50 protein-coding genes (2 of these 50 only partly in view) are annotated in these 56870 nt (G+C 59.4%); 23 read left to right on the top strand and 27 right to left on the bottom strand.

What is annotated here, in order from left to right; genetic code table 11:
- The 5 genes from JJD74_RS08345 to cfaB form a co-directional block, all read left to right on the top strand.
- On the top strand, positions 1-795 hold the final stretch of the coding sequence (locus JJD74_RS08345; protein ID WP_047304298.1) for a heavy metal translocating P-type ATPase. The gene continues 1113 nt to the left of window position 1, outside the view; only the last 795 of its 1908 coding nucleotides appear in the window; its start codon lies off the left edge, out of view; the stop codon is at positions 793-795.
- A 110-nt stretch (positions 796-905) separates the two neighbouring features.
- Positions 906-1157, top strand: a complete 252-nt coding sequence (gene bufA2, locus JJD74_RS08340) for a BufA2 family periplasmic bufferin-type metallophore (RefSeq protein WP_042561866.1) — start codon at positions 906-908, stop codon at positions 1155-1157.
- Between the two features lie 64 nt (positions 1158-1221).
- Positions 1222-2067 (top strand): MNIO family bufferin maturase, encoded by an 846-nt coding sequence (gene bufB, locus JJD74_RS08335; protein ID WP_200612865.1) that lies wholly within the window; start codon positions 1222-1224, stop codon positions 2065-2067.
- Complete coding sequence (locus tag JJD74_RS08330) at positions 2058-2846, top strand: HvfC/BufC N-terminal domain-containing protein (RefSeq protein ID WP_200612862.1); 789 nt, start codon at positions 2058-2060, stop codon at positions 2844-2846. The genes bufB and JJD74_RS08330 overlap by 10 nt, the downstream gene beginning before the upstream one ends.
- 85 nt (positions 2847-2931) lie before the next feature.
- Positions 2932-4119, top strand: a complete 1188-nt coding sequence (gene cfaB / locus JJD74_RS08325; protein WP_200612859.1) for a C17 cyclopropane fatty acid synthase CfaB — start codon at positions 2932-2934, stop codon at positions 4117-4119.
- Between the two features lie 40 nt (positions 4120-4159).
- Here the strand turns inward: cfaB and cls are convergent, their stop codons facing one another.
- Complete coding sequence (gene cls, locus JJD74_RS08320; protein WP_042561862.1) at positions 4160-5599, bottom strand: cardiolipin synthase; 1440 nt, start codon at positions 5597-5599, stop codon at positions 4160-4162.
- A gap of 131 nt (positions 5600-5730) precedes the next feature.
- Here cls and JJD74_RS08315 point away from each other — a divergent pair, with 131 nt between their 5' ends.
- Entirely contained in the window at positions 5731-6249 is a 519-nt protein-coding gene (locus JJD74_RS08315; RefSeq protein WP_047304291.1) for a DUF3617 domain-containing protein, read from the top strand.
- Positions 6250-6331: 82 nt separating this feature from the next.
- On the opposite strand, the gene JJD74_RS08310 is transcribed toward JJD74_RS08315, so the two are convergent.
- From JJD74_RS08310 to JJD74_RS08280, 7 genes are all read right to left on the bottom strand, one after another.
- A complete protein-coding gene (locus JJD74_RS08310; protein WP_200612856.1) occupies positions 6332-7663 on the bottom strand; it encodes a dihydroorotase in 1332 nt (443 codons plus the stop codon).
- Between the two features lie 3 nt (positions 7664-7666).
- The gene (locus JJD74_RS08305) at positions 7667-8227 is read right to left on the bottom strand and encodes a gamma carbonic anhydrase family protein (protein ID WP_047304287.1); all 561 of its coding nucleotides are present in this window, start codon (positions 8225-8227) and stop codon (positions 7667-7669) included.
- Positions 8224-9099, bottom strand: a complete 876-nt coding sequence (locus JJD74_RS08300) for a metal ABC transporter substrate-binding protein (RefSeq protein WP_042561858.1) — start codon at positions 9097-9099, stop codon at positions 8224-8226. The genes JJD74_RS08305 and JJD74_RS08300 overlap by 4 nt, the downstream gene beginning before the upstream one ends.
- Positions 9100-9110: 11 nt before the next feature.
- Positions 9111-9977, bottom strand: coding sequence for a metal ABC transporter permease (locus JJD74_RS08295; protein ID WP_200612853.1), 867 nt, complete (start codon positions 9975-9977; stop codon positions 9111-9113).
- The gene (locus JJD74_RS08290; protein WP_200612850.1) at positions 9977-10645 is read right to left on the bottom strand and encodes a metal ABC transporter ATP-binding protein; all 669 of its coding nucleotides are present in this window, start codon (positions 10643-10645) and stop codon (positions 9977-9979) included. The genes JJD74_RS08295 and JJD74_RS08290 overlap by 1 nt, the downstream gene beginning before the upstream one ends.
- Positions 10642-11538 carry a GTP cyclohydrolase FolE2 gene (gene folE2 / locus JJD74_RS08285; RefSeq protein WP_200612832.1) on the bottom strand — a complete coding sequence of 299 codons (897 nt, stop codon included), beginning with the start codon at positions 11536-11538 and terminating at the stop codon, positions 10642-10644. Before folE2 ends, JJD74_RS08290 begins: the two co-directional genes overlap by 4 nt.
- A gap of 196 nt (positions 11539-11734) precedes the next feature.
- Positions 11735-12112, bottom strand: coding sequence for a glutamine synthetase (locus tag JJD74_RS08280; protein ID WP_200612829.1), 378 nt, complete (start codon positions 12110-12112; stop codon positions 11735-11737).
- Between the two features lie 221 nt (positions 12113-12333).
- Here JJD74_RS08280 and zigA point away from each other — a divergent pair, with 221 nt between their 5' ends.
- Both zigA and JJD74_RS08270 read left to right on the top strand, forming a co-directional pair.
- Complete coding sequence (zigA, locus tag JJD74_RS08275; protein WP_200612826.1) at positions 12334-13539, top strand: zinc metallochaperone GTPase ZigA; 1206 nt, start codon at positions 12334-12336, stop codon at positions 13537-13539.
- Positions 13539-14189, top strand: coding sequence for a DUF1826 domain-containing protein (locus tag JJD74_RS08270; protein ID WP_200612823.1), 651 nt, complete (start codon positions 13539-13541; stop codon positions 14187-14189). Before zigA ends, JJD74_RS08270 begins: the two co-directional genes overlap by 1 nt.
- 4 nt (positions 14190-14193) lie before the next feature.
- Here the strand turns inward: JJD74_RS08270 and JJD74_RS08265 are convergent, their stop codons facing one another.
- Positions 14194-14550 (bottom strand): hypothetical protein, encoded by a 357-nt coding sequence (locus JJD74_RS08265; protein ID WP_042561852.1) that lies wholly within the window; start codon positions 14548-14550, stop codon positions 14194-14196.
- Positions 14551-14591: 41 nt separating this feature from the next.
- Between JJD74_RS08265 and JJD74_RS08260 the strand changes: the two genes are divergently transcribed.
- Entirely contained in the window at positions 14592-15557 is a 966-nt protein-coding gene (locus JJD74_RS08260; RefSeq protein WP_200612820.1) for a CobW family GTP-binding protein, read from the top strand.
- A gap of 87 nt (positions 15558-15644) precedes the next feature.
- On the opposite strand, the gene JJD74_RS08255 is transcribed toward JJD74_RS08260, so the two are convergent.
- Positions 15645-16058: a DUF3301 domain-containing protein gene (locus JJD74_RS08255; RefSeq protein WP_042561850.1), complete on the bottom strand. Its 414-nt coding sequence runs from the start codon at positions 16056-16058 to the stop codon at positions 15645-15647.
- 117 nt (positions 16059-16175) lie between these two features.
- Here JJD74_RS08255 and pdxY point away from each other — a divergent pair, with 117 nt between their 5' ends.
- Entirely contained in the window at positions 16176-17048 is an 873-nt protein-coding gene (pdxY, locus tag JJD74_RS08250; protein ID WP_200612817.1) for a pyridoxal kinase PdxY, read from the top strand.
- Positions 17049-17151: 103 nt separating this feature from the next.
- Here pdxY and JJD74_RS08245 read toward each other — a convergent pair whose 3' ends face one another.
- A complete protein-coding gene (locus JJD74_RS08245) occupies positions 17152-17634 on the bottom strand; it encodes an acyl-CoA thioesterase (RefSeq protein ID WP_003229693.1) in 483 nt (160 codons plus the stop codon).
- 281 nt (positions 17635-17915) lie between these two features.
- Here JJD74_RS08245 and JJD74_RS08240 point away from each other — a divergent pair, with 281 nt between their 5' ends.
- Positions 17916-19679: a cation:proton antiporter gene (locus JJD74_RS08240; RefSeq protein ID WP_047304272.1), complete on the top strand. Its 1764-nt coding sequence runs from the start codon at positions 17916-17918 to the stop codon at positions 19677-19679.
- Between the two features lie 21 nt (positions 19680-19700).
- Here the strand turns inward: JJD74_RS08240 and JJD74_RS08235 are convergent, their stop codons facing one another.
- The 3 genes from JJD74_RS08235 to uvrD all read right to left on the bottom strand — a co-directional run bounded on the left by JJD74_RS08235 (position 19701) and on the right by uvrD (position 23600).
- Positions 19701-20108 carry an SMI1/KNR4 family protein gene (locus JJD74_RS08235; protein ID WP_003187120.1) on the bottom strand — a complete coding sequence of 136 codons (408 nt, stop codon included), beginning with the start codon at positions 20106-20108 and terminating at the stop codon, positions 19701-19703.
- 138 nt (positions 20109-20246) lie between these two features.
- Entirely contained in the window at positions 20247-21119 is an 873-nt protein-coding gene (locus JJD74_RS08230; protein ID WP_200612814.1) for a Tim44 domain-containing protein, read from the bottom strand.
- Positions 21120-21416: 297 nt separating this feature from the next.
- Complete coding sequence (uvrD, locus tag JJD74_RS08225; protein ID WP_115146669.1) at positions 21417-23600, bottom strand: DNA helicase II; 2184 nt, start codon at positions 23598-23600, stop codon at positions 21417-21419.
- A 256-nt stretch (positions 23601-23856) separates the two neighbouring features.
- Between uvrD and JJD74_RS08220 the strand changes: the two genes are divergently transcribed.
- The 3 genes from JJD74_RS08220 (at position 23857) to JJD74_RS08210 (ending at position 28120) form a co-directional block, all read left to right on the top strand.
- A complete protein-coding gene (locus tag JJD74_RS08220) occupies positions 23857-26730 on the top strand; it encodes a putative bifunctional diguanylate cyclase/phosphodiesterase (protein WP_200612811.1) in 2874 nt (957 codons plus the stop codon).
- A 127-nt stretch (positions 26731-26857) separates the two neighbouring features.
- Positions 26858-27724 carry a transcriptional regulator HexR gene (gene hexR, locus JJD74_RS08215; protein ID WP_042561845.1) on the top strand — a complete coding sequence of 289 codons (867 nt, stop codon included), beginning with the start codon at positions 26858-26860 and terminating at the stop codon, positions 27722-27724.
- Positions 27725-27907: 183 nt separating this feature from the next.
- Positions 27908-28120, top strand: coding sequence for a PA3496 family putative envelope integrity protein (locus JJD74_RS08210; protein ID WP_047304266.1), 213 nt, complete (start codon positions 27908-27910; stop codon positions 28118-28120).
- Here the strand turns inward: JJD74_RS08210 and JJD74_RS08205 are convergent.
- Entirely contained in the window at positions 28062-29024 is a 963-nt protein-coding gene (locus JJD74_RS08205) for a LysR family transcriptional regulator (RefSeq protein ID WP_042561844.1), read from the bottom strand. The genes JJD74_RS08210 and JJD74_RS08205 overlap by 59 nt on opposite strands.
- 190 nt (positions 29025-29214) lie before the next feature.
- Here JJD74_RS08205 and JJD74_RS08200 point away from each other — a divergent pair, with 190 nt between their 5' ends.
- Entirely contained in the window at positions 29215-30630 is a 1416-nt protein-coding gene (locus JJD74_RS08200) for an acetyl-CoA carboxylase biotin carboxylase subunit (protein ID WP_042561843.1), read from the top strand.
- Positions 30631-30731: 101 nt separating this feature from the next.
- Positions 30732-32540 (top strand): sodium-extruding oxaloacetate decarboxylase subunit alpha, encoded by a 1809-nt coding sequence (oadA, locus tag JJD74_RS08195; protein WP_042561842.1) that lies wholly within the window; start codon positions 30732-30734, stop codon positions 32538-32540.
- Between the two features lie 162 nt (positions 32541-32702).
- Here oadA and JJD74_RS08190 read toward each other — a convergent pair whose 3' ends face one another.
- The 3 genes from JJD74_RS08190 to JJD74_RS08180 form a co-directional block, all read right to left on the bottom strand.
- Complete coding sequence (locus tag JJD74_RS08190) at positions 32703-35051, bottom strand: autotransporter outer membrane beta-barrel domain-containing protein (RefSeq protein WP_200612808.1); 2349 nt, start codon at positions 35049-35051, stop codon at positions 32703-32705.
- Positions 35052-35303: 252 nt separating this feature from the next.
- On the bottom strand, positions 35304-36140 hold the full coding sequence (locus tag JJD74_RS08185; protein WP_115146666.1) for an amino acid ABC transporter permease: 837 nt from the start codon (positions 36138-36140) through the stop codon (positions 35304-35306).
- Positions 36137-36958: an ABC transporter substrate-binding protein gene (locus JJD74_RS08180; protein ID WP_200612788.1), complete on the bottom strand. Its 822-nt coding sequence runs from the start codon at positions 36956-36958 to the stop codon at positions 36137-36139. Before JJD74_RS08180 ends, JJD74_RS08185 begins: the two co-directional genes overlap by 4 nt.
- A gap of 113 nt (positions 36959-37071) precedes the next feature.
- Here JJD74_RS08180 and JJD74_RS08175 point away from each other — a divergent pair, with 113 nt between their 5' ends.
- Complete coding sequence (locus JJD74_RS08175; protein WP_200612785.1) at positions 37072-37971, top strand: homocysteine S-methyltransferase family protein; 900 nt, start codon at positions 37072-37074, stop codon at positions 37969-37971.
- Between the two features lie 93 nt (positions 37972-38064).
- Here the strand turns inward: JJD74_RS08175 and JJD74_RS08170 are convergent, their stop codons facing one another.
- From JJD74_RS08170 to JJD74_RS08160, 3 genes are read right to left on the bottom strand one after another with little or no spacing between them, the layout of a single operon-like run.
- The gene (locus JJD74_RS08170) at positions 38065-38736 is read right to left on the bottom strand and encodes a GNAT family N-acetyltransferase (protein WP_200612782.1); all 672 of its coding nucleotides are present in this window, start codon (positions 38734-38736) and stop codon (positions 38065-38067) included.
- 60 nt (positions 38737-38796) lie between these two features.
- On the bottom strand, positions 38797-39195 hold the full coding sequence (locus tag JJD74_RS08165) for a GNAT family N-acetyltransferase (protein WP_200612778.1): 399 nt from the start codon (positions 39193-39195) through the stop codon (positions 38797-38799).
- A 10-nt stretch (positions 39196-39205) separates the two neighbouring features.
- A complete protein-coding gene (locus JJD74_RS08160; RefSeq protein ID WP_047304249.1) occupies positions 39206-39829 on the bottom strand; it encodes an FMN-binding negative transcriptional regulator in 624 nt (207 codons plus the stop codon).
- 91 nt (positions 39830-39920) lie between these two features.
- On the opposite strand from JJD74_RS08160, the gene pdxR reads away from it, so the two are divergent.
- A complete protein-coding gene (gene pdxR, locus JJD74_RS08155) occupies positions 39921-41474 on the top strand; it encodes a MocR-like pyridoxine biosynthesis transcription factor PdxR (protein WP_200612775.1) in 1554 nt (517 codons plus the stop codon).
- On the opposite strand, the gene JJD74_RS08150 is transcribed toward pdxR, so the two are convergent.
- From JJD74_RS08150 to aspA, 6 genes are all read right to left on the bottom strand, one after another.
- On the bottom strand, positions 41431-46044 hold the full coding sequence (locus JJD74_RS08150) for a dermonecrotic toxin domain-containing protein (protein WP_200612772.1): 4614 nt from the start codon (positions 46042-46044) through the stop codon (positions 41431-41433). The genes pdxR and JJD74_RS08150 overlap by 44 nt on opposite strands.
- 146 nt (positions 46045-46190) lie before the next feature.
- Entirely contained in the window at positions 46191-47222 is a 1032-nt protein-coding gene (locus JJD74_RS08145; RefSeq protein WP_200612769.1) for a histone deacetylase family protein, read from the bottom strand.
- A 168-nt stretch (positions 47223-47390) separates the two neighbouring features.
- Positions 47391-48386, bottom strand: a complete 996-nt coding sequence (locus JJD74_RS08140) for an AraC family transcriptional regulator (protein ID WP_047304241.1) — start codon at positions 48384-48386, stop codon at positions 47391-47393.
- Positions 48387-48634: 248 nt separating this feature from the next.
- Positions 48635-49639 (bottom strand): asparaginase, encoded by a 1005-nt coding sequence (locus tag JJD74_RS08135; RefSeq protein WP_200612766.1) that lies wholly within the window; start codon positions 49637-49639, stop codon positions 48635-48637.
- A gap of 169 nt (positions 49640-49808) precedes the next feature.
- Complete coding sequence (locus tag JJD74_RS08130) at positions 49809-51260, bottom strand: alanine/glycine:cation symporter family protein (RefSeq protein ID WP_200612763.1); 1452 nt, start codon at positions 51258-51260, stop codon at positions 49809-49811.
- 529 nt (positions 51261-51789) lie between these two features.
- Complete coding sequence (gene aspA, locus JJD74_RS08125) at positions 51790-53214, bottom strand: aspartate ammonia-lyase (protein ID WP_042561826.1); 1425 nt, start codon at positions 53212-53214, stop codon at positions 51790-51792.
- Positions 53215-53394: 180 nt separating this feature from the next.
- Here aspA and JJD74_RS08120 point away from each other — a divergent pair, with 180 nt between their 5' ends.
- The 5 genes from JJD74_RS08120 to JJD74_RS08100 all read left to right on the top strand — a co-directional run.
- Positions 53395-54303 carry a LysR substrate-binding domain-containing protein gene (locus tag JJD74_RS08120; RefSeq protein ID WP_042561825.1) on the top strand — a complete coding sequence of 303 codons (909 nt, stop codon included), beginning with the start codon at positions 53395-53397 and terminating at the stop codon, positions 54301-54303.
- Positions 54304-54634: 331 nt separating this feature from the next.
- Positions 54635-55126 carry a 5-(carboxyamino)imidazole ribonucleotide mutase gene (purE, locus tag JJD74_RS08115; protein ID WP_007954291.1) on the top strand — a complete coding sequence of 164 codons (492 nt, stop codon included), beginning with the start codon at positions 54635-54637 and terminating at the stop codon, positions 55124-55126.
- Positions 55127-55136: 10 nt separating this feature from the next.
- On the top strand, positions 55137-56219 hold the full coding sequence (locus JJD74_RS08110) for a 5-(carboxyamino)imidazole ribonucleotide synthase (RefSeq protein ID WP_042561824.1): 1083 nt from the start codon (positions 55137-55139) through the stop codon (positions 56217-56219).
- Positions 56220-56330: 111 nt separating this feature from the next.
- Positions 56331-56576, top strand: a complete 246-nt coding sequence (locus tag JJD74_RS08105; protein ID WP_016772475.1) for a GlsB/YeaQ/YmgE family stress response membrane protein — start codon at positions 56331-56333, stop codon at positions 56574-56576.
- 88 nt (positions 56577-56664) lie between these two features.
- Positions 56665-56870 carry the 5' end (the start) of a DUF3299 domain-containing protein gene (locus tag JJD74_RS08100; protein WP_042561823.1) on the top strand. The gene runs 331 nt beyond the window's last position, so only the first 206 of its 537 coding nucleotides appear in the window; it begins with the start codon at positions 56665-56667; the stop codon falls past the right edge of the window.

Below are 56870 nucleotides of genomic sequence, written 5' to 3'. Positions count from 1 at the left end.
GCGGGGTTGGTCAGTCAGGACGACTGTTTGCCTCTGTCCGATATTCACGAACGGCAGGGTCTCGGCGTAGTCGCCATGACCGGTCAAGGCGAAGCGGCGCTAGGCCGCCCGGAGTTGTTCGCACAACTGGGCATCACTCCTACGACCATCCCTGAACACGATGGACCGATTGCCGGCCTGGCCTTGAACGGTGAGTTTCTCGCCTGGCTGCTGTTGGCTGACAGTGTCAAACCGGAAGCCCGATTTGCCCTCAGTGAGCTGCGTGAGCTGGGCCTCGGGCGGCAACTGTTGCTGACCGGCGATCGCCAAAGCGTGGCCCAGACGATGGCCCGCGAAGTGGGTCTGAAAGAAGTCGAAGCCCAGGCGTTGCCCGAGGACAAACTCAATCGTGTGCTGAAAGAAATCAACGACGGTTTCCGGCCGATGGTGGTGGGCGACGGCATCAACGATTCGCTGGCGCTCAAGGCTGGCGTGGTCGGTGTGGCGATGGGGGCGGGCGGGGCAGACATCGCCTTGGCCTCCGCCGATATCGTGTTGATCGGCAGCGATCTGCGTCGGCTCGGTACTTGTGTGCGGCTCAGTCGTCAGTGCCGGCGAACCTTGCAGGTCAACGTGATCATCGGGTTGGGCTGGACGCTGGCCATTGTCGTGTTCGCCGCGTTCGGCTGGCTCGGAGCCGCCGGGGCGATGATTGCCGCGTTGCTGCACAACCTCAGCACGTTACTGGTGCTGGGCAATGCCGGGCGATTGCTGCGCTTTCAAGAGCCGCTGCTCAAGCTCAAGGAAGAAATCTGAAATTATTTTTCGCCTCGCTGTAACGCCATCAGGGCAGCGATCTCTAGTGCTATGTCGGGACTGAACAACCGTCCAGCCGACACCCCTGATGCTTACCGAGGATAAGAAAAATGACCATCAAGACCGCTGCTGCTGGTGCCGCTCTCGCTTTGGCCGCCGCTACTATGTTTGCCGGTGTAGCCACCAATGTGGTCGCCGCCGATGCCAACGTGCACTGTTACGGCGTGACCTCCTGCAAAGGCCAGAACGATTGCAAAACCAAAGACCACGCTTGCAAAGGCATGGGCGCCTGCAAAGGCCAGGGCTTCAAAGCAATGACTCAAGCGGCTTGCGAAAAAGCAGGTGGCAAGGTCGGCGAATAACTGACCGGTAAGTGCCGCCGCGGTGGTTCACGCCACTGCGGCCACTTTTATCAGGAGCCCGCACATGTCCGCCTCACTTCCTTTCCTCGGCTACGGCCTGGGATTGCGCAGCGCTTATTACCAGCAGATCCTTGAACAGTCGCCCGACGTGGACTGGTTCGAAGTGGTCTCGGAAAATTTCATGGTGCAGGGCGGCAAGGCTCTGTATTACCTGGACGCCATCGCCGAGCGCTATCCGCTGGTGATGCATGGCGTCTCCCTGTCCATCGGCGGGCCACATGCCCTCGACCCGGACTATCTCAAGCAACTCAAGCAATTGGCCGATCGGGTCAAACCGGCGTGGATCTCCGACCATCTGTGCTGGAGCCGTGGTAACGCTCATCAGTTGCATGATCTGCTGCCGCTGCCGTACACCGCTGAGAGCCTCGAATACATCGCTGGGCGAGTGGCCCAGGTTCAAGATGTGTTGCAGCGTCCATTGGTGCTGGAAAACGTCTCCAGTTATGTTCGCGCCGCCTCGGATGATTTCACCGAATGGGAATTTCTCGCCGCACTGAGTCGGGTGAGCGGTTGCGAGTTGCTGCTGGACGTCAACAACGTCTACGTCAGTTCGCGTAATCACGGCTTCGATCCGTGGACCTTTATTGAAAGCCTGCCCAAGGACAAAGTGCGCCAGTTGCACTTGGCAGGGCACAGCGATTACGGCGACTACGTGATCGACACCCACGACCATCCGGTGAGTGATCCAGTCTGGGCGCTGTATCAACGCACACTGGAACACTTCGGCCCTGTGGCGACATTGCTGGAACGTGACGATCACTTTCCGCCCTTTGAAGAGCTGCTCGATGAATTGCAAAAGGCTCGCGAGCTGGGTAGCCATGTCTTGGCCGGGAGGCAGCAATGCGCCTGAGAGAATGGCAATTGGCGTTCGAGTCGTTTCTGCTGGATGACACAGCGACAGCCAACCTGGCATTGGGAAAGAGTCTGATCGGCGGCCCGACGCTGGATATCGACACCGGTCTGGCGATTTATCACAACGCCTACAAGGCGCGTTTGCAGGAAGTTTTACGTGCCGACTACCCGACAATCTGGCACTGGATGGGCGACGAAGAATTCGATCAATTGGCCACCGCGTATATCCGCCAATGCCCGTCGGCGCATTACAGCCTGCGCTGGTTGGGCAAGGGGTTCGCCGATTTTCTCCGAGAGCATCTGGTGCCTGAGCAGGGCGCACCATTGGCCGAATTGGCTGCGCTGGAATGGGCGTTCACGCTGGCCTTTGATGCGCCCGCAGGTTCACCGTTAACCCTCGACGCGATGGCGGCGCTTGCTCCGGACGAATGGCCCGGATTTCAGTTTAAATCCACACCGTCGTTGCAAAGGCTGGCGTGCCAATTCAACAGTCTCTCGCTGTGGCGGGCGGTGAAGGAAGCGTGCGATTTCCCTGAAAGCATGGCGCTTGCTGCTCCTCAGGTCTGCCTGATCTGGCGTAATGATCTGATCTGTCATTACCGCAGCCTGGAAGCTCCCGAAGCCTCGGCCCTGAACGGGCTGCTCGACGAAGGCTGGAGTTTCGCCGAACTGTGTGAGGCGTTGGCAGTCATTTATGGTGAGGGCGCTGCACTCCAAGCCGTCACCTGGCTGAAACAGTGGGTGCAGGATGGCTTGTTGGAGCGTCTGGAGCGGTAGATTCGGTCTATCAAATCGATAGCCTGCTATTTTTCGAGGATGGTCTACCCTCAGATCAGACGTCTGAAACAAGGGGGGATTTTCCATGCTCGCGCAACTTCCACCGGCCTTACAGAATCTGCAGCTACCGCTTCGCCTGCGACTCTGGGACGGCCATGAATTCAATCTGGGCCCGACGCCCAGCGTCACCATCGTGGTCAAGGATCCCAAGATGGTCAGCCAGTTCACCCATCCAAGTCTGGATGCGCTAGGGGCGGCGTTCGTCGAAGGCAAGCTTGAACTGGAGGGCTCGATCAGCGAGGTCATCCGGCTCTGCGACGAATTGAGCAATGCCTTGCTCGGTGCAGATGACGACAGTCATCCCGTGCGTTCGGTGCATGACAAGGAAACCGACGCCAAAGCCATTTCCTACCACTACGACCTGTCCAACGCGTTCTACCAGCTGTGGCTGGACAGCGACATGGCGTATTCCTGCGCGTATTTCGAAACCGGCAGTGAAACGCTGGAACAGGCGCAACAAGCCAAATTCCGTCATCTGTGCCGCAAGCTGCGTTTGCAGCCGGGCGACTATCTGCTGGATGTCGGCTGTGGCTGGGGAGGGTTGGCGCGGTACGCGGCGCGGGAATTCGGTGCGAAAGTGTTCGGCATCACGTTGAGCAAGGCGCAGCTGGAACTGGCCCGCGAACGTGTCAAAAACGACGGCCTGGAAGACCAGATCGAGCTGCAACTGCTGGACTACCGCGATCTGCCCCAGGACGGTCGCTTCGACAAAGTGGTCAGTGTCGGCATGTTCGAGCACGTCGGTCACGCCAACCTGGCCGAGTACTGCAAAACCCTGTTTGGTGCGGTGAAGGAGGGGGGGCTGGTGATGAACCACGGCATCACGGCCAGGCACACCGATGGCCGCCCGGTGGGCCGTGGTGCCGGCGAGTTCATCGAAAAATACGTCTTCCCCAATGGTGAGTTGCCGCATTTGTCGATGATCTCGGCCGAGATCAGTGAAGCCGGGCTGGAGATTGTCGACGTCGAAAGTCTGCGCCTGCACTACGCACGTACCCTCGACCACTGGAGCGAGCGTCTGGAAGACAATCTCGAAACAGCTGCGAAGCTAGTGCCGGAGCAGGCGCTGCGTATCTGGCGGTTGTACCTGGCCGGTTGTGCTTACGCCTTCGCGCGCGGCTGGATCAATCTGCACCAGATCCTCGCGGTAAAAGCGCATGCCGATGGCAGCCATGAACTGCCGTGGACTCGCGACGACATCTACCACCCTTGATTCCCTGTATCCCTTGCCCTCCGCAGAGGGTTGGGGAACGTCAGAGAATCGGTGAAATAAGCCGGGCGATCCGCATGCCGACCTGTTGCAGGCGGTGGATCTCCCGGCTTTCTTCTTTGGCGATCTCGTAAGATTGCTCGAAATCCTCGATCAGCATCTGTTCGACGCTAGCGGCGAAGTCGCTGTCGACCGTCAGCAGCATCACTTCGAAGTTCAAGCGGAACGAACGGTTGTCCAGATTGGCGCTGCCAATGGCGCTGATCTCGCTGTCGATCAACACCACTTTCTGATGCAGGAATCCGGGTTCGTAACGGAATACACGGACCCCGGCGCGCACGGCTTCGAAGGCGTACAGGCTGGACGCCGCATAGACGATGCGGTGATCGGGGCGCGAAGGCAGCAGCAAGCGCACGTCGACACCGCGCAACACGGCCAAACGCAGGGCAGCGAACACGGCTTCATCGGGAATGAAGTAGGGGCTGGTGATCCACACCCGTTCCGTCGCCGCGTGGATAGCTTCAACGAAGAACAGCGAACAGGTTTCGTAGGCATCTGCCGGGCCACTGGCAAGCAACTGGCACAGCACGCCGTCGTCCGGGTAAGCGTCCGGCAGGATCAGCGGCGGTAAAGTGCGCGCGGCCCAGAACCAGTCTTCGGCAAAGGATTCCTGCATGCACGCCACCACCGGACCACGCACTCTTACATGCGTATCGCGCCACGGCGCCAGCGGCGGCTTTTCGCCCATGTATTCATCGCCGACGTTGTGCCCGCCGACAAACCCGACCACGCCGTCGACCACGACGATTTTGCGATGGTTGCGGAAGTTGACCTGGAAGCGATTGAGCCAGCCGCTGCGTGTGGCGAACGCTTTGACCTCGACGCCACCATCGCGCAGTGCCTGAACATAATTATGGGGCAGGGCGTGACTGCCGATGCGGTCGTAGAGCAGATGAATCGCTACGCCTTCGTCGGCCTTCTTCAGTAGCAGATCACGCAGGCGTTGACCGAGCCGATCATCGTGGATGATGAAGAACTGGATCAGCACGGCTTCCTTCGCCTGATCGATAGCGCGGAAGATCGCTTCAAAGGTCGCTTTGCCATTTACCAGCAACTGCACCTGATTATTCGCCAGACACGGCATTCGCCCCAGTTTCGGCATGGCGCGCAAGGATGCGTAGGCGTTCGAGGCGCGGGCGGTCAGGGCTTCTTCCACCCACGGCCGCCAGTTCAATTCGGAGATGGCCTGGCGCATCTGTTCGTTGGCCTGGCGCCGAGCTTTGATGTAGCCGTCGAAGGTGCTGCGGCCGAACACCAGGTACGGAATAAGCGTGAGGTAGGGAATGAAGATCAGCGACAATGCCCAGGCGATCGAGCCTTGAGCCGTGCGCACGGTGAGCACCGCGTGAACGGCGGCGATCAAGCCGAGGGTGTGTATCAGGGCGATCAGATAACCGAAAATATGCGGTCCAAAATAATCCATGGGGCAGCCTTGCTCCGGAAGATTCAATGCTTAACAGACCATGTTCCGCCGCGAATGTCGCTAATTAATTGGTGCATGAACCGAAGCAATTGGCCGACGTCTAACGACCACTACTGATCAGGAGTTTTTCGATGAACATTCGTCTGCTGGGTTTGGCGCTGGGCCTGGGTTTGGCATTGCCGGTGGTTGCTCAGGCGCAGATGCTGCAGCCGGGGTTGTGGGAAATGACGTCGAGCAACGTCAAAGTCGATGATCAGCCGATGGACGTGCAATCGATCCTCGGCCAGCTGCAAGGCCAGATGACCCCGCAACAGCGGGCGGCGCTGGAGAAAAACGGCATCAATATCGGCGGCAAGGGCATCCGCGCGTGCCTGACGCCTGAGCAAGTGGCGACCAATGATATTCCGTTGGCCGACCCGCAATCGGGCTGCAAACAGCAGATCACCGAACGCAACGGCAACCAGTGGAAATTCCGTTTCAGCTGCCCGAAAGCGCAGGGTACCGGTGTTGCGACTTTCCTCAGTGATCGGGAATTCAACACCGTCGCCAACGGCACGTTCAATGCCATCGGCATCAACCAGAAGGGCAGTCTGGAAACCCGCGCCGTGTGGCTGGGTCAGGACTGCGGCGCCGTGAAACCTCGCGCCTAAAAGCAACGCCAGCAGGCTGGCTCCCACAGTCGAATGTTTTCGAAATGTGGGAGCCAGCCTGCTGGCGATGGCGTCATCAATATTAGCGCATAAACCGCAACGGCAAACCGCGACAGCCTTCATTCACCCGACCATCGCGCCAGGCGATCTGCCCTGACACCAGCGTCGTACTGACCCGATGTCGAAAGCTTCTCCCGGCAAACGGCGTCCACCCGCACTGCGACAGAATCGGTTGCCGAGACACCTCGACAGTCTGCCGCTCAACCAACACCAGATCCGCCCAGTACCCTTCACGCAAATAGCCCCGATCCGGAATCGCAAACAGATCCGCCACGCGATGGCTGGTCTTCGCCACCAGAGTGCTGATCGGCAGTACGCCGTCCGCGACCAATTCGAGTAACGCCGGTAATGCATGCTGCACCAGCGGTAAACCCGAAGGTGCCTCTATGTAAGGTCTTTGCTTTTCCGCCCAGGTATGCGGCGCGTGATCGCTGCCGATGACGTCCAGCCGATTGGAGTTCAACGCTTCGCGCAAGGCATCGCGGTCGGCCTGAGTCTTGATCGCCGGATTGCATTTGATCAGGTTGCCGAGCGCCGGATAGTCGCGATCATCAAACAGCAAATGATGCAGGCAGACTTCTGCCGTGATGCGTTTTTGTGCCAGTGGTTTGTCTTCGAACAGATCCAGTTCCCGGGCGGTGGTGAGGTGTAAAACGTGCAGTCGTGTGCCATGACGCTTGGCCAGTTCCACAGCCAACGAAGACGAGCGATAGCAAGTTTCGGCATTACGAATCAGCGCATGAGCCGCGGGCGGTAGACGCTCACCAAACTGGTCGTTCAGGTTGGCCGCATTCGCGTTGATGCTTGGCGTGTGTTCGCAGTGAGCCAGCAAGATCGTCGGCACTTCAGCAAACAACCGCTCAAGAATCTTCGGATCATCCACCAGCATGTTGCCGGTGGAGGCGCCCATGAACACTTTGACGCCGGCCACTTCGCTGGGATTGAGCGTGGCGACGGTGTCGAGATTGTCCCGGCTGACCCCGAAGTGAAAGCCGTAATTGGCCACAGAGCTGAGCGCCGCCCGGCGTTTTTTATCCGCCAGCGCCTTGAGGCTGAGGGTGGCGGGTTGGGTGTTGGGCATGTCCATGAAACTGGTAATGCCTCCCGCAACCGCCGCGCGGGATTCGGTGTGGATGCTGCCCTTGGCCGGCGCACCGGGTTCGCGGAAATGCACCTGGTCATCGATCATCCCAGGCAACAACCACTGTCCGGCCGCGTCGATTTCGACGCTCGCGTTTTCACCTTCGATGCTGCGCGCAATCTTGACGATACGACCGTTGCTGACCAACAGATCGCCATCGAACTCACGTCCTTCGTTGATCATTCTTGCATTGCGAATCAGCACACTGCTCATGGTCTAAAACTCGTTCTGCAAGGCTTTGTAGCCGCGCACCAAATCGACATTGGTACGCGCCACGTCTTCGGAAAACTCCGAGGCGCTGACACTCACTGGTGGGAATTGCGAGAGGTCAGTGTTCGGGCCGATGCGGGTGGTGGAGGGCACATAGAACGCGTCCGGCAAATCGCGTCCGTCGACCACCGAGTTGTGCCGCACCACGCAGCCGTCGCCAACCACGCAATTGAACAGCACGCTGTTGAAGCCAATGAACACCCGGTCGCCGACCACGCAGGGACCATGCACGATCGAACGATGGGCGATGGAGCTGAACTCGCCGATGGTCACTGCCGCGCCGGATTTGGAATGAATCACCACACCGTCCTGGATGTTCGAATTGGCACCGATGGTGATCGGTTCCATCTCGCCTGAAGCATCCACTTCGTCGGCGCGAATCACGGCATAGGGGCCGACAAACACGTTTTCACCAATCACCACTTTGCCGCAAATGATCGCGGTTTTATCGACGTAGGCCGACTCGGCGATCTGTGGCAGATCGCCTGAAGGATTCTTGCGGATCATGGTTGGCTCAGCGCGTTGTAAAGGGTATTGAGGTTGTATTCGAACAGCCCGGTAAAAGTGCTGGCCGGACCGCTGGCGGCGAGGGCGTCCGAGTAGAGCGTGCCGCCAATGTGTGCGCCGCTCTCATCGGCAATCTGTTTGAGCAGTCGCGCGTCCTTGATGTTTTCCATGAACACCGCTTTGACTTTCGCCTGGCGGATCTGGGTAATCAACGCCGCGACTTCGGCGGCCGAGGGGTCACGCTCGGTGGACAGTCCTTGTGGGGCCATGAAGTCGATGCTGTACGCCTGGCCCAGGTAACCGAAGGCATCGTGGCTGGTGACGATTTTGCGATTGCCCGGTGGCAGTGAACCGAGTTTGGCCTTGGCTTCGGCGAGCAGGGCGTAGATCTGTTTCAGGTAGGTTTGGCTGTTGCGCTCGTAGTCGGCCTTGTTCGTCGGGTCGGCGGCGATCAGCGCTTTGGTGATGTTGGCGACGTACAACTCGGCGTTGGCCAGATTGTGCCAGGCGTGCGGATCGGGAACGGTTTTACCGTCCTCATCCAGCGAGCGCGGGATCACTCCGTGACTGGCGCTGACTACCGTGGCTTTGGTTTCGGTGCTGGTCACCAAGCGATCCAGCCACGGTTCGAAACCCAAACCGTTTTTGATGATCAGTCTGGCTTTGAGCAGTGCTTTGGCATCGTCCGGGGTCGGCTCATAGGTGTGCGCATCAGCGTCGGGGCCGACCATGTTGGTGATCTGAATATGCTCGCCACCGACCTGATGAACCATGTCGGCGAGAATGCTGAAGCTGGTCACCACCGGCAATTTTTCTGCCGCCGACAATGACATCGACAGCATCAGGCTGAACAGCACAAATAGAACGCGCATCGGGAAACACCTCATTGGGATGTAAGCAACGGTGGGCGGCGCAGCAAACCGTGAACCGGTCCGAACACCACGGAGAGCAAATATCCGGCCCCCGCGACCAGCACGATGGCCGGCCCGCTGGGCAGCGAGAAGTAGAACGACAGCAGCAGGCCGAGCCACACCGACAGGCAGCCGAGAAGGGCGGCGATAGCAATCAGGACCGGCAGACGGCGACTCCAGAATCGCGAGCTGGCGGCGGGCAGCATCATCAGTCCAACGACCATCAGTGCGCCGATTGCCTGAAATCCGATCACCAGATTCAGCACTACCAGAGTCAGGAACACGCCATGGGCGAGAGGGCCAAGTCGGCTGACGGTTCTCAGGAACAATGGGTCGAGGGTGTCGAGCAGCAACGGTTTATAGATGAGTGCCATGGCGATCAGGCTGAAGGTCGAAACCCACAGCATGCCGTTGAGAGTCGGACCGTCGACCGCCAATGCCGACCCGAAGAGCAGGTGCAAAAGGTCGAGGCGTTTTCCCGCGATGCCAAGGATCAGCACACCGGCTGCCAACGATATTGGATAGATCGCGGCGAGGCTGGCATCCTCTCGCAAACCTGTTTTGCGAGTGATCCAGGCGGCGAGTCCAGCCATGCTCAAACCTGCGCCGAGCCCCCCGATGGTGAGCGCAGGCAGACTGAGGCCAGCGAACCAGAAGCCCAATGCGGCACCGGGCAGGATGCCGTGGGCAACGGCATCACCGATCAGACTCATGCGCCGCAAGATCAAAAAAACGCCGAGGGGAGCGGTGCTGCAGGCGAGCACCAAACCACCGAGCAGGGCGCGGCGCATGAAGACGAACTCGTTGAACGGTTCCCAGAGGTGCGCGATGGTGAGCATCACGCCACCTGCGTATGCGGTGTTTGCCGGATGAGCTCTTTGCTCGTGCCAAATACGCAGGCACTGTTTTTGATCAGCAGCGTTTTTGGAATGTGTTCGCGAACGGCGCAGAGGTCGTGGCACACCACGATCAGTGTTCGACCTTCGGCGTGCCAGGCGTGGATGTGTTGCCACAGCAACTTTTGGCCCAGTTCATCGAGAGCAGCATGCGGTTCGTCGAGTAGCAAAACAGGTGCATCAGTCAGACTCAATCGAGCGAGCAAGGCGCGTTGTAATTCGCCGCCGGACAAGGCCATCAAGGGGCGTTGATCGAGTCCGTTCAGGTGCCAGTTTTCCAAGGCCGCGGCGAGGCGCTGTGCACGCAGTTGTGTGGACAATCTACGTCCCCAGAAGCCGGCGGCCACCAACTCTTCGAGGCTGATCGGGAACTGGCGATCCAGGTGCTGTTGTTGGGGGAGGAAGGAGACGCCGCTTTGCCGTGGAACGCTCAATGAGACCTTTCCTGCCAAAGGCCTTTGCAGTCCTGCAATGACTTTCAGCAGGCTGCTTTTGCCACAACCATTGGCGCCGATGATTGCTGTCAGGCTGCCGCTTTCGAATTCGAGGGTCAGGGGCGAGGTGAGCGGTTGGCCGGGTGCGCCCCAGCTTAAGGCCTGGCAACGGATCATGCCTGCTCCCGGTGCCAATCACTTTCGGCGACTGCATCGTGGGCATGCAGGCTTTCGGCGTGGGTCACTCGCAGGTGGAACGAGCTGACTCCAGGTGAGCGACGTAGCGCAATATTCAGCCTGCGTGCGGCGTCTTCACAGAACATCAGGTTCTGCCCGTTGGCGAGGGCAAAGGCTTGTTCATCCGCTCGTTTGACCGCGGTTTGTACGGCGGTGCCGAGGGCGGCTTCGGCATCGTTGATGATCGCGCTCAGCGGTAGTTCGTCGACGAATTCGTCGAGATGAACATGTAGTTGCGCGGTGCTACGTTGGCTGTGTGGCGTTGCGACGATGCCTTGGGGCGTACCCAGCCACGCCAAAACCTCTGCGTGATTCAGTTGTGTGTTGGCGAAGTCTTCAATGAATTGTTGCTGGATAAGCTGTCTCGCCAGCGCTGCCGAGCAAGGACATGTCGAGGAGTAAGGCACTTCAATTTCTAGTTCCACGTGGAACATTCTGTTTTTCAGGCTGGCCGAAATGGTTACTGGATAGGATTTCCATCCGGACAAAGGACTGATCAATGCGGGTCGCTTGAGCAGTAGATCCGTGTGGATTTTCAGATAAGCGTTGTTGGACAAACCTGAGTGGCTATCGAGGAAATGCTCAAGAATCTGGTGAAGCAACGTTGGGCTAATGTTGCGCTTTTCCAGGGTTTCGAGTGCCAGATACAAGCGCGACATATGAATACCGCGCGCCTCGGCATCATCAAGACTTACACCTGCATCAGCTTTCGCACTCAGGCGTTGGCCGTCCAGCAAAACAGGCAACGCAATGCCGCGCATGCCCACCCATTCGAGTGGCAAGGCTTGGCGAGCGGCCTGAGCGGCGATATCCGGAAGTGTCAGCGAATTCATGATCGGGACCATCGTGTTGATTAAATTCGATGTTACATTATAACAATTCGAACCACGATGTCTTTTTCATGAACAGGTTTTCATATGTGCACGCCAATTCCGTCTAGGGTTCCACGTGAAACACTCGCGAAAATCGCCCCTTCCAAGCGAGACATCATCGGGGTTATATCCTCGACATGTCGATGACTTGGGCGAACTAGCAACCGGTCAATCGGCTGCAGGTGAATTTCGCGCTGCTACCACCCGAGCTAGAGAAGCGATTGATGGTGGTCCATCCCACCCGACGGGTGTAGCCGACCCAGGCTTCACCGTCGGAAGCGATACCAGTGAAGAACGTCATTTGCCCGAACCGACTGTTGGTCTGCGCCCAATAACGCTTGCCGTTCTTTTCAAAGCCGCGCAGATAGAGCGTGTTGCCGACCGTGTTGACGCTGTAAGTGTTGCCATCAGCATCCACGCAGGCCAGCAGATTGGCGCTGCGCGTGCAGGAGGCGAGCGCCGGGGTTTTTCCCCAGGCGGTGGTCGCAGTTAACAGCATGACGCTCAAAACCGAGCATTTCAGCGCACTTTTCATCACATTTTCCGAGCCTGAACTTAAAGGCAGCTTCCGGCTGTTTGTAGATAAGGGTAAGAGCAGGGCTGGCCATTCTCTATTGTTATACTATAACATCAATTTGAACTGAGCCTGAGTCGGCCGATTTCAAACGTTTACCTTCTGCGAACTCCGTATGAAGCTCAGAACGTCACGCGCTACGTAAAAGCGCTAATCGGCTGCCATCTAAAGAGGATTACCCAATGTCAGCCGCACTGCCTGTGACCGTTCTTTCAGGATTTCTTGGCGCTGGAAAAAGTACACTTTTGAATTACGTACTACGTAATCGCAAGGGTCTACGCGTGGCGGTCATCGTCAATGATATGAGCGAGATCAACATTGATGGCAGCGAAGTCCAGCGCGATGTCAGCCTGAACCGAGCTGAAGAGAAACTCGTGGAAATGAGCAACGGCTGTATCTGCTGTACGTTACGCGAAGACTTGCTCGAAGAAGTCAGCAAACTCGCGCGAGAAGGGCGGTTTGATTATTTGCTGATCGAATCCACCGGTATCTCGGAACCATTGCCCGTCGCAGAGACTTTCACCTTCCGCGATGAGCAAGGCCAAAGCCTCGCCGACATCGCCCGTCTGGACACCATGGTGACTGTAGTCGACGGCGTGAATTTCCTGCTCGACTACCAGGCCGCCGAAAGTCTTGCCTCTCGTGGCGAAACGCTTGGCGAAGAGGACGAGCGCTCCATCACCGACTTGCTGATCGAGCAGATCGAGTTTGCCGACGTGCTGTTGATCAGCAAAATCGATCTGATCAGCCAGCACGAGCGCGAGGAGTTGACCGCCATCCTCAAGCGGCTTAACGCACAAGCCGAAATCATCCCTATGGTGATGGGCGAAGTACCGTTGGAGAAGATTCTCAACACCGGCCGCTTCGACTTCGAGAAAGCTGCGCAAGCACCCGGCTGGTTAAAGGAGTTGCGCGGTGAGCACGTCGCAGAAACCGAGGAGTACGGCATTGCCTCCTCCGCCTACCGGGCGCGTCGACCGTTTCATCCGCAACGCTTTTTCAGCTTCATCGATCGTCCATGGCTCAACGGCAAGCTGCTGCGCTCCAAAGGGTTTTTCTGGCTGGCGAGCAAGCCCAACGATGCCGGTAGTTGGTCGCAGGCCGGTGGCTTGATGCGCCATGGTTTTGCCGGGCGCTGGTGGCGTTTCGTGCCGAAAAGCCAATGGCCGCAGGATCAGGAAAGTACCGTCGCGATCATGGAAAACTGGACGCCGAGTGTCGGAGATTGCCGCCAGGAGTTGGTATTTATCGGTCAGAACATCAATTTCGTACAGCTAGCTGCCGAGCTCGATGCGTGTCTGCTGACCGACGATGAAATGGCACTGGGTGAGGAAGGCTGGCGATTGCTGCCAGATCCATTCGGCCCTTGGCACGAGGAGGCCGCCTGATGCTTGCGATGAAGCTGCTGCAAGACCCTACGCGCTCACAGCATCAGGGCCAGACCCCCAAGGCGCTGAGCCGAATTCTTGACGATGAAATAAACCTCGCCGTATGGCAGCGACATATGCCGCTGCACATCGCCGAATTCGCAAGGTTATTACTCTCGCTAAACGAGCCGTTGGCAGAGTCGTTATGTCTGGAATTGGCTGACGAAGACGCCGAGCCTGATCTCAGCGGACTGGCCTCAGGCTTCCGCGATCTGGAAGGCTACGAAGGCTTTATCGCCGATCTGAAATGGCTGGTCAGTGCCTTCGCTTGCCTGCTCGGTGCGCGGCGTATCGGTTTGCGCCTGCGGGTGCTGGATAAAGCCATGTGCCCGCGGTTCCACGTCGATCATGTGCCGGTGCGCTTGATCACAACTTATGCTGGCGTCGGCAGTGAGTGGCTGAAGGAGGGCGCCATGGATCGGGGTCAGCTGGGCCAGGTCAACGCCGAGCCGACGGACACAACGCAGATCCAGCAACTCAAGAGCGGCGAGGTGGCGCTACTAAAAGGTGAAAAATGGCACGGCAATGAAGGTTTCGGCTTGATCCACCGCTCGCCGCAACCGGCACCGGGCGAGCGCCGTTTGATCCTGACCCTCGACTGGCTTGGCTAACGCTTCATGGCTTGAGCCATGTGCCCTGGCTCTGGCCTTCGCAGTAAGGCTTTAGATAAGCGGCATCAGTGGCGACGCCGTAATAGTGGATGTCCTGGCGATAGGGCATATTGGCAACTTGCGCGTTGTTGCACACGCCGAAAGCGCCGCTTGGGCATTGATCGACGTACTGCACGTCGACTTTCTGCCCGGCCAGCGCTGGTTGGCAAAAACCGTCGTTGAACAGTTTTGCCGGGATGTTGCGGTTCTGCTGGCAGACTTTAACGTCCAGCCGCTCGCCCTGACTGTGCACCACGCAGGCCTGAGCCAACACCTTGCTGGACACCAGCAGCAACAGCAACGACCATCCCATCCAACGCATTTTCAATCTCCTCAGAAACTTTCCTTAGAAAATCCCCGGCCATGTTGCAGAACATTCCTGTCCACGTCATCGCAGGCCCACTCGGCGCCGGCAAGACCAGCCTGATCCGCCAGCTCATGGCGCAACGCCCTGAAGGCGAGCGCTGGGCGGTGCTGATCAACGAGTTCGGCCAGATCGGCCTCGACGCAGCTCTACTGACCCGCGACGGCGATGGTATCGCACTGGGGGAAGTGGCCGGGGGCTGTTTGTGTTGCGTCAATGGGGCGCCGTTTCAGATTGGCCTTGGGCGTTTATTGCGCAAGGCGAAACCGGATCGGCTGTTTATCGAGCCCTCCGGACTGGGCCATCCTGCGCAGTTGCTCAAGCAATTGAGTGAAGCGCCATGGCTGGGTGTGCTGGCGGTTCAGCCGTGCGTTCTGGTGCTGGATGCCCAGGCACTCAATGCGGGGAAAGCGCTGCCGGCAGCGCAGCAGGATGCGTTGGCCAGCGCGGGTTTACTGGTGTTGAACAAGGCCGAAAACCTTTCTGAAACTGGCAGGCAGAAGATTGCCAGTCAGTTGCCGCCAGTCAGACTCGTCTGGACGCAACAAGCGCAATTGCCCTTGAGCGAATTGCCGGGTCTGGCCGCGCGAGCGGTGGCGGGTGTGTATAACCTGATCGTGCCCAAAGGATTGGCGCAGATGCCGGCGGTCTGGAGCGATCCGACACTGCCGATTTGCCTGAGCCAGGCCCAGGACGGGAGTTGGAGTATCGGTTGGCGTTGGCATCCGAGTCAGACGTTCGACTCACAAAAGGTCGCAGCCTGGCTGCAAAGCCTTGTCTGGAAAAGGGCAAAACTGGTTATCCACAGCACCAATGGCTGGGTTTCAGCGAATGCCCTGGAGAACGCTGATCTGCATTGGCAGCCCAGTGAATGGCGGCGCGATTCGCGGATCGAGCTGATTTTCGCTCAGGTGCAGGATGTTGGCGTGTTGCAGAACGCGTTAGCGGGTTGTCGAGTCGATTGAGATCAAAAGATCGCAGCCTTCGGCAGCTCCTACAGTGGATTTATGTGCACTGTGTAGGAGATGCCAAAGGTTGAGATCTTTTGATTTCTACGGCTTCCACTTGGTGTGTTCCTGCCGCCACTGACTCAGCTCGATCACTTCAGCCCGTGGCTTGTGCACCTCGACAACCGGCGGCGTGTCATCGAACGGTGCCGGGTAGGGCGCCAATTCGATCTGCGCACTGTGGGCGCCGAACTGGGTGATGGTGCCGTTGTGGCGGCTTTCGCCAGTCACGGTGAACTCGAAGTTGTACACCCGCGCCAGTCGCCGGCGACCGCTGGCATCCTTGATAAAACCAATCTTCTTCAACGCGACGTTGCCGTCCAGCAGCTCCACACCGACGTTGATGCAATGCTGTTTGACCCGCTCCAGCGCCCGCTCGCGCAAGCCGTGGTTGTGCCATAGCCACGCGCCAGCGGCGGCGAACAGTATCAGCACGAAGATGTTTTCGAGGGTCAGCATCAACAATGAACTCCAAAAGTTAGCGCCAGCTTAACTGTGTCGCCGGTCTGTCGTACAGGCTGCGTTTCGTCGCATACTGCGCGGCTTGAATTTCAATCGTTTTACGGAAAAACCCGAATGAAACGTACGCCTCATCTGCTCGCCATTCAGTCTCATGTGGTGTTCGGCCACGCCGGCAATAGCGCCGCAGTATTTCCGATGCAGCGGGTCGGGGTGAATGTCTGGCCGCTCAACACGGTGCAGTTTTCCAATCACACCCAGTACGGCCAGTGGGCCGGCGAAGTGCTGGCGCCGCAACAGATTCCCGAACTGGTCGAAGGCATCGCGGCCATTGGCGAACTGGGCAATTGCGATGCGGTGCTGTCCGGCTATCTCGGCAGCGCAGCGCAGGGCCGGGCTATTCTCAGTGGCGTGGCGCGCATCAAATCGGTCAATCCGAAAGCGCTGTACCTGTGCGACCCGGTGATGGGCCATCCGGAGAAACGTTGCAGCGTGCCAACGGAGGTCAGCGATTTCCTGCTGGAAGAAGCGGCGGCTGTGGCAGACATCATGTGTCCGAACCAGTTGGAGCTGGACAGTTTTTCCGGGCGCAAGCCGCAATCGCTGTTCGATTGCCTGGCAATGGCGAGGGCGCTTTTGGCTCGCGGGCCGAAAGCCATTCTGGTCAAGCATCTGGACTACCCGGGTAAACCGGCGGAGGGTTTCGAGATGTTGTTGGTGACCGCCGAGGGCAGTTGGCACCTGCGCCGTCCGCTGCTGGCGTTTCCGCGTCAGCCGGTGGGCGTGGGCGATCTGACGTCCGGCCTGTTCCTGGCGCGCGTGCTGCTGGGCGACAGTCTGGTGGCAGCGTTCGAGTTCACGGCGGCAGCGGTGCATGAGGTGCTGCTGGAAACGCAGGCGTGCGCCAGTTACGAGCTGCAACTGGTGCGGGCGCAGGATCGCATTGCGCATCCGCGGGTGAAATTCGAGGCGACGGCAATCAGTTTGTAAGACTGCGTTGCCGCCATTCGCGAGCAGGCTCGCTCCCACAGGTACCGCGTGAACCCTGTGGAAGCGAGCCTGCTCGCGAAAGCGGTCGTCAGATCGCTACCAATCAAGCGTCGCCCTTGATCTCCTGATAACGCTTTTCCAGCTCCTGGCGAATCTGCCGGCGTTGCTGCGCCTGCATGTAGCGGCGCTTGTCTTCGCTGTTCTGCGGCTGCAGCGGCGGTACAGCGGCCGGTTTGCGCTGGTCATCTACCGCGACCATGGTGAAGAAGCAGCTGTTGGTGTGGCGCACCGAGCGCTCGCGGATGTTTTCGGTGACGACTTTGATGCCGACTTCCATCGAGGTGTTGCCGGTGTAGTTGACCGACGCCAGGAAGGTCACCAGTTCGCCGACATGGATCGGCTCGCGGAAAATCACCTGATCCACAGACAGTGTCACCACGTAACGGCCGGCGTAGCGGCTCGCGCAGGCATAGGCCACTTCGTCGAGATATTTGAGCAGGGTGCCGCCGTGGACATTGCCAGAGAAATTGGCCATGTCGGGGGTCATCAGTACCGTCATCGACAGCTGGGCGTTTCCGGGTTCCATAACGTTCTCACGGATCAAGGCTGGTTTGCTGGAAGCACCTCTGCGGGCGCCTGGTCACTTTTCAAAAGGACCGTTATCGGGACGCCGGGCGACTGGCTTCCGTCACGCCGGGATCGATCTGTTTCCTAATATTGCACCGCCTTCCAGTGGGAAGTCGCGGTGTTAACCTGCAAAAGCCCTACCCAAGGGCAATTCCCACAAGAAAAGCGGATTTTTACCCTGGCTCGCTCAGATCTTTCTGATGCCTGACGACGAGCCTCGTCATTCAAGGAGCCCACGCCATGCATGCCATCAGTTTTATTCAGGACCTGGCAGTGATCATGTTGGTCGCGGGCGTGGTGACGGTGTTGTTCCATCGTTTCAAGCAGCCGGTGGTGCTCGGTTATATCGTCGCCGGCTTCATTATCGGCCCGCACACCCCACCGTTCGGCCTGATCCACGATGAAGAAACCATCAAGACACTCGCCGAGCTGGGGGTGATTTTCCTGATGTTCTGCCTCGGGCTGGAGTTCAGCCTGCGCAAGTTGTTCAAGGTGGGCGCCACTGCGTTCATCGCAGCGTTCCTCGAAATCGTCCTGATGATCTGGATCGGCTACGAAATCGGCCGCTGGTTCGACTGGAACACCATGGATTCGCTGTTCCTCGGCGCGATCCTGGCGATCTCTTCGACCACCATCATCGTCAAGGCGCTCAACGATCTGAAGATGAAGAACGAGCGCTTCGCACAGTTGATCTTCGGCGTCCTGATCGTTGAGGACATCCTCGGTATCGGCATCATTGCCTTGCTGTCGAGCATCGCGGTCAGCGGTACGGTGAGCTCCGGCGAAGTGTTTTCCACGGTCGGCAAATTGTCGCTATTCATGATCGTCGCGCTGGTAATCGGCATTCTGCTGGTGCCGCGTTTGCTGGCTTACGTCGCCAAATTCGAAAGCAACGAGATGCTGCTGATCACCGTGCTGGGCTTGTGTTTCGGCTTTTGCCTGCTGGTGGTCAAACTTGAATACAGCATGGTGCTCGGCGCATTTCTGATCGGCGCGATCATGGCCGAGTCGCGGCAACTGCTGAAAATCGAGCGACTCATCGAACCAGTCCGCGACCTGTTCAGCGCAATCTTCTTCGTCGCCATCGGCCTGATGCTCGACCCGATGATTCTGCTGCAATACGCCTGGCCGATTGCCGTGATTACGGTAGCCGTGGTGCTCGGCAAGATTTTGTCCTGCGGGCTCGGTGCGTTTATCGCCGGCAATGACGGACGCACCTCACTGCGGGTAGGGATGGGACTTTCACAGATCGGCGAATTTTCCTTCATCATCGCCGCGCTGGGCATGACGCTGCAGGTCACCAGCAACTTCCTCTATCCAGTAGCCGTGGCCGTCTCGGTGATTACCACGCTCCTGACGCCGTACCTGATTCGCTCCGCCGATCCACTGTCGATCAAACTGGCCGCCGCAATGCCGCAGCGTTTAGGGCGGGTGCTGGGGATGTATGGCGAATGGCTGCGCAGCATTCAGCCGCAGGGCGAGGGGGCGATGCTGGCGTCGATTATCCGGCGAATCCTGTTGCAGGTCGGGGTCAATCTGGCGCTGGTCATCGCGATCTTCTTCTCGGGTGCGTTCTTCGCCGAGCGTATCTCGATGTATCTGCAAGACTGGATCAGCGATCCGAGCTGGCAGAAAGCGTTGATCTGGGGCGGGGCTTTGCTGGTGTCGTTGCCGTTTCTGATCGCGGCCTATCGCAAGCTCAAGGCGCTATCGATGCTGTTGGCCGAGATGGGCGTGAAGCCGGAGATGGCGGGGCGGCACACGCAGCGAGTGCGCCGGGTGATCTCCGAGGTGATCCCGATTCTCTCGCTGCTGGTGATTTTCCTGCTGCTGGCAGCCTTGTCGGCCAGTATTCTGCCGACCAACAAGTTGCTGGTGCTGATCGCCGTGGTCGCGGCCGCCGTGGCGGCGCTGCTCTGGCGCTGGTTTATCCGCGTGCACACGCGGATGCAGGTGGCCTTGCTGGAAACCCTCGACAACCACAAGGAGTCGTCGGGGCACTGACCACCCGGGGCGTTTGGCCGATCAGCTTTCCAGCCAGACGTCCCGCGCCCAATGCCAGACCGATTCCCAGGTTTCTTCGGCAATCAGCTCTTCCTCGGCTTGCCACAACACCACAGTGCCGTCTTCTTCGACGCAGTAGTAGTCGTCGCCGTCCTGGCAAATTGGAATCAGGCTGCGATCCACGCCGGCATCCCAAGCGTTGGCGGCGACATCCGGCAAGTAGGTGTGCGATTGCGGGTCGGTGACAGTTACCGGCTCCAGGCTACCGTAAACCACGTCGCTGACCGTCAGCAAAAACTCCCTGAAGACAAACGGAATATCGATGAACAGTTGTTCTTCGATTTCAACCAGCAGGTCTTCGTCAGGCAACTCCAAAGGAACCGGTACCGGTTCGTTGGCTTCGCGCAGTTGTTCGATAATTTCTTCCACGTCCGGGATCCTCTTGCTTGTATGGCGCGGTTTATATGGGCCGGTTTATACAGTAGCTTGCTATAGATGCAACCGCGAAATAGAAAAACCCCGGACAAGTCCGGGGTTTTTGTTACCGCATGCTTAACGCAGAGGGGATCAGCCGTTCTGGCGGATACCGGCCACCAGCCAAGGCTGGTTCTCGCCCTGCGGACGTTCCATGTTCCAGCTTTCGCTGAACACTTCGCCCTGGTCGAAACGCGAGGTCTTCGACACACCGCTGAAGGTCAGGGTGGCGATGGTCCTGTCGGCACGGTCATCTACGCCGTCCAGTTGAACCTGGAGGTTGTCGATGTAGGTCGACTGGAAGGCGTCGCCCAGATCCGCACGCTCACGCTTGAGGAACTCGAGCATCTGTGGGGTCACGAACTCGGCGATCTTGTCCATTTCGTTAGCGTCCCAGTGCTGCTGCAGCGACTGGAAGTGGCTGCGTGCAGCTTCAAGGAAGCTCTGCTCGTTGAACCAGGCCGGTGCGTTGATTACCGGACGGGCGGCAGCAGGTGCAGCCGAACCACCGAAGATCGAGCCCATGCCGGCAGGCTTCTGCTCGAACACTTCACGCTGCATCGGCGCGCCAGCTGGAGCCAGGTGCTCCTGCTGCTTGCGGCGACGAGCGGCGATGAAGCGGAAGATCACGAACGCGATCACGGCCATGATCAGGATGTCGAAGATCTGCATGCCCTGGAAACCGCCGCCCATGAACATGGAAGCGAGCAGACCACCGGCGGCGATACCGGCCAGAGGGCCGAGCCATTTCGAAGCACCGCCGGCCTTGGCAGCAGCGCCAGCGGCACCGGCAGCACCAGCGGTCGCAGCAGCGCCGCCAGCTGCGGAAGAAGGAGCCATTTGGCTGGTCTGGTGCGACGGCGCAGCGCCGGCGCTTTTGCCACCACCAAAGCGCTTGGCGTTGGCGTCGAGGCTCATCGTCAGGCCGATGCACAACGCCATGGCGATGCTAAGAAAACGTTTCATAAAGGGAATTCCCGTTTGTGGAGACACGCGCGCCATGTTGCACAGCTGAAGTGTTACTGGCTAGCGAGAGAGTGTTTCGGGCTTTTGCCTGACAGGTTACGTTCAGCTCCGTCGGGGCAATCAGCGGATGTACTTTTGGCTGTAGGAAAAGGCGATTGGTTCAGAGCGATTGGGGGTTAGAGCGCAGAATCCTGTGAGAGCGAGCCCGCTCGCGAAAGCCACACCGAGGTTTATCAGATAAACCGTGGTGATTTCCTTCGCGAGCAGGCTCGCTCCCAGAGAAAAGCGAAATCGGTGTCAGATAGCTTCCAGTTTCGCGTAACCGAGCATCAGCCACTTGCTGCCTTCGCCGAAGTTCACCTGCACCCGCGCCTGTGCACCCGCGCCTTCGAAGTTGAGGATCACGCCCTCGCCAAAGACCGAATGGCGCACCGCCTGACCCAGGCTGAAGCCGGTTTCCGGAATCTCGCTGCCGCTGAACAAATTGCTGCCACTCATCGACTGGTTGCCGCCGAACGGACGGCTGACGCTGTTCGACAAACGGACTTCCTGAATCAGACCTTTCGGCACCTCTCGTACGAAACGCGAGACCTTGTTGTAGGTTTCGCTGCCGTACAGGCGTCGGGTTTCAGCGTAGGTCATCACCAGGTTTTGCATCGCGCGGGTGATACCGACGTAGGCCAAGCGTCGTTCTTCTTCAAGACGCCCCGGTTCTTCCAGGCTCATCTTGTGCGGGAACAGGCCTTCTTCCATGCCCACGAGGAACACGTAAGGGAACTCCAGGCCTTTGGCGCTGTGCAGGGTCATCAACTGAATGCTGTCTTCGTGTTCGTCGGCCTGAGTGTCGCCGGCCTCCAGCGAAGCGTGGCCGAGGAATGCTGCCAGTGGCGTCAGTTCTTCGTCTTCTTCAGTGTTCTCGAAGTTGCGCGCGGCGCTGACCAGTTCCTCAAGGTTTTCTACCCGAGCCTGGCCTTTCTCGCCTTTTTCCGCTTCGTGATAGGCGATCAGGCCGGATTGCTCGATGACGGTTTGGGTCATCAAGTGAAGCGGCATCTCCGCGCATTTGGCAGCGAGGTTCTCGATCAGCTCGATAAACGCACCCAGCGCACCCGCAGCACGACCGGTCAGGCCTTTATTGGCGACCAACAGGCGCATGCCTTCCCACATCGACACATCGCTGTGGCGCGCATGCTCGCGAATCGCTTCAACGGTTTTCTCGCCGATGCCGCGAGCCGGGACGTTGATCACCCGTTCCAGCGCAGCATCGTTGCCCCGACCTTCCAGCAAACGCAGATACGCCATGGCGTTCTTGATTTCCGCACGCTCGAAGAAGCGCTGGCCGCCATAGATGCGGTACGGAATGCGTTCACGCAGCAATGCTTCTTCCAAAACGCGTGATTGGGCGTTGGAACGGTACAGAATCGCGATATCGCTGCGAGCCAGGCCGGTTTTGAGCGCGCTTTCGATGGTTTCGACAACGTAGCGTGCTTCGTCGTGTTCGTTGAACGCGGCGTACAGATTGATCGCCTCGCCGTCGCCGCCGTCCGTCCACAGCTCTTTGCCCAGGCGTCCGGTGTTGTTGGCGATCAGGGCGTTGGCCGCTTTCAGGATGCCGGCGGTGGAGCGGTAGTTCTGCTCCAGGCGAATGGTCACGGCGTCCGGGAAGTCGGCGGAGTATTGATGGATGTTTTCGATCTTCGCCCCGCGCCAGCCGTAAATCGACTGGTCGTCGTCGCCGACCACCATCAGGCTGTCGCCACCCTTGCCGAGCAGGCGCAACCAGGCGTACTGCACGGCGTTGGTGTCCTGGAACTCATCCACCAGAATGTGCCGGAAGCGCTTCTGATAATGCGCCAGCAAGCCGGGGTGGTCGCGCCACAAGTCGAGGGCGCGCAGCAGCAGTTCGGAGAAGTCGATAACACCGGCGCGCAGGCAGGCAGCCTCGTAGGCCTCGTAAATGCCGCGCATGGTGGCCAGATACAAGTCACCGCTGGCCTGAATGTGTTGCGGACGCAGACCTTCGTCTTTCTGTCCATTAATGAACCATTGGGCCTGACGGGCCGGCCAGCGTTGCTCGTCCAGGCCCAGCTCGCGGATTACCCGCTTGACCAGCCGTTGCTGGTCGTCGCTGTCGAGAATCTGGAAGGTCTGGCTCAGCCCGGCTTCCTGCCAGTGCGCCCGCAACAAGCGGTGCGCGAGGCCGTGGAAGGTGCCGACCCACATGCCAGCCGGGTTGATACCCAGCAACTGCTCGATGCGGTGACGCATCTCGGCAGCGGCCTTGTTGGTGAAGGTCACCGACAGGATGGAGTGGGGCGAGGCGTTTTCGACCTGGATCAACCAGGCGATACGGTGCACCAGCACTCGGGTTTTACCGGAGCCGGCACCGGCCAGGACCAACTGACGGCCAACGGGGGCTGCTACGGCCTGACGTTGGGCATCGTTGAGGGAGTTCAGCAGAAGGGAGAGGTCATCGCGCATCGGGGCATTCTAGGGTGCGCCGCAGGCCCGGGCAAACCGAGCTTTGCATTAGCCGATGAAAGTGCCGTCGATGACGACCGGTCGGTCACTGGCTACAGGCGTCAGCCCGCCTCACTCTGGGGGTTCTGCCGGCACCAAGGGAGGGAAAAATTTCGATGAAATTGTGATCCGGAGCAGTTTGGCAACGGGATCGGCTTGTGTATGCTCCGTCCACGTTTCGGGCGCACGCCCCCTTATAAGAACAAGAACGTTGCCCATGACCCTCAGCGCCGAACTGTCGGGACCCTCTGTGGAACCCCGGGTTATCCGCAAGCACTACGCCGTCGAGATGGCGGTCGAGCGCACGCGCCTGCTGTATCAGGGCTCTTTGTTGCCCACGCTGTTCATGTTGATCAATGGTCTGGTCTGCGCCGGTTTGCTCTGGAGCCCGCAGCGCTATTTCGTGGTCAGCGTCTGGCTGGTGTGGTTGTTGTCGCTGGTGGCTTTACGTGTGATTCAGGTGGCCGCGTTCGACTCCGCCATCCCCAATCGCCAGGCCCAGCCTATCTGGCGCCGGATGTTCCTGCTCGGCTCGACCATGACCGGCCTGACTCTGGCCGGTGCGGGCATCGCGCTGGTACCCGCCGACAATTTCATGCAGCAAGCCTGGGTTTTCGGCCTGATCGGCGCCGCGACGCTGTCGGCCAGTGTCGCCTACGCGGTGAGTCTGCCGGCATTTCTGTCGTTTACCTTGCCCTGTCTGCTACCGGCGATCGGTTATCTGTTTTGGGGCGGTGACGAGCAGGCGCGCGGTTGGGGCTGGCTCGGGCTGATTCTGTTGGGATCCCTGAGCGTGGTGGCGTGGCAGGTCAATCGTCTGATCGATCGTGGTTTGCTGCGGCGCTTCCAGAACCAGCACCTGATCGAACATCTGCAGCAGACACAGGCGCGCAGCGAGCAGCTCAATCAAGAACTGGCGACTGAAATAGACCATCGGCGCTGCGCCGAGGGCAAGTTGCGCGAAGCTCAGGTCGAGCTGGAAGACCGTGTCGCCCTGCGCAGCCGCGAGCTGGACGTTGCCAATCAGGCCTTGAGCAAAAGCGAAACACGTCTGGCGCTGGCGTTGAAGGCCAGTGAGTTGGGGCTGTGGGACTGGAATCTGCAAACCGACGAAGTCCACCACACGCAGATCCAGGAGCTGTTCGGTCTGGCTCCGGAATACGTCACCGCCATCCTGCGCGACCTCAAACCGCGGCTGCACCCCGAAGATGTGCCACCACTCAAACAGGCGTTGATCGAGCATCTGAAGGGCCGCAGCGAGGACTATCAGATCGAGTACCGCGTGCGTCACGGCGATGGCCATTGGGTCTGGATCGAGGACCGGGGCCGCGCCGTAGAGCGCAGTGAAAGTGGGCGAGTGATCCGCATGGTCGGCACTCGCCGGGATATCAGTGCCAGCAAGAGCCTTGAAGAGCAGCAGCGCCTGGCCGCAACGGTGTTCGAAGCGGCCAGCGAAGGCATTGTGATTTTCGACCCGAGTTACACACTGATCGCGATCAATCAGGCGTTCAGCCGGGTCACCGGTTACGGCATTGATGAAATGCTCGGGCGTAATGTGGTCGAGCTGCCATGCAGTCGCGATGCCCGCCGCCACTACGTCGCCATCCGCACCGCCCTTGAGCAGTACGGCAGTTGGCAGGGCGAATTGGTGGAGACCCGCAAGAACGGCGAGCTGTATCCGCAATGGCTCCAACTCAACGCAGTACGCGATAGTCGGGGAAATGTCGGCCATATCGTGGGCTTCTTCGCTGATCTTTCCGCGCGGCGTGAATCCGAAGAGCGCATGCGTTATTTGACGCACTACGATGAACTTACCGGTCTGGCCAATCGCTCGCTATTCCGCGAACGGCTGCATGAGGCGCATCAGCGGGTTCGACAGGGCGGCCGGCGCAGTCTTGCGCTGCTGCACATCAATCTGGATCGCTTCAAATTGCTCAACGACAGTTTGGGCCATGAAGTCGCTGACCAGTTGTTGCAGAAGATGGCTCGCCGGCTGGTCAACGCCTTGCCGGAAGCCGACACGATCGCTCGTTTATCCGGCGACGAGTTCGCTGTGCTGTTCGATGCCTACGGCAACCTGTCGAGTCTGGCGCGGGTCGCTACGCGGCTGTCGGCCAAGCTGCGCCTGCCGCTGACCGTTGACGGGCACGAATTGGTGGTCAGCGCCTCAATGGGCATCAGCATGCTGCCGGACAACGCACGGGAGATCTCCGCGCTGGTCAGCCAGTCGAACATGGCCATGCAACATGCCAAACATCTGGGCGGCAACAATTTCCAGTTCTACACCGAGAGCCTGCAAGCCAGCACCCTTGAGCGATTGCAGCTGGAAAATCAATTGCGCAAAGCCATCGATGAGAAGCAATTACAGGTGTTCTATCAGCCCAAGCTGTGCCTGGAGTCGGGGCGCTTGAATGCGGCGGAAGCACTGGTGCGCTGGGATCATCCGAGTATGGGTCAGGTGCCGCCGGGGGACTTCATCGGGCTGGCCGAAGAAACCGGATTGATCGGGCCGATCGGCGAATTCGTGCTGCGCCAGGCTTGCTGGCAGGCGTGCGAATGGCAGCGTCAGGGGCTCGCGCCAATTCGCGTTTCGGTGAACCTGTCGGTGCACCAGTTACGCCAAGGCAAGCTGGTCAGTCTGGTGCGACAAGTGCTGGAAGAAACCGGGCTGGCGCCGCACTACCTCGAACTCGAACTGACTGAAAGTCAGCTGCTCGACAGCGTTGAGCACATCATCGCGACGTTCCAGCAACTGCGCGATCTGGGGGTGAAACTGGCCATCGACGATTTCGGCACCGGGTATTCATCGCTGAGTTATCTCAAGCGCATCCCGGTGGATTACGTGAAGATCGATCAAGCGTTCATTCGTGGTTTGGGCGAGAGCAGTGAAGATGCGGCAATCACCCGGGCGATCATCGCCATGGCCCATGGGCTGTCGCTGAAAGTGGTGGCTGAGGGGGTAGAGCGCGAGGAGCAGCTGGAATTTTTGCGCGCCGAGCGCTGTGATGAAGTGCAGGGTTATCTGATCAGCCGACCCGTCGAAGCTGCCGCTCTGGCTGGGCTTTTGCGTGCGCAGGAAAACCCGCTTTAAGGGCTACATGCACGCCATCGCGCCTGATATGGGGACATGGAGTTACGCATTGAGCAGGCAAAAAGCCAATTCATGTAGTATAACTACAAGCTTGCTACATCCCCGACCATAACAAGAGTCCAGCCCCTTGAATCTGCTGCAACACATCGCCCAGTCACGTCACCTGTTACGCAAGTCGGAGCTCAAGGTCGCCGACCACGTGCTGCTTGACCCTGCGGCGGTGATGCACAGTTCCATGGCCGACCTGGCCCACAACGTCGGCATCAGTGAGCCGACCATCGTGCGCTTTTGTCGCGCCATCGGTTGTTCCGGCTTTCAGGATCTGAAACTGAAGCTGGCACAGAGCCTGGCCGCCGGTGCCAGTTTCGGCCAGTTCGCGATCCATGAAGACGACTCGGTCGCTGATTACAGCCTGAAGATTTTCGACACCACGTTGCACACGTTGATGGAGGTTCGCGAGAAGCTCGATCCGGTAGAATTGCAGCGTGCGGTGACCTTGATGTCGCAGGCGCAGCGCGTCGAGTTCTATGGCTTTGGCGCGTCGGGCGCGGTGGCAGCGGATGCGCAACACAAGTTCTTCCGCCTGCTGCTGACGGCGGCGGCCTACTCCGATCCGCATATGCAGGCGATGTCGGCGGTAACGTTGAAGCCGACTGACGTGGCGATCTGCATTTCCCAGTCCGGGCGCTCCAAGGATTTGCTGATTACCGCCAATCTGGTGCGCGAGAGCGGCGCTTCGCTGATCACGCTGTGCCCGAGCCAGACGCCATTGGCGGAACTGTCGACGGTCAATCTGGCGATCGATGTGCATGAAGACACCGAAATCTATACGCCGCTGACTTCGCGCATTGCCCACCTGGTGGTAATCGACGTGCTGGCCATGGGCGTGGCCATGGCGCGGGGGCCGAGCCTGGTCAACCACCTCAAGAGCGTGAAGCGCAGTCTGCGTAGCTTGCGTTTGTCTCCGAAAGCAGTGAAAGCGCTTGATGACTAAGATCAAAAGATCGCAGCCTTCGGCAGTTCCTACGGGTGTACGCATTCCCTTGTAGGAGCTGCCGAAGGCTGCGATCTTTTGCTTTTCGGTGCAAACCTTCATCAGTCTGTAACCATGACGCAGCCAAACCGTCATCCCCCGAGCCTATCGTGAAACTCCCGTAATCGCCTTGGGAGACTCGAAATGGCTCAGCCCTACGAAGAACGCAACAGCGCAGCGAAAACCCGTCGTCAGCAGGAAGACCAGCGCCGCATGGAGTTCCGTCGCGCAATCGAAGATCGCTATGAACTTCGTCAGCTTCAGGCCGAAATCGGCGGTTTTCCCGAGGAAGTCGAACTCAATTATTGGCAGGCGGCACCGGCAGCTTCCCGTCGAAGCGCTCAACCAGCGCGCTGATCTGCACGCGTTCGCTGCGGATAAACGCCAGGAAGGCGTGCGCCACTGGTGACAAGCGCTTGGCTTTGGCTTGTACCAGGCACCAGCTTCGCAACAGCGGTAACTCCTCGACCGGCAGCTCGACCAGGCCGCCGGTCGCCAGCTCCAGGTTCAGGGCGTGGCGCGTCAACAGCGCCAGGCCTAGACCCGCCGCCACGCATTCACGCTGTGCTTCGGCCGAGGCCACCTCTTGAGTCTGGGTGAAGTGCACGCGCTTCTCTTTGAAATACTCTTCGCACGCCAGTCGCGTGCCCGAGCCGGGTTCGCGGATCAATAGCGTGTACGGCTCAAGATCCTGCAAGCGTAGCGGCCCCATATGCGCCAGTGGATGATCCGGGCGAGCCGCGGCGACAATCGGATTATTGAGAAATGGAAGAAATTCCAGACCCATGTCCTGCGGCACCATCGACATGATCACCAGATCATCGCGGTTGTCGGAAAGACGTCGGATCACCTGGCCACGATTGACCACGGTCAGTTGCAGGTTCACTTCCGGATGCTGGCGTTTAAACGCCGCGAACAGATGTGGCACGAAATACTTGGCGCTCGACTCCACCGCCAGCTTCAGTTGGCCCTGCAGCGAGCCCTGCATGTCCGACAGCTGCATGTCGAGGTTCTCCAGGCGGCCGAAGATGTCTCGACTGGCGCGCTGAAGGGCTTCGGCGGCCTCGGTCATGTAGAGTTTTTTGCCGACATAATCGAATAGTGGCTGCCCGATCAGCTCTTCGAGCTGACGAATCTGTAGGCTGACGGCGGGTTGTGTGAGCGACATTTCCTCGGCCGCGCGGCTGTAAGAGCGTAAATCACACACTTCATTGAAGATCTGTAATTGGCGTAATGTCATACGCATCAGGGACTTACGCATTTTATTCAGGCTCTGAGTGCGGGCGGATGTTTCAACTATAAGTGTTTACTTATGCCTAACCCAATAATTATTCATTTTTGTTAATCCCTTGCGAGCGCTAGTGTGGAGATGCGACCAAATTGAAACATTTGGTCACGCGTCGACCTGGGTCTAGCAGGTCGTGGTGCCACCGGCTCAAGGGAACCTCCAAGTGATAAAAAAGATCCTGATCGCCAACCGTGGTGAGATTGCCGTACGAATCGTGCGAGCCTGCGCCGAGATGGGCATTCGCTCGGTTGCGATTTTTTCCGACGCCGACCGGCATGCGCTGCATGTGAAGCGTGCGGACGAGGCCCACAGCATTGGTGCCGAACCACTGGCCGGTTACCTCAACCCGCGCAAGCTGGTGAACCTCGCGGTGGAAACTGGTTGCGATGCACTGCATCCCGGTTACGGTTTCCTGTCGGAAAACGCCGAACTGGCAGACATCTGCGCCGAGCGTGGAATCAAATTCATTGGCCCGTCGGCAGAAGTCATTCGCCGCATGGGCGACAAGACCGAAGCGCGCCGCAGCATGATCAAGGCTGGCGTGCCGGTTACGCCAGGCACCGAGGGCAACGTGGCGGACATCGCCGAAGCCCTGACCGAAGGTGACCGCATCGGCTATCCGGTGATGCTCAAGGCCACCTCCGGTGGTGGCGGTCGCGGTATCCGACGCTGCAACAGTCGCGAAGAACTCGAACAGAATTTCCCCCGCGTTATATCCGAGGCCACCAAGGCCTTCGGTTCGGCGGAAGTGTTCCTGGAAAAATGCATCGTCAATCCCAAACACATCGAAGCGCAGATCCTCGGCGACAGCTTCGGCAACGTCGTGCATCTGTTCGAGCGTGACTGCTCGATCCAGCGTCGCAACCAGAAGCTGATTGAAATCGCCCCGAGCCCGCAACTGACCCCGGAACAGCGCGCCTACATCGGCGACCTGTCTGTGCGTGCAGCCAAAGCCGTGGGCTACGAGAACGCCGGTACTGTGGAGTTCCTGCTCGCCGAGGGCGAGGTGTACTTCATGGAGATGAACACCCGGGTGCAGGTCGAACACACCATCACCGAAGAAATCACCGGGATCGACATCGTCCGCGAGCAGATCCGGATTGCTTCCGGCCTGCCGCTGTCGGTCAAGCAGGAAGACATCCAGCACCGTGGTTTCGCGTTGCAGTTCCGCATCAACGCTGAAGACCCGAAAAACAACTTCCTGCCGAGCTTCGGCAAGATCACCCGTTACTACGCCCCCGGCGGACCGGGCGTGCGCACCGACACGGCGATCTACACCGGTTACACCATTCCGCCGTTCTACGATTCGATGTGCCTGAAACTGGTGGTCTGGGCGCTGACTTGGGAAGAGGCCATGGATCGTGGCCTGCGCGCCCTCGACGACATGCGCCTGCAAGGCGTGAAGACCACCGCCGCGTACTACCAGGAAATCCTGCGCAACCCGGAATTCCGTAGCGGCCAGTTCAATACCAGCTTCGTTGAAAGCCACCCTGAACTGACCAACTACTCGATCAAGCGCAAACCCGAAGAGCTGGCCTTGGCCATCGCTGCCGCCATCGCCGCCCACGCAGGCCTATGAATGAAGCAGCTGCGAGCTTTTAGCTGCAAGCGGCAAGTAAAAGCAGATTGGCTTTTTCTTGCAGCTCGTAGCTTGAAGCTTGCCGCTATGAGGAGATACCAATGACTAAGAAGATCTTCGTTACCGACACCATCCTGCGCGACGCTCATCAATCGCTGCTCGCCACCCGCATGCGCACCGAAGACATGCTGCCGATCTGCGACAAGCTCGACAAAGTCGGCTACTGGTCGCTGGAATGCTGGGGCGGCGCGACCTTCGACGCCTGCGTACGTTTCCTCAAGGAAGATCCGTGGGAGCGTCTGCGCCAACTGCGCGCCGCGTTGCCTAACACGCGTCTGCAAATGCTCCTGCGTGGCCAGAACCTGCTGGGCTACCGCCACTACAGCGATGACGTGGTCAAGGCGTTTGTCGCCAAGGCAGCAGTTAATGGCATCGACGTATTCCGCATCTTCGACGCGATGAACGACGTGCGTAACCTGCGCGTGGCCATCGAAGCGGTGAAAGCTGCCGGTAAGCACGCCCAGGGCACCATCGCTTACACCACCAGCCCGGTGCACACGATTGACGCTTTCGTGGCGCAAGCAAAACAAATGGAAGCCATGGGTTGCGACTCGGTTGCGATCAAGGACATGGCCGGTCTGCTGACGCCCTACGCGACCGGTGAACTGGTCCGGGCATTGAAAGCCGAGCAGTCGCTTCCAGTGTTCATTCACTCGCATGACACCGCCGGTCTGGCGACGATGTGCCAACTCAAGGCAATCGAAAACGGTGCTGACCACATCGATACCGCGATCTCCAGCTTCGCCTCGGGCACCAGCCATCCAGGCACCGAGTCGATGGTGGCTGCGCTCAAGGGCAGCGAATTCGATACCGGTCTGAACCTTGAACTGCTGCAAGAGATCGGCCTGTACTTCTACGCCGTGCGCAAGAAGTACCACCAGTTCGAAAGCGAATTCACTGCTGTCGACACACGTGTGCAGGTGAATCAGGTGCCGGGCGGGATGATTTCCAACCTGGCCAACCAGTTGAAAGAGCAGGGCGCGTTGAACCGCATGGCTGAAGTGCTGGCGGAAATCCCGCGCGTGCGTGAAGACCTCGGCTTCCCGCCGCTGGTCACCCCGACTTCGCAGATCGTCGGCACCCAGGCGTTCTTCAACGTGCTGGCCGGCGAGCGCTACAAAACCATCACCAACGAAGTGAAGCTCTACCTGCAGGGCGGCTACGGCAAAGCGCCGGGCGTGGTGAATGAAAAACTGCGTCGTCAGGCCATCGGCAGCGAAGAAGTCATCGACGTGCGTCCGGCCGATCTGCTCAAACCGGAAATGACCAAGCTGCGTGCCGATATCGGTGCATTGGCCAAGTCGGAAGAAGACGTGCTGACCTTCGCCATGTTCCCGGACATCGGTCGCAAGTTCCTCGAAGAGCGTGCCGCCGGCACTCTCGTGCCGGAAGTGCTGCTGCCGATTCCAGAGGCTGGCGCCGTGACGTCGGCGAGCGGCGAAGGTGTGCCGACCGAGTTCGTCATTGACGTCCACGGCGAGACTTACCGCGTCGATATCACGGGTGTCGGTGTGAAGGCTGAAGGCAAGCGTCACTTCTACCTGTCCATCGACGGCATGCCGGAAGAAGTGGTGTTCGAACCGCTTAACGAATTCGTCGGCGGGGGCAGCAGCAAGCGCAAGCAAGCGTCGGCTCCAGGCCACGTCAGCACCACCATGCCCGGCAACATCGTCGATGTGCTGGTCAAGGAAGGCGACACCGTCAAGGCGGGCCAGGCTGTGCTGATCACCGAAGCCATGAAGATGGAAACCGAAGTTCAGGCCGCCATCGCCGGCAAGGTTACGGCGATTCATGTGGCCAAGGGCGACCGGGTGAACCCGGGCGAAATCCTGATCGAGATCGAAGGCTGAGATAACCGCCGCGATCAAACGCTTTAAACCTCGGGGGGGCATGTGCTCCCCTTTTTTTGTCCGTTTTTTCACCTGTAGGAGCTGCCGCAGGCTGAAATCTTGTGATCTTTTAAAACGAAGATCAAAAGATCGCAGCCTGCGGCAGCTCTTACAGGAAGCGATTTAGAACGCCATTCGCCACTGACCCATCACGCCGTGATTTCGGCTTTCGCTGCCGAACTCTCCAGTGACGGCCACGCCCAGCGTGTGGTTGGTCGACAGTCCGAGGTCCAGTCCCGCATCGACGCCCAGGCTGTTGCGATCCAGTTCTGCACCGTTCACGGTGAAGCGTTTGCCGCCCTTGACCAGTTGCTGGCGGGTGTCGCTGTCGAGTTCACCGAAGGTGTGTTTCCACCCGGCGCTCAATCGCGGCGTCAGGCTCATGCCGTTGTCCAGTGTGTGGATTTTTGCCGTACGCAGGCCGAAGGTACTGCTGAGATTGTCGCGGGTTTGCCCAAAGACCTTCAGCGCCGCATCACCACCTTTTTCACTGTGGCTGTCACGTTGATAACGTTGGTAGCCGAGGCTGGCGAACGGTTCGAGTGTCACGTCGTTGCGGCCGAAGTTGAAGCCCAGTTCGGCGAAGGCTTGCTGGGTGTTGGCGTCGTAATTGCCTTTGAGGCGATCGCTGAATCCGTTGAACGCCACTCGACGTTTGCTGCTGCCGTCATGGCTGGCGTAAGTGGCACCCAGGCGCAGCGCCAGTGGTCCATCCTGACGCACGGCGTAGGCGCCAACGTGCCAGCTGTCGAGGTCGCCTTCGTATTGGCGGGCATCGAGTCTGGTTTGGGATTTGCCGCCCAGCAAACCGATATGCCATTGCTCATTGAGCCGCCAGTCAGCGCCCATGACCAGGCCTTGGGTGGCGTGTTTCAGGGTGCTGTCGTACTCGCGATCAACCTTGCCGCCATGGCCCAATGCCTGAACCCAGACTCGCCCGGAATCAGCACCGCCGGCAGCTTCGCGAGGTGAATTGCCCGAGCCGTAAGCTGCGCCCGTGCGATGGTCGAGTTGGCGCATGGCCGACAGCATGCTCGCGCTCACGGGGGTAACGCTGCTTAACGTGGCTTTGGCTAGGTTGGCGTTGCTGCCGGCGGCGAGTTGTTCCAGGGCGACGGGGGCGGTAGTTTTATCGCTGGCCAGTAACGCGGTGACCGCAGCGTTTACCGGTTTTTGCGGTTGAGCGGCCGGTTGTTCGACGTTTTGGGGCGTGTGCTCGACAAAGGTTTCAACCGGCACTGGAGAGTGCGCTGTCGACGATGTTGCAACTGCGGAAGGAACAGCAACATCAACAGCAACTGACGCAGGAGCGGGAGCTAAAGCCGTGACGGAATCTGGCACTGGCACTGGCACTGGCACTGGCACTGAAGCTAGATCTGGTGCCGGCAATGATATTTGTGTCGAGGTAGTCAACGGTGTTGGTGTTGGTATTCCGGATGGCGTTGGTTCGTGTGGCGCATCGATAGCTTCGCCAACCGCACGACCGTTTTCTGTATTCGCAAGACTTTCAATTTCTACTTTATTGCGGGAATAAGTCAGCCCGACTTTTTGATCATCGTAATGCACCTCTGGCGTCATGAAGGCCAGGTTGTTCTCGATGCTGACAAAACGCCCTTCGACTTTTTTTGCAGTGAGGATGGTGTGCTCGGCGCTTTGCGGGTATTCACCGGCAGTGACGAGTTTGAGAGTTGCACCGCCAAGCCGGGCGGTTCCGTCGACTTCTATGGTCGGGCTGTTACCCGCAGCATCAACAGCGTACGACAACACCGCTGTTTGCGACAGGTTCAGGTCTCCACTCACTTTCGGCGCGTGATACACCTCATCAACCGAAAGCTGCCCGCGGACGTTCAGGTTTTTCAACGTGCCCCCACCCGCGAAATGTCCGTTTTCGTGAACGGTGACGGTGCCGTCAATCAGTCCCTTGTTGGTAAGGTCTCCGCCGCCCAGAACTGTGGCTCCGCCAACTATGGCCCCTTTGTTGATCAGAATTCCCGCGGTCACTGCCTGCCCCAATATGCTCCCATCATTGGTCAATGATGCTTTTGACCTGACCAGAATGCCGAGATCGAAATCGCCATCTCCACTGCGAGTCCAGTTGCCTTGCTTGACGTGCAAACCGTTGAAGTTAACAGTTTTCCCCAGCGTTCCTCTCGCGCCATCGAGTTGTAGGACATTCACTCCGCCCGCGCCATCAACCAGCCCGGCGAAATTGCCTCTGCTGCCCAGAGTGACCAGATCATTGCGGTGATCAAGCAGCAGGGAAGTACCGTCGACTGCGGCGACCTTTGCTTTGATGGGGTCGTGCTTGACGGTCTCAGGATCAGTAACAAAGTTATCGAGCATACCGATCAACTCTTCAGCGCTCGGTGCTGGATCAGGGCTGAGTTCTGCATAAGTGAAGGGCGTGCACCCCAGCGTCAGCGCGATTGCTAACGCGAGTTTTTTTGCTTGGTACTTGTGTTGAGCATCCATCAAGTAAAGTCTCTGCTGAAAGAAGACCCAACTTTATTGATGCGCCAAAGAATCCGATGTCGGCTGCTTCCCGAAGCGTTGCAGGCGACGTCGCATCATTTTGTGGAAAATTTCCACCAGATCCCCGGCCGGTGGTTTTACCCGAATCCAGCGCTTCCTTTTCCTACAATCAAGCGGGACGTCGCCGACTGTTCAGCGGTGCAGAACTCATCTGTCACTGCCCAATCAATCCGTGACGCGTTACGGATCACCTTAAGTACGGCGAACGTACGCCCTGCCGTAATGCCGCTCCATACGCGCCTGAATCAGCTCCAGCCCAATCGACATCAACCAGTAAATGATGGCCGCCGTGGTCAGCATTTCGATGTAGCGATAGCTTGAACGTCCATACGACTGCGCGAGAAACATCACTTCCCAGACGCCCATCACCGAGATCAACGACGAATCTTTCAGCATCGAAATGAATTGATTGGTCGTGGGCGGAATGATGGTGCGCATGGCCTGAGGCAGCGTAATGCGCCAGAGAATGACTGAGTCGCGCATGCCCAGCGCCAGCGATGCTTCTCGCTGGCCGTACGGGACGCCAAGAATGCCTGCGCGGAAGATCTCGCTGAGGTACGCGCCATAGTTGAGTGACAGGGCGATGATCCCGGCGGCGATGGCGCCGGGCACGATGCCCAGTTGCGGCAAACCGAGATAGATCAGCAGGATCTGGATCAGCAGCGGCGTGCCGCGAAAGAACGAGGCGTAGAAACTGGCGATGCCGAAGGCCACCGCACTTTTCGAAAGTCGCGCCAGTGCAGTCACGAAACCCAGCAGCACCGAAGCAACGATTGAGCACACGCACAGAAACAGCGTCAGTGCTGCCCCCTGCAAGAAACCATTAGGTGCCAGTTTCAGGCCGACCAGGTTAGGCAGTTTGTCGAGGATGATCGAAAACTTCAGGTCGAAGCTCAGGAAGAACCCCGCGAACAGGCAGAACATCACCGCCCAGGTCAGGTACAGCCTTGTCCGGAAACCGAACAGCCGGCGCAGGCGTGATTCAGCCACCGGTTGCGGTGGCTTGGGAGGTACCGGGAAAGAAGTCATTGGCTGATGTCGGCACCGATCCATTTTTGCGAAAGCTTGCTCAGAGTGCCGTCCTGTTTGAGTTGGGCAAAGACCTCGCGGACCTTGGCGTCCCACTGCGCATCACCCTTCTCGATGGCGACCGAGTTCGGCTCCGAGTACAGCGGCTCGCCAGCGAGCTTGAAGCGTTTGTCTTCATTCAAGCGTGGCTGCGCAGTGACGAGGTTGGTGAGGATCGCATCCAGGCGCACGCCCGCACCGAGGCCAAGATCCTGGAACGCGACGTTGTCGGTATCGTACGGCGCGATCTGTACATCTTCGAATGGATACTGGAGCTGTGTGTCCTCAGCGCCCTCGATGACCAGATTCTTGTTCAGATAACTTTCATAACTGGATGCACTGGTAAGGCCGACCTTCTTGCCGCTCAGATCCTTGGCGCTGTGAATGCGATCGTCCTTGGCGTTGACCACGATCACTGCCGGTGAGGCGTAGTACTCGACCGGGAAATCGAACACTTCGGCGCGGGCCTTGCTCGGCGTCATCGAGCAGATGCAGATGTCGTAGCGCCCACTCCAGCGGCCGGCAGCGATGACGTCCCAGGACGATGTTTCGAGACGCAACTTGACCCCCAGTTTCTCCGCCACGGCTTTGGCGACATCGACGTCGAAGCCGTCGAGCTGGTTCTGATCGTTGAGAAATGAGAAGGGCGGATAGCTTTCCATCAACACGCCGACCAGCTCTTTCTTTTGCTCGACGCGATCCAGTGTGGTGCCACCGAAGGCTTGGGTCGAGGCGGCCAGAATCGTCAGGCCCAGGGCCAATAGTGGTTGGAATTTCACAGGCGATCCCTGAATAAAAAAGAGGTTGTTATTAACCGAATGGTGCGTATTAAATAGTTATAAGAACGACTCTGATAGTGAGTTATTTTCATAAGCATATGAGTGAAAAGCATATGGGCGCAGCGAGCACGGTTATTCTTGATGGCGGCATGGGCCGTGAGTTGCAACGAGCCGGGGCGCCATTTCGGCAGCCAGAATGGTCGGCACTGGCGCTGAGCGAAGCACCGCAAGCGGTCGAGGCTGTACACGCTGCCTATATCGCCAGTGGTGCCGACGTGATCACTAGCAACAGCTATGCAGTGGTGCCGTTTCATATCGGCGAAACGCGTTTCGCCGCTGAAGGTCAGGCTTTGGCAGCGTTGGCCGGCGAACTGGCGCGGCGTGCGGTGCAGGCATCGGGTAAAAACGTACGGGTAGCCGGCTCCTTGCCTCCGTTGTTCGGCTCTTATCGTCCTGATCTGTTCGACGCGTCTCGAGTAACGGAATTGCTGAATCCGTTGGTCAACGGACTGGCACCGCACGTCGACCTGTGGCTGGCGGAAACACAGAGTTCGATTATCGAGGCACGGGCCATCCACGCCGGACTCCCGCAGGACGGCAAGCCGTTCTGGCTGTCGTTTACCTTGAAGGATGAAGACACTGACGACGTACCGCGTTTGCGTTCTGGCGAGCCGGTCGCCGAGGCGGCTGCGGTGGCAGCGGAGTTGGGCGTTGAAACGTTGCTATTCAATTGCAGCCAGCCGGAAGTGATTGGCGCGGCGATTGATGCGGCGCGCGCTACCTTCGAGCGTCTGGGGGTGAAGATTCACATCGGCGCCTATGCCAATGCGTTTCCGCCGCAGCCCAAGGAGGCAACGGCCAATGACGGACTGGATCCGCTGCGCGACGATCTCGATCCGCCAGGTTATTTGCATTGGGCGAGAGATTGGCAGCAACGCGGCGCCAGTCACTTGGGCGGTTGCTGCGGTATCGGGCCAGAACACATTGCAGTGCTGGCGCAGAAACTGGTTTAAGTAAGCAGATCAAAAGATCGCAGCCTGCGGCAGCGCCTACATTTTGTCCCGTGTAGGAGCTGCCGAAGGCTGCGATCTTTTGCTTTTGCGGTTTTAACCACGGCACTCGACCAACCCTTTCACCTGACCGTCAGGCGTCTGGTTTTCATCGGACAGCCACTGCTCAAACCCCGCCGCAATCGCCGGCCATTCCCCATCCAGAATCGAGTACCACGCGGTATCGCGGTTCTGGCCCTTGACCACCATGTGCTGGCGGAAAACGCCTTCGAAGCTGAAGCCCAGGCGTTCAGCGGCGTATTTGGAGCGGGCGTTACCGTTGTTGCACTTCCATTCCAGGCGACGGTAGCCCAGGTCAAAGGAGTGTTTGGCCAACAGGTAAACCGCCTCGGTGCTTTTTGGCGAGCGCTGCATTGGTGCGCCGAAAGTCACGTGGCCGATTTCGATACGGCCGTGGGCCGGGACAATCGACATCAGGCTGAGCATGCCTTGCACCTGGCCGCTGGCGCGGTCGATGATGCTGAAGAAATACGGATCGCTGCTGGCCGCGTGATTGTTCAGCCAGTCATTGAACACGTGGCGCTCGGGAAACGGGCCGTAGGGCAGGAAGTCCCAGAGTTTCGGGTCGGCGCCGGGACCTTCGAGGGCGTTGAACAGCTCGTCACCGTGGCGCGCCGGGTCGAGCCTTTCCAGGCGGATGAAGCGGCCTTCGAGCAGCGTGGTCGTGGGGGCGGGCACGCCTTTCCAATCGGCAGGTGAGGTGATCATGAGCGCGTCTCCTTAAAGGGCTTTGCGAAACTGGATGAAGCCAGGGCGCTCGGCGATGCGCTAGTAGAGCTGGATCGCCGTGGCGTTGGATTCGTGGGTCAGCCAATGGACTTTGCAGCAGCCGCCGGCTTTGGCCGTTGCATAGACGTGCTCGATCAACTGGCGACCGACGCCGGTGCCGCGGGTTTCAGGCGCCACCAGCAAGTCTTGCAGGTAACAGGAGTTTTCGATGCTCCAGTTCGAGCGATGGTAGATGTAATGCACCATGCCCAGCGCTTTACCGTCAGCCCAGGCGAGGGCGGCGTGCGTCGGTTCGCTCGGGTCGAGGAAGCGCTGCCAGGTACTGGTCGTCACCGCCTCCGGCAGTTCGGTGTTGTAGAAGCGCAGGTACGCCTGCCACAGCGCCAGCCAGGCGGCGTGGTCGTCGGCGCTGACCTGACGGATCTCGATCTGGCTCATGGTGATTTCCTTAACGCATCAATTGGGCGAGGGTTTGATCATTGATTTCGGAGCTGGCGGCCAGCCCTTCGCGCACGCCGGCGATATCTTCGGCGCTGCGGTTCTGACTGAGCTTGCGCTTGCCTTCCAGGCGGTCGATGGGAATGGCGAAACCGACGATGGCTTTGAGCATGCTGTCGATGTAATCGGCGGGTGCGTCGGCGACCGACCAAGGCTGTGCGCGGCCGGCTTCATGGCGGTCGGTGAGGGTGCTGACGATGTCGAGCAGCCGCCCGCCGTCGCTGAAGGTCTCGGCGTGGCCGTAGGCGTGTACGGCGATGTAGTTCCAGGTCGGCACGACTTTGCCGTGCTCGGCCTTGCTCGGATAAAACCCTGGGCTGACGTAGGCATCCGGTCCGGCAAAAATCAGCATCGCTTCGGCGCCGTCGCGCAGGTCCTTCCACTGCGGATTGGCCCTGGCCAGATGCCCGTAGAGCGTGCCGTATTCACCTTGTTCGCAATGCAGCAGCACCGGCACATGGCTGGCTTGCAGACCGTTTTCGCCGTGGGTGACCAGAATGGCGAGGCGAGTGGCGAGGACCAGTTCGTGGAGTTGGGACAGCTCATCGATGGCAAAGGCGCGCGGCGTGTACATAAGAGATTTTCCTTGGCGAATACATACATCCTAGGCAGGCTATTGGTCTGATGTAAGAGCCATTGATGGCCAATTTCATAGGTCCATTACCATGCCTGATTTGTCCACGTTGTCCATGCCGTTCAACCCGGCGGGCATCGAGCTTGATCGCCGTCAGGGCTTGAGCCGTCAGCTCTATCAGGCGTTGCGACTGCGTGTGCTCGACGGGCGGCTAGCCAGTGGCACGCGCCTGCCAGCCAGCCGTGATCTGGCCGCCGCGCTGGCGATTTCCCGCAACAGTGTGGTTCGGGCCTACGATCAACTCTATGCCGAAGGCTTCATTGAAGGGCGGGTGGGGGATGGCACTTACGTGGCCCAACTGCCCCGTGACCCGCTCAAGGCGAAAAAACTATCCACAAAAGTATCCACAGGGTTTTCAACAGGCTTACCCACAGCCTTATCCACAAATTCCGCAAATTCCACTGTGCTTTCATCCAGTAAAGTTATCCACAGCGGGGTTTTACAGCGGTTGGAAAACAACCATTTACCCCATCCCCCCAGTGGCCCGCCGCGCGCATTTCGGGTTGGTGTACCGGCATTCGATCTGTTTCCGTTTGACGTCTGGGCCAAGCTCAACGGGGCTTTCTGGCGCAAACCGGATCTTCAGCAGATGTGTTACGGCGACCCGGCCGGCGATGCGCGTCTGCGCAGCCTGATTGCGGCCTATCTGCGCAGTTCGCGAGGAATGCAGTGCTCGGCTGAGCAAATTGTGATCACCAGTGGCGCACAGCAGGCCATTAGTCTTTGTGCACAGCTGCTAGTGGAGCCGGGCGATGGCGTTGCGATCGAAAATCCGGGGTATCGTGCGGCCGGTCATGCATTCGCCTTGGCGGGAGGCATTCTGCGCGGGATTGGCGTGGACGAAGAGGGCATGGATTGCTCGGCACTGTCGGGTGCCAGTGATTGTCGCGTGGCCTACGTGACGCCCTCGCATCAATACCCGACAGGCGTGGTGATGAGCCTGGCGCGGCGTCTTGAACTGCTCGCCTGGGCCGAACGCACGCAAGGCTGGATCGTTGAGGATGACTACGACGGCGAGTACCGTTACACCGGCGCGCCATTGGCTCCTTTGGCGGCACTCGATCAACAGGGCCGCGTGCTGTATGTCGGCACGTTCGGCAAGGTCGCATTCCCGGCGTTGCGCCTCGGTTATCTGGTGCTGCCACCGGCACTGGTGCCAGCGTTTTCGCAACGCCGGGCGGTGGATGTCCGGCATTCCGAGGTGAGCACGCAAGCGGTGATGGCCGAGTTCATGGCGGCCGGGCATTTCCAGCGGCATATCCGCCGGATGCGCCGCGCCGCGCTGAACCGGCGCAATACGTTGCTCGATGGTTGGCCAACGGCAATCCTCGGCGTCGGTGACCTGCCGGCGGTGTCGGCCGGGCTGCACCTGACCGTGAAGGTGGAGAGCATCGACCGTGAGCGGCAACTGATCGAGCAAGCTGCGCGCGTGGATGTCGAAATCAGCGGCTTGAGCCATTACTGGCTGCCGGACTCTACGACTCCCCAGGACCAGCGCGCCGGACTGGTCCTGGGGTTCGCCGCCGTGCCGGAAGCCGCGATCAAAGCTGCGTTGGCCCGGTTGCAGCAGGCTTGGCGGGCGTGAAAAACAAGGTCTCGGCTAATTGGGTGGAAATCTCGCTGCGGTGAATATCGATGACTTGCTGATTGTTCAAACCACGCAATTCATAGGTCCCCCCTAGATGCCGCTGCGCGTTGGTTTTCAGGTGTCCGGCGAGGAATGGCGTTAACGGCGCGCTGACACTGCTGTAGTGAAAGTGCGCGTAACACACCACCTTGCTGGTTTTGATATCGCGTACTTCGTACTCGTCCAGAAAGTCATTAGGACGACTTTTTAGTTCGCGTCGCGTTAGGATTTTGGCGATGGTCACTTCACCGTGATTTTTCAGCCACTCGACGCCGGCTCCCGTCGGCATCTGCTGTTTGATCATTCTGGCCCGGGTACTGGTGCCTTTTTCATCAAGCGCCTTTGCTGCCTTCTCCAGCGCGTGACCTAGTTCTTGCGTCGGGTTGTCGAGATCCGCCGTGGCATTGCGCGCCGTCAATGCCTCATCGATGTCTGCGTTGGCTTTGCGCAGAAGCGCTGCATGTCGGTGGTATTCCTCCTCGACCTCCACCGGGAGCCGCGGACCCCGCTTGATCCGAGCGTCGGTAACCCGGTGAAACTCCGCAAGGCCATCGAGCAGTGCCTGGCCGGCGCGGATACTTTTATTGAGATTGGGCCTGGGCGGCGGCTTGGGGAGTTGCGTCGTCGGCGTAGCCGTAATGTGTTCGACCCAAACGCCGGGTGACTCTTCCTGAAAGGTGGCGATGACCCCTGCCATGTTCGAGCGCAATTCGACCAGGTCGCTTGGCCCGTCTTCAGTCGCAGTTTTCGGTACACCGACGAGAGTGCCTCTGCTACGGGTCTTGATGATTTTCCGGGTGTTCATGCCTGCAGGCCTGGACGGACCGGCTTGAGGTTCGACCAGACGCCGGTCACGCAGCAAGCCTGCCAGCTGCGTGACCGCTATGTCGCTGAACTCCTTGACCCTTTCACGTACCCGCGCAAGCCGTGGAAGGTTGAGCTGGTCCGCAAACTCGGCGGCGATATCGCCAAAACCCTGATCCACCGCGGCAAATTGCCGGGTCAGGTGATTCAGGGTGTCGATCCGCTCACCGAGGTTGTGCAGACTTTCATCGGTACTCAGATTCAGCGAGCTCTGAACGTTCAGTGCTGCGCTTTCGATGAGTTGTTCCATTGTCGCCTGCGCCTGTGCCCTGACCGCTGTTGTGCCCGGCTTGACGCAAATCTCCTGGCCAAGACAGATTTGCAGCAGCTTGAAATCATTCAGATCGTAGTCCGGCAGAGTTTTCCGATATTTGATCAGTATTTCCACAGCGCCTTCGCCGAGGCGTTCAAGTTCTGCGAACCGGGCATGGGAAGCGTCGATTTTTTCCATGATCCCCTGAGTCTGATCGCTCATTTCTTCGCAGGTCTGAATGAACCGCTGCGACGAAGATTGCCTACGGTCCTCAATTGCCATCGTCGTAGCGCGGATATTGGCCTGAAAATCCGTGCCGTTCTCCATGAGCCATTCCTGGCCGAGGAACAGTTGCATCTCCAGCCGCTCGGTTATCACCGCGCGGAAATTGGGAACCTCCTGCAGCGAATTCAACATTTTGATTTGATTGATATTTTCCCCGTATTCCTGGAGCTGTGAATCCAGCAGATCGAGGTATTTTTTGCGTGCAGTCTTGGCCGTTTCCGGCAGGGCGGCGTCCATGGCGGTGCGGGCTTCTGTGAGCTCAGTCAGCTTGGACGGCATCGTCAAGTCGAAAGCGCTGATAGCACTTCGGTGCTGAGATATGCGCTGCATGTTCTGACGCTGGACCTGTCTGCGCCGACTGCTCAGGCTGCCGCCGCTCAGGCGCAATCGCAGATCGACGACCCATTGGCCGGCCGCGCTGCGTACCAGAAATGGTCCGGTACCGGGAGGCTGTCGGCTCGAGTCGATGATCTGCACGTGCTCCTCTTCATTGATCTGCACCTGGAACCAGCGCTTGTCGACCGGCGCGTACCATTTCCCGCCATGTTGGTAGAGGTGCTGATACGGGCCCTCACTCGCCGCAGTCCCAAGCGTTTCGGGTTTGCTGATGTTGAGACGGTCCAGCAGTGCGGCGAGGCTGTGGTTCGATTGCTCTAGAGCGGCGATGGTGTTGATCGACGTCCCATGATTGGCGACCAGTTCACTGCCCGCGATGTCCGGCGCGCGTACAGGGTTGATGAGCTCAGGTACGGGTTGAGGTGTCTGCGACTCCCACGCATCAACTGCACTGATGGCCTTGTGGGCGGGCTTGTGACCGACCGCTGCGCGATGGGCGAGGACCATGCCCAGTGCGAGGAGAATATCGGCAAGTGCCGACCAGGCGACTTTGCCGGATTGCTGATTGGCAGCGTCGCTGACCTCCTGCAAGTCGTCCATGATCTGCCAGATCCAGGCCGCTATCGAGACACCGCGCCCCAGAAAGGGCAGCGCCGCGTTAAAGAGTACCCAGCCACCGCGTTTGAGCGTGGCCCAGCGTGCTTGCGCGTTGGATACCGATTGGCGGTCAGCTTGAGTGATGACCGCTTGCACATTAGTCTTGTGCAGCGTTGCCAGAACATCGCCTTCGATGACGTCGGTGCCCAGCGTGACGGGCCTGGACATATCAATGAGGGTCAGCGGGTGAACCACTATCTCTGGAATGACCCACACCGAGGGAAACCTTGCCGCAAACACATACTGGCTGAAGTTGAATCGCACGCTATCGGGTAACCACGCCAATACCGATTCGCGCAGATCCTGAGAATGCTTGATTGCGTACAGCAAATTGGTAGGACCGGGGTATTGAATCAGCGCCTTTGCGAACAGCGGTCGATAAAGCAGGCAGGGCCCTTTGTCCGGCTCGCGCGGGCCGATGACGAACATGTTGTCCACGGTGTCCGCGCGGGAGGTGCTGCGGTGGGTCACGAATGCCAGAGGGCGGATGACGATGTCCTGCCCGTCGACCTGACGATCTGCAGCGACGCTGCTCAGTGCCGCGACCACGTATCGGTAACCCAGCTCAGTGATGCCTGCTTCGCCACGGATCTTGTGTTGCAGGGCCAGCAACGGCAATTCAAGGGGTAACTGTTGGCTATAGAGATCCTGCAAAGCAGCCGCCTGAGTGGCGTCGTCGACCAGTTTTTTCTTCAGGTAAGCGGGGTAAGTGCTGCCGATGTCGACGGTCTTCACCAGCTCTTCGACAAAGGTCACGGTCATCCATTGCGGTAATGCGCTGCCGTCTTTGTAGGCCACCCTTTTATTGCCCAGGGGCAGGCCCGCGAGGTTTTGCAGCGCGAGTTCGAGAAGCGTCAGCGTTTTGGTCTGAAATTCGCCCGGCACTATGAACGTGCCCCAGATCACCAGACTGACGATGGTCATCTCGATGTCGTCGAGCTTGATATCGGTCGCCATCGGGTGGTCTTTTAGAATCTGTGCAGTCAGTGCCTCGCGTGTGAATGTCTGCAGATCCTTCACTTCGCTCTGAAACGATTTGCCCTGGTTCGCATGCTGCACCACCGTCAGATCCAGCAAGTGTCGGCCGTAGAGGGTCTGATCGGCAGGCGAGGCAGCTTCCAGCCACCCCGGCAGCATTGGCCTCAGTCGCTCGATGTGCGGTTTCAGGCGCGGTATCGGTTGTTGATGGTTGCCAGCGGTTCCGGCGTGAGGATAGAGCCTGTTGAGAATCGGACCTTCGAAGAAATTGATCTGGCCCAGCGCATCGGCTTCAAGCGCAATGACAGTGCAGGCCTGGTGGTTGAAGAAGTCGCCCTCAGGCTCGACAAGTCGCCAGCTCAGACCTTTGGCGCTGGCCCCTTCGCGAAACCGGTGTGGCAGGGCATTGCCGATTTCGTCCACCGAAGCGAAGCGTCGAAAGCCTTGCACCACCGAGTGAGTGAGCACCAGCGTGCGCTGCCCGAGCGTACCGATCAGCACGGCAGTATTGAGCAACGTCGCGTGTTTGCGGGCATCCCCTTCACCGTGATCCAGGTCAATCAGACAGGCGCGGGTCTTGTACTTGTCGTTGGCTCTTTTTCGTTTGTCCGGGTTGTTGAAAACGGCGAGGGCCATGGCTTGCTCATCGGCATCCCAGCCAAGGCTTGCGTCGACATTCCACAGTCTGCGCAAGCCATCGGACAGTTGGTACCAGCGCGGGTGATTCGCAGCGGTGTTTTCGCTCCAGTAATCGATGTGTTGCTCTTTGTAGGCAACGAACAGCAGTGGCGCCAGATCGTTGATCAGCCGGGCGATGGCACTGATTTTCACCGGTAGCTGGATTGCCGGGCTGACAGTGGGCTGCAAGGTCAGGAAGTGTTCGTCGTCGAGGTACGTCACCGTGGTGCCGGACAGGCCAAGCCGCACCAGCGCGTCGGTAAGGGATTCGAACTGGTCGGCGCCCGGGGTTGCATGCTCGTCAGTGATGACCCATGTCGGCGTCGCGACCATGGCCCGTTGTGGGTCGATCTCCAAGTTCGGATACAGCGTTTTGAGGGCCTGGCGCAGTGTTGTCGTGGCGACTTCCCGCAACGAGGGGCCGGTCACCAGTTGGGTCAACACATCAACCGCGCTGGGTATGGATATTTCGGGCATGGGGCAATTCCTGCTCTGACTGTTGGGCACACCGGGGAAGTGGCCGAGCAGGGCAAGGTAAAGTTCGCGTCGCGACGGTGTGCGGTACATAGATCTTGCGGGCAAAAAAAGACCCGCACGAGCGGGTCCAGGTGTTTAGCCGTTGCTCAGTGAGCGCTTTCAAAGCCCTCAAGCACGTTCACTGCGTTGATGCCGATTTCTTCCACCGCGTAGCCACCTTCCATCACGAACAGCGTTGGTTTGCCGAGCGCGGCAATACGCTTGCCCATCGCCAGGTAATCCGGGCTGTCGAGCTTGAATTGCGAGATCGGATCGTCTTTGAACGTATCGACACCCAGCGACACGACGATGATCTCGGCGCCATAACGGTCGATCTCGTTGCAGGCTTGGTCCAGCGCCGCACTCCAGGTGTCCCAGCCGGAACCGGCGGGCAGTGGATAGTTGGAATTGAAGCCTTCGCCGGCGCCTTCACCGAGCTCGTCTTCGTAGCCGAGGAAGAACGGAAACTCCGCTTCCGGATGGCCATGGATCGAGGTGAACAACACGTCGCTGCGTTCGTAGAAAATCGATTGGGTGCCGTTGCCGTGGTGGTAGTCGACGTCGAGGATCGCGACCTTCTTGTGGCCTTGATCAAGAAACGCCTGCGCCGCAATGGCCGCGTTGTTGAGGTAGCAATAACCGCCCATCAAATCGCCGGCAGCGTGATGTCCGGGTGGGCGACACAACGCGAAGGCACTGTGTGCGCCGTGCTGGATCGCCGCTTGCGCGGTCAGTGCAACTTGCGCCGCGCTGTACGCGGCTTGCCAGGTGCCGGCAGTGATCGGTGCGCCGCCGTCGAAGCTGTAGTAACCGAGTTGGCCGTGCAGGCTGGTCGGTTTGATCGCACGCAAGGTACGCGCCGGCCAGGTGTAGGGCAGCAAGTCGCCGTCGGTGTTGAATGCTGTCCAGCGCGCCCACGCGCCTTTAAAGAACTCGAGATAGTCGCGGCTGTGAATGCGGGCGATCGGTTCGAGGCCGAAGTCCTTCGGTGCCTCGACCGGACCCAGATGCTGGTGCTGCACGCGTTGCAGCACATGGTCGGCGCGCGAAGGCATCTCGAAGCAAGGCTTGAGCTGGCCATCGATCAATTCGCAGCGGCCATGGTGCAGGTGGTGATCATCCGAGTAGATCGTCAGCATTTGTTGTTCTCCGCAGGGGCTGATTCGGTTTGCGTCCAGTGTTGCGGCGCACAGCGATTCGGAAAACGGCAGAAGAGGCCAAAAGGGGATCGATCTGGCCAGAACCTCTGACCGCTATTCGCCCCTTGCTTGAGTAGGCCTGCCCAAGCCTGCTCCCACAAAGGAATATCAATGCGGTCGGAACTGGCTCGGCGCGACCCCACTCCAGCGCACAAACGCATGGCGAAAGCTCGCGGTCTCGCTGAAGCCCAGGGTTTCGGCGATGCGGTAGATCGGAAGTTGATCCTCACACAGCATCTGCTTGGCTCGCTCGAAGCGCAGTTCATCGAGCAGTTCCTGATAACTGCTGCCCATGTCCTTCAGATGTCTGCGCAAAGTGCGCGGCGAGCATTTCATTTGCTGGGCCAGACCTTCCAGTCCCGGTGCGGCGTTCAGCTGGGCACTGAGCAATTGGCGGATACGGCCCAGCCAGGCCTGACGTCCGGTGAATTCGAGGTTCTGCTTGCGACAGCGTTCAGCCATGGCTTGGTGGGTGACGGCGTCCGCCAGCGGCAGCGGCTGGTCCAGCCAGTGACGGTCGAAGGCGAACGCGTTGTCTTTGGCGGCGAAGTGCAGCGCTGCATTGAAGTGCTCGGCATAGCTTTCGCGGTAATCCGGTGCCTCATGTTCAAAACGGACGGCGAGCAAGGGCAGCGGACCACCGAGTAAATCGTCGCAAATGACTTTGAGCGAAACCAGACAGAATTCGGCATTGAATACTGCCATCGCCGGGCTCTCGCGGTAATCGGCGGCGACAAACCAGACGCGTTCGCCGTCGTCCTCAAGACTCAGCTCGAAAAGTGTTCCCAACAGCGCCGGATAGCGGATGGCCAGGCGCAAAGCGTCACCGAAGGTGGCACAGGTCAGCAGTGCGTAGCCGAGAATTCCATAGCTGGAAACGTGCATGCGTCGGCCCAGTTCCAGACCGATATCGTGCTTGAGCGCGACCGCGTTGGCGCACACCTGCATCTCCTGATTGGTGGTGATGCGCGTGTCGGCCCGGGCCAGATCCGCCGCACTGATGCCGCTGCCGGCCAGCAATGCTTCGCTCGACAAGCCTTGATCCCTGAAGGTGTTGAGCACCAGAGAGACCGCGTTGAGGGTGGTGAGGTGGGAGTGGAGCATGAGATTTTCCAGCCTTGGGATGGCTGGAACGCAGCAAGTTGTATGCCGCAGCAGCCCCTCACCCCAGCCCTCTCCCTGAGGGAGTGGGGGCCGACCGGGGGATATTGGCGAGATACGCCGACCTGAAAAAGCTCTGCCGAATCCAAAATCGAAACTTTTTTTCAGGTCAGCGTATAGCGCAGGACACTAAGGTCCGTCCCCTCTCCCTCTGGGAGAGGGTTAGGGTGAGGGCAAATCGGCAGCCTTGCTCAGACCAGCTCACCACACAAATCCAGCTCCATCAGCCGCCGCACTTCAGCCGTTTCAAGACCCGCCCCCAGCAAACCATGCAACTTGCCGAACGCCGCTTCACGGGTCATACCGCCACCGGACAGCACGCCAACCCCGCGCAAGCGGCTGCCAGCCTCGTACACGTCCAGTTCAACGCCGCCCTCGTGGCATTGCGTCACCGCGACCACCACCACGCCGTTGTCCCGCGCACGGCTTAAGCTGGCAAGGAACTCTGGATTGTCGCTCGGTCCGGTGCCGCTGCCGTAGCACTCCAGCACCAGCCCCTGAATGCCGCTGTCGAGCAACCCGTCGAGGATCGCGGCGCCGATTCCGGGGAACAACGGCAGTACCGCAATGTTCGCCAGTAGCTTGGGCTGGTTGTAATTCAACGCTGGCGGCACAGAAGTAGCTTTCACGCCGCCGCCCTGACGCTCCAGGCGCTTGAACGGATGACGACCGAAGCTGCGCACTTTCGCGCAGCGGGTCGGCGCCAGCAGTTCACCGTGGAAGTACAGATGCACACCCGGCGCCAAACCCTGACCGAGGGCGACCAGTGCGCCGCTGAGGTTTTCCCAGGCATCGCTATCGGTGACACCGGCCGGCAACATGGAGCCGGTGAAGCACACACGGGCATGCAGGCCGAGCAACTGGAAACTCATGGCCGCGGCGCTGTACGCCAGTGTGTCGGTGCCGTGCAGGATCAGCACGCTGTCGCAGTTCTGTACATCAACTGCATCGACCACAGCCTCACGCAGTTGCTGCCAATAGGCCGGGGTCATGTTGGCGCTGTCGATCAGCGGCGACATTTCACGAAAGCGCCATTGCGGCACGATCAGTTCTGGCTGGCTGTGCAGATAGTCGCGCATCCGCGCTTCGAAACCTGATGCCGGGGCCAGGCCATTGGCACTGGCCTGCATGCCGATGGTGCCACCGGTGTAGAGCACCATGACGTTTTGCGCGGCGGGATAGGTCGACGAATTCATGAGGATTCTCCGAAAGGATGAGGTCCTGTGGGAGCGAGCCTGCTCGCGAAAGCGGTGTGTCAGTCAATGCATGCATCAACTGCCAGATTGCATTCGCGAGCAGGCTCGCTCTCACAGTTTTCCGAACTGTAACTGACGAGCGCAGGAGATGCGCCCGTCATTCCACCCATCAGCGTTGCGCTGCAGGGACGCCTTGCGGCTCGACTTCAGTCTTGCCGGCTGCGGCGGGCGGATTGGCCGGCCAGGCTTTGCGGTCCAGGTCCAGATCCGGGAATTTGCTCGAATCGAACACCGGCGTCTTGATGCCGGCCGCACGCTGGTCATCGTAGTCACGCAGGATGCGCATGCCGATCTTGAACAGCAGGAACAGCGCGATCAGGTTCACAAACGCCAGCATGGTCATAGTGATGTCGGCGAAGGCGAACACGGTGCTGAGGTTTTCGATCGCACCCCAGAAGATCAACACCAATACCAACACGCGGTAGCCGATCAGCGCCTTGCGGTTTTCACCGATCATGAAGCGCAGGTTGCTCTCGCCAAGGTAGTAGTTGTAGAGGATCGAGGTGAACACGAACAACGCCAGGGCGACCGAGATGAACATCCGGCCCCATTCACCCACCACAGCGGCCAGTGAGTTCTGGGTCAGGGCAATGCCATCGCCTTCGAAGCCTGGGGTGTAGAAACCCGAGAGCAGGATCAGCAGCGCGGTGCAGGTGCAGATCACGAAGGTGTCGAGGAACACGCTGAAGGCCTGAACCACGCCTTGCGCGACCGGGTGCTCGACCGAAGCCACAGCCGCCACGTTCGGCGCACTGCCCAAACCGGCTTCGTTGGCGAACACGCCACGCTTCACGCCCATGACGATGGCGCTACCGATCAGACCGCCGAATGCCTGGTCGAGACCGAATGCGCTTTTGACGATGGTCATCAACATGGCGGGTACGTGGTCGAATTGCAGCACGATCACGTAGAGGGTCACGCCGATGTACACCAGGGTTTTCACCGGTACCAACAGGTCAGCGACCTTGGCGATACGCTTGATCCCGCCGACGAACACCAGGCCCAGCAGCACTGCCAGGCCGAGGCCGGTGTAAGTGGTGTCGAGGCCGAAAGCGTTTTCCAGCGAGTGAGTCACGGCGTGCGCTTGCAGGCCGTTGAAGGCGAAACCGAAGGTCACCAGCAACAGGAACGCCATGACCATACCCAACCAGCGTTTCTGCAAACCATGCTGGATGTAGTAGGACGGACCGCCACGGAAGGTGCCATCAGAGTCGGTGCGTTTGTAGAGCTGGCCGAGCGAGCACTCGAAGAAGCTGCTGGACATGCCGACCAGTGCGGTTACCCACATCCAGAACACCGCACCTGGCCCACCGAGGGTCACGGCGATGCCGACACCGGCGATGTTACCTGCACCGACACGGCCGGCGAGGCTGAGCATCAGGGCCTGGAACGAGCTGAGCTGCCCGGCGCTGCTTTTGAGACTGTCGCGGAACACCGCGAACATGTGGAAGAAGTGCCGCAATTGAACGAAACGCGAGCGAATCGTGAAGTAGCTACCGAGCCCGACAATGAGCACGATCAGTACTTTCCCTGAGAGGAAGTCGTTAATGACTTCGAGCATGGATTTTTCCTCGCTGTTTTTTGTGTAAGCAAATGCTGGATAGAAGAAACATCGTGTTACACCGGTCTGCGCACGGCACGACGGGTGAGGCGAAGGTTTCGTCCCGGATCCATTTCGCGGGTTTGTTATTAGTTCGGGTTTCGCATGGGTGATGGCCTCGTTACCGACGACCGCTCACGCGAAGAGGGGCGGCACTATACCGATCAGTGGCGCGCCCGTCTGCACGGTAGTGGTGCAAGCGACGAAACGAAGCTTTGAAACACCCGGCGTTACCGGCGCCGGGTTTGTGCGGGAACTGCTTTTTTGTGGGAGCGAGCCTGCTCGCGAAAGCGGTATATCAGGCGCATCGGCGTTGGATGTGCCGCCTTCGCGAGCAGGCTCGCTCCCACATTGTTCAGTCCCCAGACATAGGGGTCTCAGGATCAGATAGTTAAAAAAAAGGGCCTGGGGACGGATCCCCAAGCCCTCAAAAGGTGAGAGGTGTCTAGTCCCTCGACCTGGTGAGCGGTGCTACAAGTAACGCGTCGGCTCAGGCTTTGAGCGGAACCAGACGCGGAGCAATCATGTTTTCCGGGCGCAGGATGTCGGCGAGCATGGCTTCGTCGAGCAGACCTTCTTCGCGCACCAGTTCCAGCACGCCGCGGCCGCTTTCAAGAGCGATACCGGCGATGCGGGTGGCGTTTTTGTAGCCGATGTACGGGTTCAGTGCGGTGACCAGACCGATCGAGTGCTCGACCAGTTCACGGCAGCGCGCTTCGTTGGCGGTGATGCCGACGATGCAGTGCTCGCGCAGCATGTCCATGGCGCGTTGCAGCAGGCGGATCGAGTCGAAGATCTTGAACGCGATCAGCGGCTCCATCACGTTCAATTGCAGCTGGCCGCCTTCGGCTGCCATGGTCAGTGCCAAGTCGTTGCCGATGACCTGGAAGGCTACCTGGTTAACGGCTTCCGGGATCACCGGGTTGACCTTGCCGGGCATGATCGAGCTGCCTGGCTGACGCGCCGGCAGGTTGATCTCGTTGATGCCGGTGCGTGGACCGCTGGACAGCAGGCGCAGGTCATTGCAGATCTTCGACAGCTTGACCGCGGTGCGTTTGAGCATGCCGGAGAACAGCACGAAGGCGCCCATGTCGGAGGTGGCTTCGATCAGGTCGGCCGCTGGTACCAGCGGTTGGCCGCTGATCAGCGCCAGACGCTGTACAGCCAGCGCCTGATAACGCGGGTCGGCGTTAATGCCAGTGCCGATCGCGGTGCCGCCCAGGTTTACTTCAGTTAACAGTTCCGGGGCCAGCGTCTTCAGACGGGCCAGGTCTTCGCCCATGGTGGTGGCGAACGCACGGAATTCCTGGCCGAGGGTCATCGGTACGGCATCTTGCAGCTGGGTACGGCCCATTTTCAGGACGTGATCGAATTCTTTACCTTTGGCCGCAAATGCCTGAATCAGGCTGTCTAGGCTGGCGAGCAGGGTGTCGTGACCCAACAGCAGACCCAGGCGGATGGCCGTCGGGTAGGCGTCGTTGGTCGACTGCGCCATGTTCACGTCGTCGTTCGGGTGCAGGTACTGGTACTCGCCTTTCTGGTGACCCATTGCTTCCAGAGCAATGTTGGCGATCACTTCGTTGGCGTTCATGTTGGTGGAGGTACCGGCGCCACCCTGAATCATGTCGACCACGAATTCTTCGTGGAAATCACCGCGGATCAATCGTGCACAGGCTTCGCTGATGGCAGCGTGCTTGGCTTCGCTCAGGTGACCCAATTCACGGTTGGCGTCAGCGGCGGCCTGTTTGACCATCGCCAGACCCACAACCAGTTTCGGGTAATGCGAAATCGGAACGCCCGAGAGGCGGAAGTTGTTCACCGCTCGCAGGGTCTGGATGCCGTAATACGCTTGAGCCGGTACTTCGAGGGCGCCAAGCAGGTCGTTTTCTGTGCGGAAAGATGCAGCGGAGGACATGATAGAAATCATCTCGATATGGACCCGGTCTGTGCCGGAACGCTGCGAATGCTAGGCTTGTGGGGAAATTTGGGCCAATGCTGTTAAGCACTGGCCTATGCACATTCGGCATAATGCCCGTGTGACGCCGCGTGCGCGGCAGACGTGTGACCTGTTTTGGTGCGTGTCCGGGAGGACGTGATGAATCTGGAAAGCAAATGGCTCGAGGACTTCAGTGCTCTGGCCGCCACCCGCAGCTTCTCGCAGGCTGCCGAACGACGTTTCGTGACTCAGCCGGCATTCAGCCGGCGGATCCGCAGCCTCGAAGCGGCGCTGGGGCTGACCTTGGTCAATCGGTCGCGCACGCCGATCGAACTGACGGCGGCGGGGCAATTGTTTCTGGTGACCGCGCGCACCGTGGTCGAGCAGCTCGGCGAAGTGTTGCGTCACCTGCATCATCTGGAAGGCGGGCAGGGCGAGGTGATGCAGGTGGCCGCCGCTCACTCCTTGGCGCTGGGTTTCTTCCCGCGCTGGATCGCGCAACTGCGTAATGAAGGGCTGAATATTGCCACTCGGTTGGTGGCGACCAACGTTGGTGACGCCGTGCATGCGTTGCGTGAAGGTGGCTGCGATCTGATGCTGGCGTTCTATGACCCGGACGCGGCGATGCAGATGGACCCGGAGATTTTCCCGTCGCTGCATTTGGGCCAGACCGAAATGTTGCCGGTGTGCGCGGCGGATGCCGATGGCAAACCGCTGTTCGATCTGGAAGGCGAAGCCAGCGTGCCGCTGCTCGCCTACAGCGCCGGGGCTTTTCTCGGACGCTCAGTGAACGGTTTGCTGCGCCAGCGTCAGCTGCGGTTTACCACCATTTATGAAACCGCCATGGCCGACAGCCTGAAAAGCATGGCGCTGGAAGGCCTCGGCATTGCCTGGGTGCCACAACTGAGCGTGCGTGCGGAACTGGCACGCGGTGAACTCGTTGTGTGCGGCGGCCCGCAATGGCATGTGCCACTGGAGATTCGTCTGTACCGCTGCGCACTAGTGCGCAAGGCCAACGTCCGTCTGCTGTGGCGCAAGCTAGAAGGTGGCGCCGCACAAAACACCTGAACCCATCGAATAACCCTGTGGGAGCTGGCTTGCCAGCGATTGCTGGTTGGCCAGTCTCCCTCAATGTTTGCTGACACGACGTCATCGCTGGCAAGCCAGCTCCCACAAGGGATTTGCGGTGTTTCTGGACTGACCTTCAAGTCAATAAAACCGGGCTTTTGCGGCAGATGACAGATGGTCGTGCAGGGGGCTGTTTATTGCTTTCTTTGCGGTATACTGCGCGGCCTTTGGCCGGTACGACCGGCCATTTTTCGTACAATCAAGCCACGCAACCTGCGTGGCTTGTTGTTTTTGACGCGCCTGCGGGCGCCCAGAGAGAAGAGGCGCGACGATGAGTGCACTGGTTGGCGTGATCATGGGCTCCAAGTCCGATTGGTCCACCCTTAGCCACACCGCCGATATGCTGGAAAAGCTCGGCATCCCGTACGAGGTCAAGGTGGTTTCTGCACACCGTACCCCGGATCTGCTGTTCCAGTACGCCGAAGAGGCTGAAGGCCGAGGCATCGAGGTGATTATCGCCGGTGCTGGTGGCGCAGCTCACTTGCCGGGCATGTGTGCGGCCAAGACCCACCTGCCGGTGCTGGGCGTTCCCGTGCAGTCGGCAATGCTCTCGGGCGTCGATTCACTGCTGTCGATCGTGCAAATGCCGGCCGGCATTCCGGTCGCCACCCTGGCCATCGGCAAGGCTGGCGCGATCAACGCAGCGCTGCTCTCGGCGAGTATCCTTGGCGCCAAGCATCCGCAATTCCACGCGGTGCTGAAAACCTTCCGTGCCGAGCAGACAGACAGCGTCCTGGACAATCCAGACCCACGTATTGCCTGAGGTTGTTGAGATGAAGATCGGTGTAATCGGTGGCGGCCAGTTGGGTCGCATGTTGGCCTTGGCGGGCACTCCGCTGGGCATGAACTTCGCTTTCCTCGATCCTGCGCCGGACGCTTGCGCCGCTGCGCTGGGCGAACACCTGCGGGCCGATTACGGCGATCAGGACCATCTGCGCCAATTGGCCGATGAAGTCGATCTGGTGACCTTCGAATTCGAAAGCGTCCCGGCTGAAACCGTAGCGTTCCTCTCGCAATTCGTGCCGGTCTATCCAAGCGCCGAAGCCCTGCGCATCGCGCGTGATCGCTGGTTCGAAAAGAGCATGTTCAAGGATCTGGGTATCCCGACCCCTGCCTTTGCCGACATTCAGTCACAAGCCGATCTGGATGCTGCCGTGGCTGCAATCGGTCTGCCGGCCGTGCTGAAAACCCGCACGCTGGGTTACGACGGCAAGGGTCAGAAAGTCCTGCGCAAACCTGAAGACGTGGTCGGCACTTTTGCCGAACTCGGCAGCGTTGCCTGCTTGCTGGAGGGCTTCGTGCCGTTCACCGGTGAAGTCTCGCTGATCGCCGTGCGTGCCCGCGATGGCGAAACGAAGTTCTACCCGCTGGTGCACAACACCCACGACAGCGGCATCCTCAAGTTGTCGATCGCCAGCACTGATCACCCGTTGCAGGCGTTGGCCGAAGATTATTCCAGCCGTGTGCTCAAGCAGCTTGATTACGTCGGTGTGATGGCGTTCGAGTTCTTTGAAGTCGACGGTGGCCTCAAGGCCAACGAAATCGCCCCACGCGTGCACAACTCCGGGCACTGGACCACCGAAGGCGCCGAGTGCAGCCAGTTCGAAAACCACCTGCGTGCCGTTGCCGGTCTGCCGCTGGGTTCGACGGCCAAGGTCGGCGAGAGCGCGATGCTCAACTTTATCGGCGTTGTCCCGCCGGTTGAGAAAGTCATCGCCATCGAAGGCTGCCATCTGCACCACTACGGCAAGGCCTTCAAGGCCGGGCGCAAGGTCGGTCACGCCAACCTGCGCTGCGCCGACAAGGCCACGCTTGAAGCGCAGATCCTCAAGGTCGAAGCGCTGATCGCCGAGTAAAAGAGTTTCATGTGGCAGCGGCGGAACCATTCAGGGGCCGCCGTTCTCTCATGGCAGGATGCCAAAGTCTGTCTAGGCTTTGGCATATCTACCAAATCAGAGGGAAATGCCATGGGAATTATCGGAACCATCTTTATCGGCTTGATCGTCGGCCTGCTGGCTCGGTTCCTGAAACCGGGCGATGACAGCATGGGCTGGATCATGACCATCCTGCTCGGTATCGGCGGTTCGCTGGCAGCCACCTATGGCGGCCAGGCTCTGGGCATTTATCAGGCGGGCGAGGGCGCAGGCTTCCTCGGCGCACTGGTTGGCGCAGTCGTGTTGCTGGTGATCTACGGCCTGATCAAAAAGAACTGATTCAAAGCGACAAAGTCCTCTCCGCCATCGCGGCGGGGAGGGCTAGAATGCTCGGCGTTTCAACTTCCTTTTTTTACCGAGCTCCTTCATGCGCCGTCTCCTGTTGACTCTCCTCTTGCTGGGCAGCGGTCTGGCCCACGCCAGCGAACTGCCGGAAACCGATTGGCTCGAACTGATGCCCAAGTCGGATCAAAAGGCCCTCGAGGCCATGCCTGAAATCGACCACAACTCCCCGGAAGCCACCGGCACCTTCACCGAGAAGGGCGGGATGAAGCAGGCCAAAGGTCTGCCGGC

Source organism: Pseudomonas sp. MF6776 (assembly GCF_016613125.1).
In the GTDB taxonomy this organism is placed as follows: domain Bacteria; phylum Pseudomonadota; class Gammaproteobacteria; order Pseudomonadales; family Pseudomonadaceae; genus Aquipseudomonas; species Aquipseudomonas iridis.
The sequence above is the reverse complement of the archived record's forward strand: the minus strand, read 5'-3'. Positions and strand labels throughout refer to the sequence as shown.

Bases quoted from the DNA above. Each gene is read 5' to 3' on its own strand.
- bufA2 (WP_042561866.1), top strand. From the start codon at position 906: ATGACCATCAAGACCGCTGCTGCTGGTGCCGCTCTCGCTTTGGCCGCC.
- bufB (WP_200612865.1), top strand. From the start codon at position 1,222: ATGTCCGCCTCACTTCCTTTCCTCGGCTACGGCCTGGGATTGCGCAGC.
- JJD74_RS08330 (WP_200612862.1), top strand. From the start codon at position 2,058: ATGCGCCTGAGAGAATGGCAATTGGCGTTCGAGTCGTTTCTGCTGGAT.
- cfaB (WP_200612859.1), top strand. From the start codon at position 2,932: ATGCTCGCGCAACTTCCACCGGCCTTACAGAATCTGCAGCTACCGCTT.
- cls (WP_042561862.1), bottom strand. From the start codon at position 5,599: ATGGATTATTTTGGACCGCATATTTTCGGTTATCTGATCGCCCTGATA.
- JJD74_RS08315 (WP_047304291.1), top strand. From the start codon at position 5,731: ATGAACATTCGTCTGCTGGGTTTGGCGCTGGGCCTGGGTTTGGCATTG.
- JJD74_RS08310 (WP_200612856.1), bottom strand. From the start codon at position 7,663: ATGAGCAGTGTGCTGATTCGCAATGCAAGAATGATCAACGAAGGACGT.
- JJD74_RS08305 (WP_047304287.1), bottom strand. From the start codon at position 8,227: ATGATCCGCAAGAATCCTTCAGGCGATCTGCCACAGATCGCCGAGTCG.
- JJD74_RS08300 (WP_042561858.1), bottom strand. From the start codon at position 9,099: ATGCGCGTTCTATTTGTGCTGTTCAGCCTGATGCTGTCGATGTCATTG.
- JJD74_RS08295 (WP_200612853.1), bottom strand. From the start codon at position 9,977: ATGCTCACCATCGCGCACCTCTGGGAACCGTTCAACGAGTTCGTCTTC.
- JJD74_RS08290 (WP_200612850.1), bottom strand. From the start codon at position 10,645: ATGATCCGTTGCCAGGCCTTAAGCTGGGGCGCACCCGGCCAACCGCTC.
- folE2 (WP_200612832.1), bottom strand. From the start codon at position 11,538: ATGAATTCGCTGACACTTCCGGATATCGCCGCTCAGGCCGCTCGCCAA.
- JJD74_RS08280 (WP_200612829.1), bottom strand. From the start codon at position 12,112: ATGAAAAGTGCGCTGAAATGCTCGGTTTTGAGCGTCATGCTGTTAACT.
- zigA (WP_200612826.1), top strand. From the start codon at position 12,334: ATGTCAGCCGCACTGCCTGTGACCGTTCTTTCAGGATTTCTTGGCGCT.
- JJD74_RS08270 (WP_200612823.1), top strand. From the start codon at position 13,539: ATGCTTGCGATGAAGCTGCTGCAAGACCCTACGCGCTCACAGCATCAG.
- JJD74_RS08265 (WP_042561852.1), bottom strand. From the start codon at position 14,550: ATGCGTTGGATGGGATGGTCGTTGCTGTTGCTGCTGGTGTCCAGCAAG.
- JJD74_RS08260 (WP_200612820.1), top strand. From the start codon at position 14,592: ATGTTGCAGAACATTCCTGTCCACGTCATCGCAGGCCCACTCGGCGCC.
- JJD74_RS08255 (WP_042561850.1), bottom strand. From the start codon at position 16,058: ATGCTGACCCTCGAAAACATCTTCGTGCTGATACTGTTCGCCGCCGCT.
- pdxY (WP_200612817.1), top strand. From the start codon at position 16,176: ATGAAACGTACGCCTCATCTGCTCGCCATTCAGTCTCATGTGGTGTTC.
- JJD74_RS08245 (WP_003229693.1), bottom strand. From the start codon at position 17,634: ATGGAACCCGGAAACGCCCAGCTGTCGATGACGGTACTGATGACCCCC.
- JJD74_RS08240 (WP_047304272.1), top strand. From the start codon at position 17,916: ATGCATGCCATCAGTTTTATTCAGGACCTGGCAGTGATCATGTTGGTC.
- JJD74_RS08230 (WP_200612814.1), bottom strand. From the start codon at position 21,119: ATGAAACGTTTTCTTAGCATCGCCATGGCGTTGTGCATCGGCCTGACG.
- uvrD (WP_115146669.1), bottom strand. From the start codon at position 23,600: ATGCGCGATGACCTCTCCCTTCTGCTGAACTCCCTCAACGATGCCCAA.
- JJD74_RS08220 (WP_200612811.1), top strand. From the start codon at position 23,857: ATGACCCTCAGCGCCGAACTGTCGGGACCCTCTGTGGAACCCCGGGTT.
- JJD74_RS08210 (WP_047304266.1), top strand. From the start codon at position 27,908: ATGGCTCAGCCCTACGAAGAACGCAACAGCGCAGCGAAAACCCGTCGT.
- JJD74_RS08205 (WP_042561844.1), bottom strand. From the start codon at position 29,024: ATGCGTAAGTCCCTGATGCGTATGACATTACGCCAATTACAGATCTTC.
- oadA (WP_042561842.1), top strand. From the start codon at position 30,732: ATGACTAAGAAGATCTTCGTTACCGACACCATCCTGCGCGACGCTCAT.
- JJD74_RS08190 (WP_200612808.1), bottom strand. From the start codon at position 35,051: ATGGATGCTCAACACAAGTACCAAGCAAAAAAACTCGCGTTAGCAATC.
- JJD74_RS08185 (WP_115146666.1), bottom strand. From the start codon at position 36,140: ATGACTTCTTTCCCGGTACCTCCCAAGCCACCGCAACCGGTGGCTGAA.
- JJD74_RS08175 (WP_200612785.1), top strand. From the start codon at position 37,072: ATGGGCGCAGCGAGCACGGTTATTCTTGATGGCGGCATGGGCCGTGAG.
- JJD74_RS08170 (WP_200612782.1), bottom strand. From the start codon at position 38,736: ATGATCACCTCACCTGCCGATTGGAAAGGCGTGCCCGCCCCCACGACC.
- JJD74_RS08165 (WP_200612778.1), bottom strand. From the start codon at position 39,195: ATGAGCCAGATCGAGATCCGTCAGGTCAGCGCCGACGACCACGCCGCC.
- JJD74_RS08160 (WP_047304249.1), bottom strand. From the start codon at position 39,829: ATGTACACGCCGCGCGCCTTTGCCATCGATGAGCTGTCCCAACTCCAC.
- pdxR (WP_200612775.1), top strand. From the start codon at position 39,921: ATGCCTGATTTGTCCACGTTGTCCATGCCGTTCAACCCGGCGGGCATC.
- JJD74_RS08150 (WP_200612772.1), bottom strand. From the start codon at position 46,044: ATGCCCGAAATATCCATACCCAGCGCGGTTGATGTGTTGACCCAACTG.
- JJD74_RS08145 (WP_200612769.1), bottom strand. From the start codon at position 47,222: ATGCTGACGATCTACTCGGATGATCACCACCTGCACCATGGCCGCTGC.
- JJD74_RS08140 (WP_047304241.1), bottom strand. From the start codon at position 48,386: ATGCTCCACTCCCACCTCACCACCCTCAACGCGGTCTCTCTGGTGCTC.
- JJD74_RS08135 (WP_200612766.1), bottom strand. From the start codon at position 49,639: ATGAATTCGTCGACCTATCCCGCCGCGCAAAACGTCATGGTGCTCTAC.
- JJD74_RS08130 (WP_200612763.1), bottom strand. From the start codon at position 51,260: ATGCTCGAAGTCATTAACGACTTCCTCTCAGGGAAAGTACTGATCGTG.
- aspA (WP_042561826.1), bottom strand. From the start codon at position 53,214: ATGTCCTCCGCTGCATCTTTCCGCACAGAAAACGACCTGCTTGGCGCC.
- JJD74_RS08120 (WP_042561825.1), top strand. From the start codon at position 53,395: ATGAATCTGGAAAGCAAATGGCTCGAGGACTTCAGTGCTCTGGCCGCC.
- purE (WP_007954291.1), top strand. From the start codon at position 54,635: ATGAGTGCACTGGTTGGCGTGATCATGGGCTCCAAGTCCGATTGGTCC.
- JJD74_RS08110 (WP_042561824.1), top strand. From the start codon at position 55,137: ATGAAGATCGGTGTAATCGGTGGCGGCCAGTTGGGTCGCATGTTGGCC.
- JJD74_RS08105 (WP_016772475.1), top strand. From the start codon at position 56,331: ATGGGAATTATCGGAACCATCTTTATCGGCTTGATCGTCGGCCTGCTG.